The following is a 56,381-nucleotide window of genomic DNA, read 5'->3' on the forward strand; positions in this document are numbered from 1 at the left end:
TCTGTTCTCCCGCTCGTACCGGGGCGCGAAGTGGCCGCGCGGCAGCAGGGCGTCGGACGCGCCGAGCAACCGGGCCGCGTCCGGCGCGCGCTCCGGGCGGCCCCGGGCCAGCGCCCCGGCGGCGGTCACCAGGTACACGGAGGGCGTCTGTGGGGCGACCATCCGGGTCAGCGGATCCTGTGCCTTGACCAGTGCGGTACGCACCCGGTCCAGCGACAGCTCGTACTGGCCGTCCAGGACGTCCAGCCAGGCGACGAAGCCGAACACCATTCCCTCGAAGATCGCGAAGGCGTTGTACCGGAACTGCTCGAGCAGCAGCCCGATCTCGGCGCGCGCCTCCTGGCTGCGCCCGGTGCGGCCCAGCCACACGGCGAGCAGCAGCCGGGCGATGGCCGTCGACTCGTGTCCCACACTCGTGCCCGTGGCCAGCACTTCGCGGATGAGCGCCTCGCCGCGCTCGCCCTCGCCCGTCTCCATCAGATTGCCGCCGAGGCGGGCGCGCAGCACCGCCGTCTGGGCCTGGGCCCCGATCTGCTCCGCGTACTCGATGGCGGCCGTGAAGTCCTCGGCGGCGAGCAGGTATTCACCGCGCCGCTCGCGCGCCTCGCCGCGCGCGGACAGGGCCTCGGCGGCGCCCCAGGCGTCGCCGAGCCGGGTGAAGATTTCCAGCGCCTCGTCGGCGTCGGCGGCCGCGTCGCCGGCCCACTCGATGCGGTTGGCCAGGACATTGGCCCGCGCCTGGAGGGATGCGGCGAGCTCCCACTCATATCCGTAGGCGCGGCAGGCGTCGACGGTCTCGTTCAGCACCTCCTTGAGCTGCTGGGTGTCTCCGGTGATCACGACGGCGAAGAACCAGAAAGATCCCGGGGGCCGACAGGTCTGCGGCAGTCCAGGCCGGTAGACCTGGGTGATCCTGCGCAGCCGCTCCATGTTCTCCGGCGAGGTCCACCCCTCGATGCCGTAGTCCATGAAGACCATGCGGATCAGCGCTGCGCCACGCCGGGCCTCCTGCAGCAGCTCGGGCGACATGGGCCGCGGCGCGTCCACGAACCGCTCGAAGACCGGCGGGGCGGGCTCGACGGGCGACGCGAAGGGGTCGGGGCCGAGCTCGCCCGCGGCGGTGGCCCACTGCCTGGCCTCGGTGCGCAGATCCTTCATCTGCCAGTACCAGGCCAGCGAGAGGACGAGGCGGAGTGCCTCCTGCTCGTCGCGGGCGACGACGGCGCGGCGGAGCGCGGTACGCAGATTCTCGTACTCCAACTGCAGCAGATCGACGGCGGCGCGCTGGCCGGGGCCGCGCAGGAGGGGGTCGGTGGTGCGGGCCAACTCCCGGTAGTGGAGCAGGTGCTGCCGCTCGACGGCGGTGCGCTCGGCGGCCTGGTCGAGCCGCTCGGCCGCGTACTCGCCGACGGTTTCGAGGAGGCGATAGCGCATCTGCCCGTCGGGTGTCGGGGCGGCGACGACGAGGGACTTGTCGATGAGCGAGCCGAGCGCGTCGGCGACGTCCAGACTGCCGCGGTCGTCGTCGGCGTCCGCGCAGACCGCCTCGGCGGCGGGGAGGTCGCAGCCGCCCGCGAAGACGGACAGCCGCCGCAGGACAGCGCGTTCGGCGTCGTCGAGCAGGTCCCAGGACCAGTCGACGACGGCACGCAGTGTCTGCTGGCGCGGCAGTACGGTACGGCTTCCGCTGGTCAGCAGGCGGAAGCGGTCGTCGAGACGGTCGGCGATCTGGCGTGGGGTGAGCATCCGGAGGCGAGCGGCGGCGAGTTCGATCGCGAGCGGCAGTCCGTCGAGGCGGTGGCAGATCTCGGCGGACGCGGCGGCGGTGGCCTCGTCGGCGTCGATACGGAAACCGGGCCGGGCGGCGGCGCCGCGGTCGGCGAGCAGCTTCAGCGCCATCGGGTCGGGCAGCGGGTCTACCGGGCGCACCAACTCGCCCGGCACGCCCAGCGGTTCACGGCTGGTCGCCAGCACTGTGACGCCCGGGCAGCTCTCCAGCAGCCGCTCGGCGAGCGTGGCGGCGGCGCCGACGACATGCTCGCAGTTGTCGAGGAGCAGCAGCATGCGACGGCGTGAGCAGTGCTCGGCCAGCCGTACGAGGGGGTCGTCGCTGTGCCGCTCGGCGGCCCGCAGCTCCTCGGCGCCGGCGCCGCGCAGCACGGTCTCGCGCGCGCCGAGCGCGGTGAGGACGGCCTCGGGCACGGTCTCGGGGTCGTCCACTGGCGCGAGTTCGGCCAGCCAGACGCCGTCGGGCCAGGGGTTCTCCCGCTCCACCGCCCCGTCGACGGCCCGCTCGGCGGCCTCCTGCGACAACCGGGTCTTCCCGGCCCCGCCGGGGCCGAGCAGGGTGACGAGCCGGGCGCGGCGGAGGTCGTCGTGGATGGCGTGGATGTCGGCGTCGCGCCCGACGAAGGAGGTGAGCCGTGCACGCAGGTTGCCGGGAACGTCCCCGGGGCTCCGCCCCGGACCCCGCGCCTCAATCGCCGGCGAGGCTCCACTGGAGCCCGTGGGGGTCCCCCCGGACGAAGTCTGGGGGAGATTGAGGACGGACGGGGAGGGGGAAAGCAACTCCGCGTGCAGCACGCGCAGTTCATGGCCCGGGTCCGCGCCCAAGCGGTCCGCGAGGGCGGCACGTACCTCCTCGTACGCCGCGAGCGCCTCCGCCGTACGCCCCGCGTCCCGCAACGCCCGCAGCCGCAGCACCTGCAGCCGCTCGTCCATCGGGTGCTCCTCGCACAGCGCGGCGAGCTCCGGCAGCGCCTCCTCCGCCCGGCCGAGCGCCAGCGCCGCCGCGAGGCGTGCGCGGCGGGCGTCCAGCCGGCGGGCCTCCCAGCGCGCGGCCTCGGCCGTACGGTCGGGCAGATCGGCCAGCACCGGCCCCTGCCACAGCGCGAGCGCGTCGTCCAAAAGCGCCGCCGCCTTCACCGCGTCGCCCTCCTCCAGCGCCCGCGCCCCCTCCACCGCGCGCCGGTCGAAACGGTGCAGGTCCACATCGTCGCCGTCGGCACACAGCCGGTAACCGCCGCCGTCCGCCGACGCCACCGCCGCATGCCCCAGCGCCCGCCGCAGCCGCCCGACGAGCGCCTGCACCGCGCCCACCGCGTCCGCCGGCGGATCGCCGGCCCACACTTCGTCGACGAGTACGCCGACCGGGACCGTACGCCCCTGCCGTAGCGCCAGTACCGCCAGCAGGGCGCGCAGCCGCGCACCGCCGAGCGCGACGGGTGTGCCGTCGTCGTGGAGAGCCTGAGTGGTGCCGAGTACCCGATAGTGCACCCGCCCATTGTCACCGGTACGCAACCGGACCCGCGCAGCAATAACCGGCGGGAACCAGGGCAGCAGGAACCTCGCCGCATCCGTGGGACGTTCACCCCACGTCACCGGTACGGTCGATCCGCACGTCCAGCCATATCTTCAGGAGCCGCACCCATGACCACCGCCACAAGCCGCCACAGCGACCGGAGGATCAGCCCGGTCTTCCTCGGAATCGTCGCCGTGATGGCGGTGACCGGCTGGGCGGTGTGGACGGACTTCGCGGCAAGCCCGGGGATCGCCGTGTTCCTGTTCGTCACCTCGGCGTGGATCGTCTCGCTCTGTCTGCACGAGTACGCGCACGCCCGCACCGCGCTGCACAGCGGCGACATCTCGATTGGCACCAAGGGGTACTTGACGCTCAATCCCCTCGTCTACACCCATGCGATGCTCAGCATCGTGCTGCCCGTGCTGTTCGTGATCCTGGGTGGCATCGGTCTGCCGGGCGGCGCGGTCTTCATCGAGCGCGGCCGCATCACGGGGCGCTGGAAGCACAGCCTGATCTCGGCGGCGGGGCCCCTGACGAATCTGCTGTTCGCGGTCGTGTGCACCGCGCCGTTCTGGCTGGACGCGCTGGACGGGGTGCCATGGGTTTTCCGGTTCGCGCTCGCGTTCCTCGCACTGCTCCAGATCACGGCCGCGATTCTGAACTCCCTGCCGGTGCCGGGCCTTGACGGCTACGGCGTGATCGAGCCCTGGCTCTCGTACAAGATCCGCCGCCAGGTCGAGCCGTACGCACCGTTCGGGCTGCTGGCCGTCTTCGGCATCCTGTTCATCCCCGAGGTGAACCTCGCGTTCTTCGGCGTGATCGACGCGGTGCTGAGCGAGCTCGGCGTGCATGAGGACTACAGCTACTGCGGCCAGGACTTCTACCAGTTCTGGAGCGACCGGAACCCCGGCTGCGAGGCGGTCGTCAGCCGGTAGTGGTCTTCGCCCGGCGCAGGTAGTACCAGGTCATGTTGGAGGCCAGCCCCGCGAGCAGCACCCAGAAGATGCCGAGCCAGCTGCCCTGCGCGAAGGAGACCACGGCCGCGACGACGGCGAGGGTGCAGACGATCAGGGAGTAGAGAGCGAGGCGGGGCATGGGGTACGGCTCCTGTCGGGTGTTGTACGTCCCGCCCAGTGTCCCCCATGCCCCGTCGGCGGCCGCACCGCGTACACGTCGGTGACGCGCTACACGTCGGTGACGCGCAGACCCGCGTGCGCCTTGTAGCGGCGGTTCACCGAGATCAGATTGGCGACCAGCGACTCGACCTGGTGGGCGCCTCGGAGCCGGCCCGCGAAGACTCCGCGCATGCCGGGGATGCGGCCCGCCAGCGCCTGCACGATGTCGGTGTCCGCGCGCGCCTCGCCCAGCACCATCACATCGGTGTCGATCTCCTCGATCGAGGCGTCCTGCAGCAGCACGGCGGAGAGGTGGTGGAAGGCGGCGGTCACCCTCGAGTCGGGCAGCAGGGCGGCGGCCTGCTCGGCGGCGCTGCCCTCCTCCGGCTTGAGTGCGTACGCGCCCTTCTTGTCGAAGCCGAGCGGGTTGACGCAGTCGACGACGAGCTTGCCCGCGAGCTCCTTCTGCAGCGTCTCGAGGGTCTTGGCGTGCCCGTCCCACGGCACGGCCACGATCACCACGTCGCTGCGCCGCGCGCACTCCGCGTTGTCGGCGCCCTCGATGCCGAGACCCAGCTCGGCAGCCGCAGTCTCGGCACGCTCCACGGCCCGGGATCCGATGATCACCTTCTGCCCGGCCCTGGCCAGCCGGTACGCGAGCCCGCGGCCCTGGTCACCGGTGCCGCCGAGGACGCCGACGACCAGGCCGGACACGTCGGGGAGGTCCCAGGGATCCTTGGCCGGGGCCTTCGGCGCGGTGCCTGCACTGTCAGTAGAAGTCATGCGCCTGACCCTACTTCCTGGTATCGGCACCCGAACGGGTGAGCTGCTCGCAACCCGCCCCGCCCGGCGCGACTGTGGTGCAGGATGCGGGGCCATGGATGCGGTACGCGTCGCGCTGCTGCGCGAAGTGCTGGCCGGCACCGGCTGGCCCGCGGCGACCAGGCGGTTCGCGGGAGTGCTGCGGTCGTCCGTCGTGCCGCAGGGCGGCGGGCTGCTGCTGGTGGGGACCGAGGAGTACGAGCCGTGGCATCTGGCCGCGCATCTCGTGGACGAGGCGGCCTGGTCCGGACAGCCGGAGCTGACTCCGACGCTCGTACGGCACCGGGTGCGGCCCGGCGACCCTGCGCAGCTGGCGGTCGGCCTCGGCAGGCTGGAGGCGGCGCGGCGGGGCGAGACCCTGCTGGTGGTGGCACCGGCGCGGCCGGACGCGGGGCTGCTCGAGCGGGTGCACGACGCGCGGCGGGCCGGGGCGACAGTGCTGGCGCTGGACGGCGGGGACCCGGAAGTGCACGGTCTGGCGCACGAGGCGCTGACGGTGGTGGAGCGGGCGGACGAGGTGGACATCGACACGGTGCAGCATCTGGTCAGCGCGGCGGCCGGGGAGAACAGCCTGCCGGTGGCGCGGGGACGGCGGAGGTTCCGGGACCGGCTGTCGCGCCTCGCGGACCAGCTGACCTCGCCGCCGCCGACGCGCTGGTAGCCCGCGTCAGGCCGGTAAATCGGTTGCTCGGGGCCACGACAGGCACGGACCATGCTGTGTGACCATGGCCTCCAAGCTCTCCGCAATCCTGCCCGACCTGTCGCCCTGGCGTTCGTCCCGCGACTTCCGGCTGCTGTGGATCCAGGGCCTGGTCACCTACTTCGGCAGTTTCATGGCAATGGTCGCGCTGCCGCTCCAGATCAAGGACCTCACCGGATCCCCGCTCGCGGTCGGAGTGATGGGCGCGGTGGAACTTGTGCCGCTGGTGGTCTTCGGCCTCTACGGCGGGGCGCTGGCCGACGCGGTCGACCGCCGCAAGCTGATCCTCGGTACCGAGGCGGGCCTTTGCCTGCTGGCCGTGATCCTGCTGGTGAACGCGCTGCTCCCGGACCCGATGCTGTGGCCGCTGTACGTGGTCGCGGCCGGGGTCTCCGCGCTGGTCGGCATGCAACGCCCGGCACTGGACTCGCTGATGGCCCGCATCGTCCCGCACGACCAGCTCACGGCTGCGGCCGCGCTCAACGCGCTGCGCTGGCAGCTGGGCGCGATCGTGGGGCCGGCGCTGGCGGGTCTGGTGGTGGCGTACGCGGGTCATGCGCCGGCATACGCGATCACGGTCGCCGGCTTCGTCGCGTCCGTGCTGCTGTGCCTGCGTCTGGCTTCGGCCCCGCCGGCGCACGACGCGGAGAAGCCGTCGCTGCGGGGCATCGCGGAGGGGGCGCGTTACGCCTGGTCCCGTCCGGTGCTCCTGGGGACATACGCGATCGACCTGGCGGCGATGTTCTTCGCCTTCCCGAACACGATCTTCCCGTTCCTCGCGGACGACCTGGACGCGGAGTGGGCGCTGGGCCTGATGTACGCGGCGGGCTCGGTCGGCTCGGTACTGCTCAGCCTGACCAGCGGCTGGACGTCCCGGGTGCGGCGGCACGGCCTGTTCGTGGTCTTCGGCGCGGCGGGCTGGGGCGTGGCGATCGCGGCGGCGGGCTGGTTCTCGAACGTCTGGCTGGTGCTGCTGTGCCTGGCGTTCGCGGGCGCGGGCGACATGCTGAGCGGCCTGGGCCGCTCGACGATCTGGAACCAGACGATCCCGGAGGAACTACGCGGCCGCCTGGCGGGCATCGAGGTGCTTTCGTACAGCGTCGGCCCACAGCTGGGCCAGGTCCGCGCGGGCGCACTGGCGGGCTGGACGGGCACGCGCCCGGCGATCTGGAGCGGGGGTGTGGCGTGCGTGGCATCGGTGGGGCTGCTGGCGGCGGCGCTGCCGAAGCTGCTGACGTACGACGCGGAGACGGACGAGGACGCGGTGCGGAGGCGCGCGCAGCGGGAGGAGATGGCGGAGCGGGCCTGACCGCCCGCGGCGGGCCGTCCTGAACTGGGGGCAAGCCCCCAGACCCCCGTACGCCCTTCGGGCGTGTCCTCAGTCCCCCCAGACTTCGTCCGGGGGGACCCCCACGGGCTGGATTTTCCAGCCTCGCCGACGATTGAGGCGCGGGGTCCGGGGCGGAGCCCCGACATTCAGCCCGCCGGCGATTGAGGCACGGGGTCTGGGGCGGAGCCCCGACATTCAGCCCGCCGGCGATTGAGGCACGGGGTCCGGGGCGGAGCCCCGGTTCGGGAAGGGGCGGGGTGGGGGAAAGCGCCGCAGGCCACCCGCAGCACGGACCCGTTACCCGTTACGCGGGGTCGTCGTCGGCCGGGCGGGCGGCGTCGTGCCACCGCGGATCGTTCTCCCACTCCAGGTTCCGCTCCCGCGCCGTCTCCATCGCGTGTTCCGCCTCCTCGCGCGACCCGTACGGACCGAAGCGGTTCTTCGCCGGGCACTCCGGGCCCTCTTCGACCTTCTTGTGCTCGAGGCAGTAGTACCATTCGCCCGGCTTTCCGGCCGTGCGCTTCTTGAACAGGGCCATCGTCGGCTCCTTCCTCTGGAGCCATGCTGCCCCATGGCCCCTGGTTAGACTCGCTGGCATGTCTGGCCAGTCGCTGCTCGTCCCAGGGGAGCTCTCTCCCATCCGCTCCGTCCCCGGAGCCATCCCGCGCCCCGAGTACGTCGGGAAGCCCGCGCCCACCCCGTACACCGGGCCGGAGGTCCAGGACTCCGACACCGTGGAGCGGATGCGCATCGCGGGTCGCATCGCCGCGCAGGCGATGACGGAGGCCGCCAAGCACATTTCGCCCGGTGTGACCACCGACGAACTCGACCGGGTCGCGCACGAGTTCATGTGCGACCACGGCGCGTACCCCTCCACCCTCGGCTACCGCGGCTTCCCCAAGTCCCTGTGCTCCTCGGTCAACGAGGTCATCTGTCACGGCATCCCGGACTCCACGGTCCTGCGCGACGGCGACATCGTGAACCTCGACGTCACCGCGTACATCAACGGCGTCCACGGCGACAACAACGCCACCTACCTCTGCGGCGACGTCGACGAGGAGTCGCGGCTGCTGGTGGAGCGGACCCGGGAGTCCCTCAACCGCGCCATCAAGGCCGTCAAGCCCGGCCGCCAGGTCAATGTCATCGGCCGGGTCATCGAGTCGTACGCCAAGCGCTTCGGCTACGGCGTGGTCCGCGATTTCACCGGGCACGGGATCAACTCGTCGTTCCACTCCGGGCTGATCATCCCGCACTACGACGCCGCGCACGCGACCACTGTGATGCAGCCGGGTATGACCTTCACGATCGAGCCGATGCTCACGCTCGGCACGCATGAGTACGACATGTGGGACGACGGCTGGACCGTGGTGACGAAGGACCGGAGGCGGACCGCGCAGTTCGAGCACACGCTGGTGGTGACGGAGTGCGGGGCCGAGATTCTCACGTTGCCCTGACCGTCAAAAGGGGTAGCGTTTTTACCGACAGGCCGTCGGGAACACATTGACTTAGGTAAGCCTAAGTAGGAAGATCGGTGCTGGCAACCGTGAGTGCCGTCGCCGCTTCCTTTCCCGTCCCCATCGGTCCCAGGAGGCCCGCCTTGGACACGTCCTTCTCGACACTCATCCGTGTTGCCTCGCACGAGCAGCACACCGAGGCGGAGACGTCGACCTTCATGAGCGACCTGCTCGGCGGCCGGCTCGGTGTGGCGGCGTACGCGCGCTACACCGAGCAGCTGTGGTTCGTGTACCGGGCGCTGGAGGAGGCCGCGGGGTCACTGAAGGACGACCCGGTGGCCGGGCCGTTCATCCGGCCGGAGCTGATGCGCACCGCCGAGCTGGAGCGCGACCTCGCGCATCTGCGCGGTGCGGACTGGCGCGAGGGGCTCGCGCCGCTGCCCGCGACCGCCGCGTACGCCGCACGGATCGCCGAGTGCGCGCGCAGCTGGCCCGCGGGGTATGTGGCGCACCACTACACCCGCTACCTCGGGGACCTCTCCGGCGGCCAGATCATCCGCGACAAGGCCGAGCGGACGTGGGGCTTCGCACGCAACGGCGACGGGGTGCGGTTCTACGTATTCGAGCAGATCCCGAACCCGGCGGCGTTCAAGCGGGGCTACCGCGAGCTGCTGGACGCGGTGAACGCGGACGACCTGGAGAAGAAGCGGATCGTCGACGAGTGCAAGCGGGCGTTCGAGTACAACGGGGCGGTGTTCCAGGAGCTTGGGGCGGAGTTCCCGCTCAGCGCGTAGCAGATACGGGAAGGGGAACGGGGGCCGCGAGGCGTACGCGGCCGCCGATCTCGATGGTGCCGTCGGGGCCGGGGGCAGTCAGGATCTGCGACCCCCTGCCCTGAGTGATGTTCAGGGCCCGCCCCAGCTCCGCGGTGAGCAGCAGCGCGGCGGCGCCGGTCGCCTCGTCCTCGACGATGCCCTCGTCGCGCCGCGGGAAGGCGCGGGCGCGTACGCGTCCGGCGGCCTCGTCCTGCCAGGCCCAGGCGTACAGCCAGCCCTCCCCGGGCGGCGGCGCGGGCAGCGCGTCGACCTCGGCCGGGGATGCGTACCGCTCCAGTCGCCGCGGCGGCGCCCACTCGGCGCGCGCGGTGATCCAGGTGAACTCCCCGTCCTGCCGGGCCCACACCTCGCCCGCGATAGGGGTCTCCCCGCCGAAGGCAGGGGAAGGATTGACCGCCTCCAGATCCAGCAGCCAGGCGGCGCCGACGAGGGGGTGCCCGGCGAAGGGAAGCCGGAGGCCGGGGGTGTAGATGTCGACGACGCCGCGCTCGGGGTCGTCGACGAAGACGGTCTCACTGAACCCGAGTTGGGCGGCGAGGGCCTGCCGGGACGCCGTGTCGGGGCATGTGCGGCCGTCGCGTACGACTCCGAGCGTGTTCCCGTGCCGGCCGTCGGGGCCGCAGAAGACGCTCAGTACGTCCAGTTCATTCACCCCGGCATTCAAGCATCAACGAGTCCCGGCCCGCGGCACCCCCGGCCATCGGCCGAAGAGGACAACTTGACGTTCGTTTGGCCTTGCCGTGACGGTGCCGTGCCCGAGGCCCGGATTTGAGAGCTACATCACTGGACCCGTGGACATTGGTGAGGTAAGCCTCGGTTAAGTTAGGTCCGCCTTACTCCCCGTACCCCCGGTACTCATCCTTTGTGGAGCCCGTATGCAAGCCGTCCGTCTGTCCGTCGTCACCGCCGCCGCAACCGCCGCTGCCCTGACCGCCGTTACGGGCTGCGCCGAGAAGAGCGACGCCAAGGGCGGCGACGGTGGCATCAGCGTCACGGCGAAGGACGACTCCTGCGAGGTGTCGAAGAAGGAGTTCCCGGCCGGCCATGTCGAGCTGGCCATCGAGAACAAGGGCTCCAAGGTCACCGAGGTCTACATCCTCTTCCCCGACGACCGCATCGTCTCCGAGCGCGAGAACATCGGCCCCGGCACGAAGCAGAAGCTGACCGCCGAGGTGAAGGCCGGTTCGTACGAGATCGCCTGCAAGCCCGGCATGAAGGGCGACGGCATCCGCCAGCAGGTCACCGCCACCGGCGGCGGCAAGGTCGCCAAGCGCAGCCCGGAGATGGACGCAGCCGTCGCCGCGTACCGCAAGTACGTGCAGACGCAGGCCGACGAGACGCTGCCCAAGGCGAAGGTCTTCGCGGACGCCGTGAAGGCCGGCGACATCGAGGCCGCCAAGAAGGCGTACGCCGACTCCCGCATCGGCTGGGAGCGCACCGAGCCGGTCGCCGAGTCCTTCGGCGACATCGACCCGAAGGTCGACCTGCGCGAGGACGGCCTGGAGAAGGGCCAGAAGTGGACCGGCTGGCACACCCTCGAGAAGGCGCTGTGGCAGACCAAGAAGATCGGCCCGGCGGAGAAGGCCCTCGCCGACACCCTCATCAATGACCTGACTGTCTGGCAGAAGAAGGTCGGCACTGCCGAGATCACCCCGACCTCCATGGCCAACGGCGCCAAGGAGCTGCTCGACGAGGTCGCCACCGGCAAGGTCACCGGTGAGGAGGAGCGCTACAGCCACACCGACCTCGTCGACTTCAAGGCGAACGTCGAGGGTGCGCAGAAGTCGCACGAGCTGCTCGAGCCGGTCGCGTCGAAGAACGACCCGAAGCTTGTCGCCGAGCTGGACAAGCAGTTCGCGGCGCTGAACAAGCTGCTCGACAAGTACCGCAAGGACACCACCTCGTACGAGTTCACGTCGTACGACAAGGTCGGCAAGGCGGAGCGCAAGGAGCTCAGCGACGCGGTCAACGCGCTCGCCGAGCCGCTGTCCAAGCTCGCCGCCGCGGTTGTGAAGTAGGGGGGCCACCTCATGTCCGAGAAGACCGCAAGCGTGCGCGAAGAGACCACAAGCACGTCCGTCGAAACCGGCAGGTCCGAGGAGACCGAAGACACGGCCGAGGAGACCGGCGCCATAGCCGAGGAGACCGGCGGCAAGGCTCCGTCCCGTCGTTCGCTGCTCGGCTGGGGCGGTGCGGGCCTCGCGCTCGGCGCCGCCGCGGCCGGCGGCGCGGCGCTCGCCATCGGCCGCGAGGACACGGCAGTGCCCGCGGCCACGAGCGGCGCGGCCGTCCCCTTCCACGGCGCGCACCAGGCGGGCATCGCCACCGCCGTCCAGGACCGGCTGCACTTCGCGACCTTCGACGTGAAGACGAAGGACCGCGCCGAGCTGATCCAGTTGCTCAAGGACTGGACGCGGGCGGCCGAGCGTATGACGGCCGGGCAGGCCGTCGGCGAGGGCGCGTACGGCGGTCTCGCGGAGGCCCCGCCAGACGACACCGGCGAGGCGCTCGGCCTCAAGCCGTCCCGGCTCACGCTGACCATCGGCTTCGGCCCGTCCCTGTTCGCCAAGGGCCGCTTCGGCCTTGAGGGCAAGCGCCCAGGCGCCCTGGTCGATCTGCCGAAGTTCCCCGGCGACAATCTCGATCCGGCGCGCAGCGACGGCGACTTGTGCGTGCAGGCCTGCGCGGACGACCCGCAGGTCGCGGTGCACGCGATCCGCAACCTCGCCCGGATCGGCTTCGGCAAGGTCGCGGTCCGCTGGTCGCAGCTGGGCTTCGGAAAGACCTCGTCGACGACGCCCGACGCGCAGACCCCGCGCAACATGATGGGCTTCAAGGACGGCACCCGGAACATCGCCGGGACGGACTCTGCGGAGCTCGACAAGCATGTCTGGGTGTCTCAGAAGGACGGTCCGGCCTGGATGACGGGCGGCTCGTATCTCGTCGCGCGCCGGATCCGGATGAACATCGAGACCTGGGACCGTACTTCGCTGAAGGAGCAGGAGGACATCTTCGGCCGGGACAAGGGCGAGGGCGCCCCGGTCGGCAAGGCCAAGGAGCGCGACGAGCCGTTCCTGCCGGCGATGCTGCCGACCGCGCATGTGCGGCTCGCGCACCCGGACACCAACGGCGGCGCGAAGTTGCTGCGCCGCGGCTACTCCTTCACCGACGGCACGGACGGCCTTGGCCGCCTGGACGCGGGGCTGTTCTTCCTCGCGTACCAGCGCGACGTCCACAAGGGCTTCGTTCCGGTGCAGCGCTCCCTCGCGGCGAGCGACGACCTCAACGAGTACATCCAGCACGTGGGTTCTGCGCTGTTCGCGATCCCGCCGGGAGTCCGGGACAAGGACGACTGGTGGGGCCGGGCGCTGTTCTCCTGACCTGCCCGCACGGAAAGGACCCGACGTGTTCGGCAACTATCTCATCGGCCTGCGCGAGGGCCTCGAAGCCAGCCTGGTCGTCTGCATCCTGATCGCGTATCTGGTCAAGACCGGGCGGCGGGACGCGCTGCGTCCGATCTGGATCGGCATCGGGGTCGCCGTCGCGATCTCGCTCGGGTTCGGCTTCGCACTCGAATACGGCTCGCAGGAGCTGACGTTCGAGGCGCAGGAGCTGCTCGGCGGCTCGCTGTCGATCCTCGCGGTGTGCCTGGTGACCTGGATGGTCTTCTGGATGCGGCGCACCGCGCGGCATCTGAAGTCCGAGCTGCACGGCAAGCTGGACGCCGCGCTGCAGATGGGTACGGGCGCGCTCGTCGCGACCGCCTTCCTGGCGGTGGGGCGCGAGGGCCTGGAGACGGCGCTGTTCGTCTGGGCGTCGGTCCGGGCGGCGACCGACGAGAGCCACAGCACGCAGGCGCCGCTGATCGGCGTCCTGCTCGGCATCGCCACCGCGATCGTGCTGGGCTGGCTGTTCTACCGGGGCGCGCTGCGGATCAACCTGGCCAAGTTCTTCACCTGGACCGGCGGCATGCTGGTCGTCGTGGCGGCCGGGGTGCTGGCGTACGGCGTCCACGACCTCCAGGAGGCCCGCTTCCTGGGCGGTCTGGCGGACAAGGCCTTCAACATCAGCACGACGATCCCGCCGGACACCTGGTACGGCACGCTGCTGAAGGGCGTCTTCAACTTCCAGCCCGACCCGACCGTCCTCCAGGTCACGGTGTGGGCGCTGTATCTGGTCCCGACGCTCGGGCTGTTACTGGCCCCGGTAGGGTTCGGACGGTCAGTGGGGGTCAAGGAGCAGAAGGCAACCGATGAGAAGGCTGAGTCGGGCGGCGACAGGGCTCGCGGCGATGACGGTGCTGTGCCTGACGGCGAGCGGGTGCGTGACGGTGCACGGGGAGCGGGAGGTCGTACCGTCGGCGACGAAGTCTGAGGCCGCGCAGGCGCTCAAGGACTTCACCGACGCGTACAACAAGGCTGACAAGGCGTACGATCCGGCCCTGGACGCGGCCCATGTCACCGGTGCGCTCGGCGCGATCAACCAGGCGGGTCTCAAGGCGCGCAGCGTCAACTACCCGGACGGCAACCCGCAGCATGTGCCGCTGGAGCTGACGGACGCGAAGTTCACCATTCCGAAGAAGGCGGGCTGGCCGCGGTTCTTCCTCGCGGACGTCGACTCCAACCGGGATCAGGACAAGGGCGCTCTGGACAACCGCTGGGTGCTGGTCTTCGTGCGCAACGGCGCGGACCAGTTGTGGCAGGCGGCGTATCTGACGATCCTGTCCCCCGGCCGGATACCTGCCCTGAAGACCGACAAGGACGGCTGGGCCGAGCCGGTCGCGCCGGACAGCGCCGCGCTGGCGGTCGCTCCGCGCGATCTGAGCGAGGAGTACTCCTCGTACATGCAGAACGGCAAGCCGGAACACTTCAAGGACGGTCCGCACACCTCGGGCTGGCGCGCGTCCCGCAAGAAGGACTCGAACCTGCCGGGGATGTCCACGCAGTACATCGACCAGCCGCTGGACTCCGACGACTTCGCGCCGCTCGGCCTTGTCACCGAGGACGGCAACGCGCTGGTCTTCTTCGCCGTGCGCAACTACGAGCGGCAGACCGCCGCGAAGGGTGTACGGCTGAAGGTCCACCCGGATGTGAAGGCGCTGCTGACGGGCGAGGTGAAGTCCACGGTCACCAAGGAGCGGGTCTCCAGCCAGGCGGTGACGGTGCCGACGGGCGGCGCGGACAGCGGGGAGGTCGATGTGCTGGGCCGGCTGACGGGTCTGACGGCGGCGAAGGGGTCTTAGCGGCACGCGAGTTGACCGCGCGTCGCGTACCGAACTGGGGGCAAGCCCGAGACCCCCGTACGCCCTTCGGGCGTGTCCTCAATCGCCGGACGGGCTTAAATGTTCTGCCCGTCCGGCGGAAATCAAGGTCCGGCCGGACTTTCAAGCCTCGCCGGCGTTTGAGGCGCGGGGTCCGGGGCGGAGCCCCGGGTTCGGGAAGGCGCGACCTAACGCCCGAGCGGCCAGGCCACCTCGTGCCGGTCCAGGCCCTCCACCCCGCCCGCCCACTTCGCGCACGCGTCCGTCAGCGTCTCCAGCAGCGTCAGCGGATCCGGCAGCGGATGCTCAAGCCCGCGCACCCAGGCCACCTCGAGCTCACCGGGCAACCGCGCCGGCGGTACGAGGACATAGCTGCCTCGGCAGTGCCAGCGCAGCCCCGGATGCTCGTCCATCGTCTCGGGGTGGCAGTCCAGCTCGCAGGGCCACCACTCGTCCTCGTCCTCGGGGGTGCCGCGCGTGGCGGTGAAGAACAGCATCCGGTCGCTGCCGGACTCGGCGACCGGGCCCACCTCGATGCCCCGTGCCAGCAGCCGGGCAAGCGCGCTGCGGCCGGCTTCCAGGGGGACGTCGAGTACGTCGTGGACCATGCCGGTCGCGGTGATGAAGTTCGCCTGCGGCTGGCCCGTGGCCCAGCGCTCGATCTGGGCGGAGTCGGTCGTGGACTGCGTCTGCCAGGCGAAGGAGACGGGGTGCCTGCCGGGCGTGGGACAGCCGATGCGCTCACAGGAACATCGGTAGGAGACGGGGTGCGCGGCGGGCGCGAGCGGCAGTCCCGCGGCGGCGGCAGCCAGCAGCAGAGTCTCGCGGCGGGAGTCGTCGGCGTCGGTGTTCTTGGGGCGTCGGCGCAGCCACTGGGGCAGCCGGCTCTCCCGGGACAGCCTGTTCTCCGTGCCGCGGTAGCGGCCGATACCGTCGCCCATCTATCCCCTCACACTTCACGCTCGCCCCTGGCGGACTCTGCCATCGTCCCACCTTCCCGGGCGCGGGGTGGCCGCACCCCCCGATCCGGTGATCAGGACCGTGGTGCGAGGCCGTGCAGTGCGTACTCGACGATCGCGTCCGCGTAGTCGTGGGTGAGCGGGAGCGTACGCAGCAGCCAGCGGTGGGTGAGCGGTCCGGTGAACAGTTCCAGGGCGATGCGGAGGTCGATGCCGGCGCGTACGCCCCCAGTGTCCTGGGCGGCCCGCAGCCGCTTCACGTACAGCTGGAGCTGCGGTTCGAGCAGCTTCTGGACGAACTGTGCGGCGAGCTCGGGGTTGACCACGCTCTCGGCAGCGAGCGCACGGGAAGGGCCGTCGTAGGCAGGGCTGTTCAGCTCGTCGACCGTGGCCCGCAGCACCAGCTTGAGGTCGGCTTCGAGGTCGCCGGTGTCGGGGATCTCACTCTCGCCCTCGGACGCCTGCTCGGCGAGGTCGAGGAAGGCTTCGAGCAGGACGGCGGCCTTCGAGGGCCACCACCGGTAGATCGTCTGCTTGCCGACGCCGGCGCGGGCGGCGATGCCCTCGATGGTGGTCTTGGCGTAGCCGACCTCGCCGACGAGGGCGAGGGCGGCGTCGTAGATGGCGCGGCGGGAGCGCTCGCTGCGGCGGCTGGAGTCGGGGGCCTTGGTCTCGGTCATTACGTCAATCTATCAACGGAAGGAGCCGAGACGTATCGTCTCGTACGTGATGAGTTGCCGGTCAGCCGCCGGAGGCGTCCCGCGGCCACGCGTCGCCCCATTCCGTGTCCCGCGCCGCCTTGTACAGCGGGCCGTGGCGCTTGGCCACCGTTTCGCGGCGGAGTTCCTGCGGCTTTGTGCACAGGTCGAGCAGGACCAGGCCCTTGCGGATCTGGGGCTTGCGGGTGACCCGGGCGGGGACCGGTGTGGCCGGGAAGCGGACCGCCGCGACATAGCTGAATTTCTCGTCCTCGTACGGCAGTGAGCCGCCCTTCACCTGGCGGTGCAGCGAGGAACGGCTGACCCGGGCCGCGAAGTGGCACCAGTCCGAGCCAGGCTCGATGGGGCAGGCGGCGCTGTGCGGGCAGGGCGCGGCGACCGTCAGGCCCGCCTCGATCAGGCGGTCGCGGGCCTCGATCACACGGGCGTAGCCGTCGGGGGTGCCGGGTTCGACGATCACGACGGCCTGGGCGGCGCGGGCCGCCTCCGTGACGACGGCCGCGCGGTCCTTGGCGGTGAGCTCCTTGAGGACGTACGACACCGTGACGAGATCAGTGCTCTCGATACGGAGCGCCGCACTGATCCGCGCTCGCTGCCACTGGGCCGCGCGCAGCGCGGGCACCCCCGATGCGACGGCCAGTTCACGACCCAGCGCCAGCGCGGGCTCGGCCCAGTCCAGCACGGTCGTGCGCGGGGCGTCCTCCTCCCAGGCCTCCGCGACCGCCCAGCTCGCCGCGCCCGTCCCGCCGCCGATGTCCGTGTGCGTGGCCGGGGCCCACTCGGGGGCCGCGGCCCGCAGAGCGGCGAGCGCGGACCGTACCGCCTCGAAGGTCGCGGGCATCCGGTACGCGGCGTAGGCGGCGACGTCGGAGCGGTCCCGCAGCACGGGCGCGTCGGTCGGGGTGGTCCCCCGGTAGTTGGCGATCAGCCGCTCGACGGCCTGCGCCGCCTGCGTGGGCGGCAGGTCGGCCAGCTGCGCGGCCAGGGCGCTGCGCAGGACTTCCGCGGTGGGGAGGGTGGCGTTCACCGACAAATTCTAGGCACGGAATCGGGACGGGACAGCGACGGAATCGAACTCCTGGCGGCGCGACGGCTGTTGCTACGCTGACGGCCCTCGCCGCACACGGAACGTGGCGCACCGCTCACGGGGGGACCATGAGACAGAAGGTCGTGCGCGTGTCCCTGGTGGCCGGGGTGCTCGTGCTGGCGCTGCTGCTCCTGCTGAGCATGTGTGGCGGCGGCGAGGGCGGCCGGGCCGCCGACGACAGGCCCCGCAAGCCTGCCCGGCACAGCGCGGCACCCCTGACCCGGCTCGCCGTCCCGTCCGCGTACGACACCTCGCAGGGCTGGGAGATCTCCCACGCGGAGATCTCCAACGCGTCCCCGCAGTACGCGATCGCGCAGGACAGCGGCCGCATCGGCTATCTGGAGCGGGTCGACGACGAACGGTTCCGGCTGCGCACCCTGAACGCCGCGACCGGCCGGCCCGGCTGGACGGGACTGCCCTGGCATCCGCCCGCGTCCGCCGACCAGTTCCCGCGGCTGCTGTCCGTCGCCAAGGACGGCCGCGAGTACTTCGTGACCTGGTCGTACGGCAAGGCGGGCGAGGACGCGCTGACGACGGCGGGCACCTTCGTCGCGCTCGATCTGTACGACGTCGCGGACGGCACCCGGCAGCGGGTCGAGGTCCCGTGGCCCGCCGCGCCGACCGTCTCCGGCACCGGCCCCGGCGTCCTCATCAGCGACGGCCGCACCAGGAGCGCGGTCGTCGACCCGGTCTCGGGCGAGGTCACGCAGGTGCCGGAGACCGCGCTCGGCCATCCCAGAGGCTGTACGGGCTGCCGCCGCCTCACCGAGGTCCGCGGAGTCACCGACAAGGGCCTGCTGCTGAGCGGCGACCCGGGCTTCTGGGTCCGCGGCGGCTGGTACAGCCGGAACGTGGCCCCGGCCCGCACCGACCCCGCGTCCGGCGTTCCGACCTCGGTCGCGCCCGGCTATGTACTGGCCAAGTGGCAGCCCGCGAAGGGCAGCAAGGACGCCGGTACGTACGACATCTGGGCGGTGCACGACACGGCCGCCGGAAAGCCGCTGGTACAGGTGCGCTGCCACAAGCCCGCGATCGAGCCGGGCGAGTATCCGCAGGCGGTGCTCGCGCCCGAGGGCGGCTATCTGGTCGCCGGGAATCTGGCCTTCGACCTGGAGCAGCGCAAGGCGTACTGCTTCGAGCAGTCGGACGGATCGAAGCCGCTGACCCTGACGACGGTGACCGACTCCGGCACGGCATACGGAGCGACGAGCGCCCGCAGCCCGGCGGACGCGCTGGCCGGCGGCGGCGCCCCGATCGAGCTGGATCTGGCCACCGCGGTGCCCCAGGCGCTGGGCCCCAATGTGCGGCTGCCGGGCGCGGAGACCGCGGGGGTGGGGATCTTCAGCTGGACGGACACGAAGGACCGGCTGCATCTGATCGGTTACCCGCGCCGCGAGCGGTAGCCGGGACCCGTGAGAGGCCCGTGAGAGGCCCGTGTCAGAGGGCCTCGGCGCGCCGCTGCCAGGGACGGCACAGCCCGATGAAGCAGCCCATCGCGGCCAGCGCGCAGGTCAGTTGGACCACGGCCATCGGGACGGCCGTCGCCTCGCCCGCGATCCCGACGAGCGGTGAGGCGACCGCCCCGATGAGGAACGAGGACGTGCCGATCAGCGCGGACGCGGAGCCTGCGGCGTGCGGGGTCCGCATCAGGGCCAGGGCGTTGGTGTTCGGCATGGCCAGGCCCATCGCGGACATCAGCACGAAGAGACCGGCCGCGACAGGAAGCAGGCCCACCTTCCCGAACACCCCCGCCGTCATCAGCAGCAGCGCGGTCGCGGCCAGCGTGATCACGCCGAGCCCGAAGGCGAGCGCCTTGTCCAGACTGACCCGGCCCACCAGCACTTTGCCGTTGATCTGGCCGACGGCGATCAGGCCGATGGAATTGACGCCGAAGAGCAGGCTGAAGGTCTGCGGCGATGCGCCATAGATCTCCTGGACGACGAACGGCGACGCGGAGATGTACGCGAAGAGCGTGGCGAAGGCGAGCCCGCCGGTGAGCGTGTAGCCGGTGAAGACCCGGTCGGACAGCAGCCCGCGCATGGTGCGCAGGGCCCCGCCGACGCCGCCGCTGTGCCGCTTCTCCCGCGGCAGCGTCTCGTGCAGCCACTTCGCCACCACGAGCGTGAGCACGATGCCGACGCCGGTGAGGACGACGAAGATGCCACGCCAGTCGGTGATCCGCAGCACCTGTCCGCCGATCAGCGGCGCGATGATCGGCGCGACGCCGGAGATGAGCATCAGCGTGGAGAAGAACCGGGCCATCTCCACGCCGTCGTACAGATCACGGACCACGGCCCGCGCGATGACGATGCCGGCCGCGCCCGCGAGTCCCTGGAGCAGCCGGAAGCCGATCAGCAGCTCGGCGGTGGGTGCCAGCGCGCAGATCGCGGTGGCAGCGACGTACACGATCATGCCGATGAGCAGCGGGCGGCGACGTCCCCATCGGTCGCTCATCGGGCCGACGACGAGCTGGCCGAGCGCCATGCCCGCCAGGCACGCGGTCAGCGTGAGCTGCACGGTCGCGGCGGGCGAGCCGAGCGACTTGGTGACCGCGGGCAGCGCCGGGAGGTACATGTCCATGGAGAGCGGCGGCAGGGCGGTGAGGCCGCCCAGGACGAGGGTGACCAGGAAGCCGACGCGGCGCGCTGCCGCCAAAGGTGCGGGGTCGGCGGCCGCCATGGGGGCCGGGTCTGTCGCCGCCAGGGGTGCCGGGTCGGCCGCCGCAACAGGTGCGGGGCCTGCCGACGTCACGAGAGCCGGGTCGTCGGCGGCCGGTATATGTCCTTCTGTGCTGGTATGGCCGCTGTCCGGCTTCCGCATTGCGTCTCCATGTCTTTGAATCCCTCCCTATGCTCTCAGCTCGTCCGGAGTGGTCGAGACCTATTTTCGAGACGGGGCTGGGATGAGCGGGATCGTGCGATGGGGTGTCCTGGCGACCGGCGGCATAGCCGCGTCGTTCACGGCGGAGCTGCAGGCGATGCCGGACGCCGAGGTGGTGGCGGTGGCGTCGCGTACGGAAGCGTCCGCCAAGGCGTTCGCGGATCGGTTCGGCATCGCTCGGGCCTACGGCGACTGGGCCTCGCTCGCCGCCGACGAGGACGTCGATGTGGTGTACGTCGCAACGCCGCACTCCGCGCACCGGGCAGCGGCCGGGCTCTGCCTGGAGGCCGGAAAGGCGGTGCTGTGCGAGAAGGCGTTCACGCTGAACACGCGGGAGGCCGAAGAGCTGGTCTCTCTGGGCCCGCGAGCGCGAGCTCTTCCTCATGGAGGCCATGTGGATGTACTGCAACCCCCTCGTGCGACGGCTCGCCGCTCTCGTCGGGGACGGCGCGATCGGTGAAGTCCGCACCGTGCAGGCCGACTTCGGCCTCGCCGGCCCATTCACGCCGGACCACCGGCTGCGCGACCCGGCACTCGGCGGCGGCGCGCTGCTCGACCTCGGCGTCTATCCGGTCTCGTTCGCACAGCTGCTGCTCGGCGAGCCCGAACGCATACAGGCCGATGCGCTGCTCTCCCCCGAGGGCGTGGACCTGAACACCGGCATGCTGCTGGGCTGGTCGCAGTCGGGGGCGACGGCGCTGCTGTCCTGCTCGGTCACGGCGGGCACCCCCGTGACGGCTTCGGTGACCGGCACGGCAGGCCGTATAGATCTTCCGCAGGGCTTCTTCTTCCCGGACCGTTTCGTACTGCACCGCGAAGGCGGCCACGAGCCGGAGGAGTTCACCGCCGAGGGGCGGCGCGACAGCCTCCAGCACGAGGCGGCCGAGGTGATGCGATGTCTGCGGGCGGGCGAGACGGAGTCGCCGCTGGTACCTCCCCTGGCCTTCGGCATGGGGGACCCCAACGGCAGCCTCGCCGTGACGCGGACGCTCGACGCGGTACGGGACCGCATCGGCGTCCGCTACCCGAGCGAATGGGTCACACAGGCTTGAGCCCCGGGTCGCCGGCCTCGGTCACGAACGACGCGGCCGTGATGATCGGCGCGCCCGGCGTCGTGACGGCGCTGACCGTCTTGAAGTCGGCGCGCGCCTGTTGCTCGCCGAGGGTGACGGTCACATAGCCGCGGCGGCCGTTGTAGAACTTCATGTGCGGATTGGCGGCCCTCAGGGTGTCGTAGTTGGCGGGCCGCTCCTCGCCGTCCTTGCCGCTGGAGATGGAGGTGGCGACGATCTCGGTGCCGACGACGGGCGAGGCGGAATCGTTGAAGTCCCGCCTCAGGTCGTACGCGTAGCCGCGGTGCACATCGCCGGTGAGGACCATCAGGTTCTCGATGCCGGCCGCCGCGGCGCCGTCCAGAACGCGTCCGCGGGAGGCCGCGTACCCGTCCCAGGCGTCCATGCTCACCTTGTACGGCGTGGTCGGGACGTCGCGCCGCTGCGCAAAGGTGACCTGCTGCGGCACTACGTTCCAGCGGGCGCGGGAGCTCTTCCAGCCGTCGAGCAGCCAGCGCTCCTGGGTCGCGCCGGTCAGGGTGCGCGACGGGTCATCGGACTCCGGTCCCGGGACCTGCCAGCCGTCGCCGTACGCCTGGTCGGAGCGGTACTGGCGGGTGTCGAGGATGTCGAACTGCGCGAGCCGCCCGAAGTGCAGCCTGCGGTACAGCTGCATGTCGGGGCCTTCGGGCCGCTGGGGCCTGCGCAGCGGCTGGTTCTCCCAGTACGCGCGGTAGGCGGCGGCCCTGCGCAGCAGGAACTCCTCCGGCGGTACGTTGTTCTCGGGGATGTCGCCCGCGTAGTTGTTCTCGGTCTCGTGGTCGTCCCAGGTGAGGACGTAGGGGTGCGCGGCGTGCGCCGCCTTGAGGTCGGGGTCCGACTTGTAGAGGCCGTAACGCATCCGGTAGTCCGCGAGCGTGACGGTCTCGCGGTTGAAGTGGGCGGGGAGGACCCGGTCGGTGTACTTCCGGGCGCCGCCGACGGCGTTCACGGCGTACTCGTAGAGATAGTCGCCGAGGTGGAAGACGGCGTCGAGGTCCTCTTCTGCGAGGTGCTTGTACGCGGTGAAGTAGCCGTCGTGGTACGCCTGGCAGGACACGGCGGCGAGCTTCAGCTCACTGATCCGCGCGGCCCGGGCGGGCGCGGTCTTGGTGCGCCCCGTCGGGCTGATCCAGTTCCCGGCGCGGAAGCGGTAGTAGTAGGGGCGGTCGTTGCCGAGGCCTGCGACTTCGACGTGGACGCTGTGGTGGAACTCCGGGTGGGCGATGACGGATCCGCGCCTGGCGATACGGCTGAAGCGGGAGTCGTGGGCGAGCTCCCAGAGCAACGGGACCTTGGCGCGGGGCAGTCCGCTGTCGGGCTCGTAGGGACGGGTCGCAAGGCGGGTCCACAGCAGTACGGAACCGGGCTGCGGGTCTCCGGAGGCGACACCGAGCGTGAAGGGGTCCTCGGTGATCTTCTTGGCGTCGAGCTCGGCGGCGTGGGCGGTGCCGGGCAGATTGACGGCGAAAGCGAGTGCGGCGGCGGCGCCGGTGACGGTGAGAAACCGGCGGCGGCCGATGTGCCGGGCGGCAGCGCGGAGCTCGGGTGCGTGCGGTGCGGGTCTCATGTGCCCCTCCCCAGACGACTGTTGTCCCTTCGCATTGGAGTGGGGGCCGACGACTCTGCGTTGTCGAGTACACAACATCCGTGTGTCGGTCGGATGAGTTCCGCGTACAAGTACGCGACTACGCTGCGCGTCCATGAACGCAGTTGCGAAGATTGCCGTGGTGACGGGAGCGGGCTCGGGCATCGGCCGGAGCGTGGCGCTGACGCTGGCGGGGGCGGGCTGGTCGGTGGCCCTGGCGGGCCGACGCGCCGAGGCGCTGGAGGAGACGGCGTCGCTGGCGGGTGGGGACGTGCTGTGCGTCCCCACTGATGTGACGTCACCGGCGGATGTCACCACGCTGTTTGCCACCGTGCGCGAACGCCACGGCGGTGTTGGCCTGCTGTTCAACAACGCGGGAACGTCGGGCCCCCGGGTCCCCTTCGAGGACATCTCCTACGAGAACTGGCGCTCGGTGGTGGACGTCAATCTGACAGGCGCTTTCCTGTGCGCGCAGGCGGCCTTCCGCATGATGAAGGACCAGTCCCCCCAGGGCGGCCGGATCATCAACAACGGCTCGATCTCGGCGCATGTGCCCCGCCCGCACTCGGCGCCGTACACGTCGACGAAGCACGCGATGACGGGCCTGACGAAGTCGCTGTCACTGGACGGGAGGGCGTACCGGATCGCGTGCGGCCAGATCGACATCGGCAACGCGGCGACGGAGATGACGCAGCGCATGCGGGCGGGGATCCTGCAGGCGAACGGGGAGGTGGTGGTGGAACCGGTGATGGACGCGGGGGATGTGGCGCGGACGGTGCTCCATATGGCGGAGCTGCCGCTGGAGGCGAATGTGCAGTTCGCGACGGTGATGGCGACGGGGATGCCGTACATCGGCCGGGGGTGAGGTTTGGGGGGTGCGGGTTGGCTGGCCCTGCGCCGCGGAGCCGGCGCGCCCGGGGCGCGGGCCTTGCGCCGCTAAGCCGCGCGCCCCGCGCGAGGGGGCGGGGTCCTGCCCCGCGAAGCCGGCGCCCCCCCGAGGAGCGGGCCTGCGCGGCGGAGCCTGCGCGCGAGGGGTCCCTGCGCCGCGAAGCCAGCGCGGCCCAGGGGACCTTGCCCCGCGGGAGCCGGGTCCCGCGGGGCGAAGCTGGCGCTCCGCGGGAGCAAGCCTTGCGCGGGCCCCCGGGGGCGGGCCTTGCGCCGCTAAGCCGCGCGCCCCGCGCGAGGGGGCGGGGTCCTGCCCCGCGGGAGCGGGGTCCCCCGAGGAGCGGGCCTGCGCGCGAAGGGTCCCTGCGCCGCGAAGCCGGCGCGCCGCCGGAGCAAGCCTTGCGCGGCCCCCCGGGGGGCTTGCCCCGCGGGAACGGAGTTCTGCGTCGCAAAGCCGGCGCGCCCCGCAGGGGCGTCAGCCACCCTCCCGTGAAAGGACCTTGTCGATCTCCGCGAGTTGCTCCCGCCGCAGCGCCCCCTTCCCCACCGCCCCCGCGTTCTCCTCCGCCTGTGCCACGCTGCGGAAGCCCGGGATCGGGATCGTCCGCGGGCTGCGCGCCCACAGCCAGGCCAGCGCCCCCTGCGCAAGGGTGCGGCCGCCTGAGGTGAGGATGTCGCGTACGGCTTCGACCCGCGCCGACCACTCGGGCGCCGGCACCCCGCCCTCGTCGAACCAGCGCAGCCACGCCGGCGGCGTCGCCCGGATGTCACCCGCGGCGCCGCGGCTGCCGGGGCCGTACTTCCCGCTGAGCAGGCCCATCGCCAGCGGGCTGCGGTTGATGCTCGCGAGGCCCCGCTCCTCGCAGAGGGCGAGCATCGCGGGGGCGTCCTCAAGCACATTGCAGGCGTGCTGCACGGCCGCGCAGTGCGGGCCCTGCGCGAAGAGGGCGGCGCGTTCGGGGTCGTCGGTGCTCCAGGCGTACGCACGGATCAGCCCCTCGCGCACCAACTCCTCGCACGCGTCGCGCAGTTCGCCCGCCTCCTCGAGCGGCAGGTCGGAGAGGTGCAGCTGATAGAGGTCGACGCGGTCGGTGCCGAGGCGGCCCAGCGATGCGGTGAGGGCGCGGCGTACATACCCGCGCGACGCATCGCTCCCGGTCAGTGTGCGGGTCTCCGCGTCGAAGCGGTTGCCCCACTTCGTGGCGATGACCACCTCGTCACGGCACCCCGCGAGCGCCCGCCCGAGCACCCGCTCGCTGTGCCCCGCCCCGTACACATCCGCCGTGTCGAAGAAGGTCACCCCCAGCTCCAGCGCCCGGCGGATCGCCGCGACGGACTCCTCGTCGTCCACCGCGCCCCACCCCAGCGGGTTGCCCGCGGCATCCTGCCACTCACCGCCGATCGCCCAGCATCCGAAGCCGAGGGCGCTGACCTCGATCCCGCTGTGACGTCCCAGTGTCCTGTTCCCAGTGCTGTTGCTGATGGCGTCCATGTGCGCGCACGCTACGAGTTGGAGCGCACGCCAAGGCAAGGACCGCGACCGCCGCCGTGACGAGGAACGCGGCGCGCAGACCGTGCACTTCGGCGTACGCACCGAGCAGCGCGGGCCCGGCGATCGTCCCGAGCCCCAGGAAGAAGACGGTGACGGTGAACCCGGCGGATGGCCGCTCGGGGAAGACCCGGTAGCTCCACACCGCGAGGACCCCGGACCCGGCCATGAAGCACGGACCGTACAGCAGCGCGGAGACGGCGACCGCGGGGAGCGAGCCGGGAGCGGCGCCGAGCAGGGCGACCGCGGCGGCGATGCCTGCGAACAGCGCGGCGTGGACGCGGCGCAGGCCGTAGCGGGCGATGGCATGGCCGGTCAGGGCGCCCGCGGTGCCGGCCAGTCCCATCAGGGACCAGAACAGCGGCGCGGTGGCGGAGCCGGTGCCGGCGGCGTCGGTGACCGCTTCCACGGCGAAGGACCAGTAGACGGCGCCGACGAGGCCGTACAGCACGGCGGTGAGCAGCAGCGGCAGCGCGCTTCGGCGGTAGCCCGGCCGCCCTGACGCCCTGGCCTTCCTGCCCGAACCCCCGGGCAGGACACGGGCGTTGTACGCGCTCGCCGCCAGCGCAGCGAGCGCGAAGACCAGCCATGCGTACCGCCAGCCGGTGCCGCGCGCGAGCAGCGCGAGCGGTCCCGCGACGACGACCGCGAAGGCCGTGCCGCCGGCGATCGTGCCCATGACCTGCTCACGCCGCCCGACCGGAACCATCCGGTCGACCGCGTCGGAGTACGGGGCCCAGGCCCAGCCGGAACTCGTACCGGCCAGGATCAGCCCGGTGACCAGCAGCGCGGGCCCCCGGGCGAGCGCGACCAGCCCCATGCCGACGGCCGCGGACAGCCCGCCGACGAGCACCATGGGCCGCGGCCCGAACCGCGCGACAAGGGCGCCGACCAGCAGCAGCGCGCCGAGATATCCCGCGTAGGTGGCGCTGCCGATGAGCCCGACCAGGGAGACGGAGAGGCCGAACTCGTCCCGCAGCTCGGGAAGGAAAAGTCCGTATCCGTAGCGCGCGAAGCCGAAGGTCACGCCGATCGCCGAGACACCGGCGACCGCCAGCCGACGAGACTCGGTGAGTGGGTTGGTAGCCATGGACCCACCATCCGACCTGCGGATTCGCCGTACCATTGGCGTAAACGTCAGCTTCCACTAGATTTACGCCATGGCACTTCGTGTGGCGGTGACCCTGCTGGAGGAGACCTCCCTGTTCGAGCTGGCCGTGCCGTGCGCGGTGTTCGCGGGCGAGGGGTACGACCTGGTGCTGTGCGCCACCGCCCCTGGCGGCGCACAGCACGCGCCCGGCGGTCTGCAACTGGCCGCCGAGCACGGCCTCGACGCTCTGCGCGAGGCGGATCTGATCGTGGTCCCGGCCTGCATGATGAACGGCTACGAGCCGCCCGCCGCGCTCCTCGACGCCCTGCGCGAGGCGCACGCCCGCGGGGCGCGGATCGCCTCGCTCTGCTCGGGCGCGTTCGTGCTGGCCGCGGCGGGCCTACTGGACGGCCGTACGGCGGCGACCCACTGGATGTACGCGGAGGAGCTGCGCCGTCGCTACCCGTATGTGCGGGTCGACGACCGTTCCCTGTACGTCGACGACGGCTCGATCCTCACCAGCGCGGGCACCGCAGCCGCGATCGACCTGTGCCTGCACATCGTGCGCGGCGACTACGGCACGGCAGCGGCGGCGGAGGTCGGCCGCCGGATGGTGGTGGCCCCGCACCGGGAGGGCGACCAGACGCAGTACGCCCCGCCACACACCCCAGCGCCGCCGCGGGCGGAGGGCCTCGCGCCGGTGCTGGACTGGGCGGTGGCGAGGCTCCACCGGCCGCTCACGATCGCGGAGTTGGCGTCACGGGCCGGGATGAGTACACGTACGTTCGGCCGCCACTTCGCGCTGGAGGTCGGCGTGACCCCGCTGAAGTGGCTCAACCAGCAGCGCCTCGGGCGCGCGCGCGAACTGCTGGAGACGACGGACCTGCCGGTGGACACAGTGGCCCAGCGAAGCGGCCTGGGCAGCGCGGACAGCCTGCGCCAGCACTTCCACCGCGCACTGGCCACGACCCCGGCCGCGTACCGCCGCACGTTCCGGGCCGGCTGGGAAGGAGGCCGACTGGCTTTGCCGAAGTGATTCGCCGTCAACCCTGCAGCGTCACAATGATGCGGACACTGTTGTCGAAGCGGTTGTCGAAGCGGTTGTCGAAGCGGTTGTCGAAGCGGTTGTCGCGGAAGTCGCGGTTGTCGAAGCGGTTATCGCGGAAGTCGCGGTTCCCGCGGTTGTCATGGCACCAGTAGACGTAGGAGCGACCGTCCCAGTAATAGTCGCAATAGCCCGACGAAACCGGGGTGGACGTGCTGGTGGCACTGGCTACGCCGGCTCCGCCAAAGACCAGAGCCAGCGCAGCGAACAGACCGGCGAGCAGCCGGAAAGTCCTGGATGTCGTTACCCGCATGATGCTTTCCCTTCCCGGGAGCGTAGACGGGCCCGAGCCCTGCACGGCCACGGTGGCGTCAGCGCCGGGCGATGATGCGTTCGCGAAGGGGTCCGGTACATCGGCCTTGAATATGGCGGGAGTTGCCATCGCCGACTCACACGCTGACATGCGCGGCATCGGGCCCACCTGGGCTGCTGAGTGCGGCAAACCCCGCGGCGGTGCATCCGTCCGTCGGACAACCAACGACCACGTGGTCGTCGATCGGGATGTTGAGATTGTTCGTCTTCTCGCCAGAAATGAAGACGAATATATCGTTCAATCTGAATCCAACGTAGACATGTGCGCATATAGAAGTCAAACGCAACGCATAGGCCCCAGACGCAGGGAGTCGGCGCCGGCGCCATGGGCAATTCCCTTTTTCACTGTTACGCAATCGGCGGAGAAGCCCTTAGGCCTGCCCGGTCTCGAAGCGGCCGACCTTCCCGCCTTCGACGATGAACTTCCAGGCGGTACGCATCTCCCCCCAGGTGTCGTTGCGGTACCGGGCGACCAGGCTCAGCCCGTCGGCGGACTGCGACTCGACCTCCATGTGCCCGCGCGAGGAGAAGATCTCGCGGTCGGTCCAGTCGTCGAGGTCACGATCACTGCCGTCGTCGGACATCGTGGCGCGGGGCGCGAGGGCGGCCTGGAAGCCTTCGCGATCATTGGCGTTGAGCGCGCCGACGAAGGCGCGTACGGCGGGTTCGGTGAGCCGGTCCACAGGAATGGTCATGCTGGTCTCCGCGGTCTTTCGGTACGGGTAGTCGGTACGGGAAGGAAGCCCTCCATCCCTACACCGCACATGGCAGGCTTCCCGCATGGAACACACCCTGGACACCACCATCGACCCCATCTGGGACACGGTAGGCCGCCTGCACGCCTGGCTCGACGCGGAGAGCGACCTGCCGCCCCAACAGGAGACGCTGCTGCGGATGTTGAAGCTGTCGGAAGAGGTCGGCGAGGTCGCCCAGGCCATCATCGGCGCGACGGGCCAGAACCCGCGGAAGGGCCATACGCACAGCTGGCAGGACGTCGAGTCGGAGCTGTGCGACGTGATCATCACGGCGATGGTGGCCCTGCGCACGCTCACGCCGTACGCGTCAGAGGTCTTCGAGGCGCACCTGGGTGGTGTCGCTGAGCGCTCGCTGGAGGGGTCAGCGGAGTGATCCGCCCAGGCGGGTGCTGATCGGCGTCGTCCACTCCATTGGATGATCGTACGAAGAACTGGTGGCTCAAAGTGGAGCCGAACCCCACTCAAGAATGAGAAGCCGTGCCCGAACCGGCGTACTGAAGGTGGACGGGAACCACTCCACGAAGCCCTGCCATTCCGGAGGTACCTCACCCGTGACCACCACCAAGGCGGCCCCGACTCGGGTTGACCACCGTGACGCGGACGATCCGGAGGGTTGGCAGTTCAACTCATCCCTTGTCCTGACCATGCTGCTGCTTCTGGTGGTTGCGCTGCAGGGGCCGATCCGCCGGGCGTTGTCCGCGCCGGTGATGCAGAGCTGGATGACCGTGTTCGTCGCGGTGTTCGTCCAGGCCCTGCCCTTCCTCGTGCTCGGTGTGCTGCTGTCGGCGATCATCGCGGTGTTCGTCCCACCATCGTTTTTCGCCCGCGCGCTGCCGAGACAGCCCGCCCTCGCGGTGCCGGTCGCCGGGATGGCCGGGGCGGTCCTGCCCGGCTGTGAGTGCGCCTCCGTGCCGGTGGCCGGTGCGCTGGTGCGCAGGGGCGTCACCCCCGCGGCAGCGTTGGCGTTCCTCCTGTCCGCCCCGGCGATCAACCCGATCGTGCTGACCGCCACCGCCGTGGCCTTTCCCCGCAACCCCGAGATGGTCCCCGCCCGGTTCGTGGCGAGTCTGCTCGTGGCGTGCGCGATGGGCTGGTTGTGGCAGCGGCTGGGCCGCACCGACTGGTTGCGCCCACCGGATCATCCGTCGTCGGACGGCCTCAGCAAGGGGGCGGCGTTCTGGGGGTCCGTACGGCACGACGTGATGCACGCCGGCGGTTTCCTCGTCGTCGGCGCGATGGCCGCGGCCACCCTCAAAGCCGTGGTACCGGCAAGCTGGCTGCACACCGCTGCCAGTAACCCTGTGGTGTCGATCCTCGCCCTGGCGATCCTCGCGGTGCTGTTGTCGATCTGCTCCGAGGCCGACGCGTTCGTGGCCGCGTCCCTGTCCCAGTTCTCGCTCACCGCCCGGCTGGCATTCCTCGTCGTCGGACCGGTGATCGACCTGAAACTGTTCGCCATGCAGGCCGCCACGTTCGGCCGGGGGTTCGCGCTGCGGTTCGCCCCCGCCACCTTCACCCTGGCCGTCCTCATGTCGGCCCTGGTCGGGGCGGTCCTGCTGTGAACCGGCAGGCGCAAGCAGCCGTGCTGTTCCTCGTCGGCGGGGCGGTGTTGCACGCCGGCTTCACCGATCTCTACCTGCGCTACGTCAAGGCCGGGTTGCGCCCGTTGCTGCTCGTGGCCGGCATCGTCCTGATCGTCTCGGCCATCGCCACCGTCTGGTACGAACTACGGCCGCGCGCGACCAAGGAGAACCAGCCCGAGCGTGAGCACCACGACCAGGGCAGCCACGCCCACCGCGAACCACGCGTCTCCTGGCTCCTCGTCCTGCCCCTGCTCGCTCTCATCCTGGTCGCCCCACCCGCACTCGGCTCCTACAGCGCCATGCGCACCGGCACGGCCCTGCAACCACCCTGGGGCTTCCCCACCCTCTCCGCCAACGACCCCCTCCGGCTCAGCGTCGTCGACTATGCCGGCCGCGCGGTCTACGACCACGGACGCTCCCTCGGCGACCGGCGGATCAGAATTACCGGCTTCATCACCCTCGACCGCAGCGGCGCGCCCTACCTCACCCGCATGGTCCTCAACTGCTGTGCTGCCGACGCCCAACCCGTCAAGATCGGCCTGTCCGGACAGATTCCCGCGGTCCTGCAGCCCGACACCTGGCTCGAAGTCACCGGCACCTACACCAGCAAACAGACCGAAGACCCCGTCAACGACGGCGTCATCCCGTTCATCAGCGTCAGCCAGGCCAGACCGGTCCCTGCCCCACACAACCAGTACGAGAACTGGAGTAGTTGACCGGCGAATGCGCCAAGTCGAGCACCCGCTGCGCCGGTCCCGGCCCCGTGGCAAACTCCGCCAGCACCACCGGCCGATCGCTGACCACGCTGAGCATTACGCCGCGACGCTCGTCGACGCAGTCCAGCACGTGAAGCTCCTCGAAGCGAGAGACCCGGGGCAGACCGTCGGCGGGTACGAGCGGCAGCCCGGACAGATCGAGGGCAGTCGACTGGTCGAGCCTGGCCCGCCCGGCCTTCACCAATGCTTCCTTGCGCACCCATTGCCGTAGGAAGGCGGAATCCGGGTCATCATGCTCGGTGATCAGCTTCAACTCCGCCGGTGTGAGAGCCCAATGGAGAAGCTCCGGGGTTGCGCGCCGCTGGTCCAGCACCTCCACGTCCATGCCGATGGGGCCGCTGCCCGCCGCAGCGCCGACGACGCCTCGCGTGTGGGAGAGGCTGACCGTCACCTCCGGGCGGCCTTCGATCGACGGCTTGCCGTGCCCCGACGCCCCGCAGTCGGGGCAGCGTTGGACGACGGTCATCGCGCGCGCGGGCAGATCGAGCAGCCTGCCGGCACAGAGCCGGACGAGCAGGTGGGCGGCGACGAAGTCCGTCCGGTCGGGGTCATGGACGAAGGCCGCCGCCCGTGCCCGTTCGGCATCGGTGAGCCATCGCTCGGAAGCCTCGGGATGCCGCAGCACCTCCCTGCTCTCGGCCACCATCGCGATCGCCTGTGCCGGCAATCCCTGCCCGCCGTCGCCCATCAGCTCAGCACGCCCCGAGGAAGCGGTCCAGCACGCGGACGCCGAACCGCAGGCCGTCCACCGGAACCCGCTCGTCCACACCGTGGAACATCCCGGCGAAGTCCAGCTCCGGGGGCAGTTTCAGCGGCGTGAAACCGAAGCAGCGGATGCCCAGGTCGTCGAAGGACTTGGCATCCGTTCCACCGGAGAGGCAGTACGGAACCGCCCGGGCGATCGGGTCCTCCGCTCGCAGCGCGTCACGCATGGCGTCGACGAGCGGACCGTCGAAGCTGGTCTCCAGCGCCCGGCCCACATGAAGGTCTTCGCGGGTCACCCTGGGCCCCAGGACGCGGTCGAGTTCCGCCAGGAACTCCTCTTCGTACCCGGGCAGGAAGCGCCCGTCGACATGCGCGGTCGCCTGCCCGGGGATGACGTTCACCTTGTAGCCCGCTTCGAGCATGGTCGGCTGCGCGGTGTTGCGCAGCGTGGCCCCGATGATCTGTGCAATGCCGCCGAGCGTGGCGAGTGTGGCGTCCATGTCCTCGGGGTTGAGCTCGACGCCCAGCGCGTCGCCGAGTTCGTCGAGGAAACCCCTCACCGGCTTCGTCAACCGCACGGGGAACTGATGCCGCCCTAGTCGCGCGACCGCCTCGCACAGCTCGGTAACGGCGTTGTCTTTGTTGGTCATCGAGCCGTGCCCGGCCGTGCCCTCGACGCTCAGGCGCATCCAGTGCATGCCCTTCTGCGCCGTCTCGATGAGATACAGCCGCACGTTCTCGTTGACGGTGAAGGAGAAGCCGCCGGCTTCGCCGATCGCCTCCGTCACACCCTCGAAGAGTTCGGGGTGCTTGTCGACGAGATAACGGGCTCCGTACGTACCGCCCGCCTCCTCGTCCGCGAGGAACGCCAGCACGATGTCGCGCGGGGGCTTGCGGCCGCTGCGCATCCGGTCGCGTACGACCGCGAGGGTCATCGCGTCCATGTCCTTCATGTCGACGGCGCCCCGGCCCCACACGCAGCCGTCGGCGATCTCCCCGGAGAGCGGATGGTGCGTCCAGTCCTGGGCATTGGCCGGTACGACATCGGTGTGGGCGTGGATCAGCAGCGCGGGTCGCGACGGGTCCTCGCCCTCGATACGCGCCACCGTGGAGGCGCGCCCCGGGTGGGACTCGAAGATCCGCGGCTCGAGCCCGACCTCTGCCAGCTTCTCGGCGACGTACTCCGCCGCGGCCCGCTCCCCCGGGCCCGAGTGGTCGCCGTAGTTGCTGGTGTCGATCCGGATCAGATCACGGCAGAGACCGACGACCTCCCGCTCCGCCGCACCCTCGCTGATGGCGCTGCCCGCATCCGACTGGCTCATGCTGCTTCCTCCTCAAGACTGTGCGTCACCAGGGTGTGTGTCGGCGGGGTGCGTGTCATTTGGGGTGCGTGTCGCCGCGCACGCTCACCGTGGGTTCGTGTCGTACCGGGAAGTTGACGGAGTTGGCGATGAAACAGGCCTGGTGCGCCTCGGCATGCAGCGCGAGGGCCTTCTCGGTCATCCCCCGCTCGCTCACCTCCGCGTGCGGACGCAGGACCGCTTCCGTGAAGTGACCGCCCGTGCCGGTCGTGACCATGGTCGCGTGAGCGCGGTCCCGGTAGCCGGTGACGACGACGTCGGCGGCGGAGCACAGATGCAGGTACCACAGGAGATGACATTGGGAGAGGGACGCCAGCAGCATCTGCTCGGGGTTCCACCGCTCCGGATCACCTCGGAACGCGGGGTCGGCGCTGGCCGGGATCGGCGGCGGACCGTCGGCTGTCACCTCGTGGTCGCGCCCGTACGAGAGGTAGTTGGTCGTGCCCTCGCCCAGATCGCCGGTCCAGGTGACCTCGGTGTCGTACGTATGCAGCGTGTTCACGCGCTCTCCTTCGGGCGGTGGCTGACAGAACGGGGCCTCCCCTCAAGGGGAGGCCCCTGCCGGGCTGTTACTCCGCCGTCGGCGTGGTGTGGATGGTGATCGCGGCGCGTACCTGCTTCTCCAGCGCATCCAGCTCGTCCGGTGTCCGCGCGTCGATGAAGAAGGCCACGGCCCGGTCGTCCGAGCTGCCCAGCTCTCCCAGCCTGGTGTCGCGGTCCTTCAGCACCAGCACCGCGCGCAGGGTCGGCGGGGCGTCCGCCGCGCCCGCTTCGAGGTCGGGCCACAGTCCCTTCTCACCGACCCAGCTGATCTCGGCACCGGGCCAGTCGACGGTGACATCGGTGAGCAGCCCCGGTGTGTGCTCCGGGTAGACCTGGCGGGTGTACCGGCGCGGCTCGGGGTAGGACGCCGGTTCGCCCAGCGCCACTCGGATGATCTCGGGTTCGACGGTGCTGCCGGTGGCCAGCTGGTAGAGCGCCATCAGACCGTCCCCCGGGGTGCGGGCCGCCACCTCCATCAGATACGCACGCCCCGACTCGTCGATGCGCCACTCCGAGTGCGCGATGCCGTTCTCGAAGCCCAGCAGGTCGAGCATCTGCTGGTTCGCGGCGAGCAGAGTGGCGGTCGCGTCGGGCTGTTCGCACGGAACGGCGTGGGCCAGTTCCACGAAGGTGTTGGCGTACGAGTCCGTGGTCTCCTTGCGCGTGGCCGAGGCGAACACCGGCTTGCCGTTCTGCACCAGCGACTCGACGGAGTACTCCTGGCCGATGATCTTCTGCTCGACCAGGATGATCTCGTGCGGCGGGTACGTCCTGACCTGTTCGCTCAGCTCAGCCGCGTCGTTGACGGTCACCACGCCGGAGCTGGAGTGCCGGCTGGCCGGCTTGACCACGCACGGGTAGCGCACCACCGACCAGTCGAACGCGTCGCGTTCGGCCGCGGGAACCACCACGGACCACGGGCTGAGGTCCGGCATGTACCAGCGCTGCAGGTATTTGCTGCGGCAGGCCCGCGTCGCCCTCAGGCCGGGCGACGGGAGGCCGAGGGCGTCGGCGAGCAGGCCGGTGGGCTCGACCAGGGTCTCGCCGACCGAGTGGACGCCCACGATGGTGTAGTCGTCCAGCCAGCGCCGGGCCGCGCAGATCGTGCCCGCGGTGAAGGACCCCTCGATGTTCAGCTCGCCGTCGACGAACGCGATGTCGTCGATCGATGCAGCCGGGTGGCCTTCCTCGTCCATACAGGCCAGCGCCTGCTCCCGCCATATCGCAGCGGTGATCACCAGGATCTTGATGCCCCGGTCGGCGAGTTCCGTCAGATACAGGGGATTGCGGCACACCACCCAGAACGCGCCGGTGAGGATGAACGCCTGGGGCTTGTCCTGTTGCATGGTTCTCCCAATGTGAGATTCGTCGTAGCGCGGCCGACCGAGCGGTCGATCAGTCGGGGATCAAGCGGTGGAGGCATCGGTGACCGCCTCGGGCTGCTTCCCCCCGACGGCGCTCTTCTCCTGCTTGGCAGTGCGTATGGCGGCCATGGCGAAGCCCGTGGCGACAAGCGAGCCGATGGCCAGCACCGGCCAGACGCTGTGGCCGAGCTCGACGAAGAGCCAGCCTCCGGCCATCGGCCCCAGGGCCGAACCGAGGGCGAACATGAAGTGGAAGCCGGCCAGGTACCGGCTCTTCAGATGCGCCGGCGCGGTGACGGCGGGATAGGCGAAGATCGCCGGCCCGCCGATGATCTCGCCCAGGGACCAGATCAGGGTGCCCGTGATGATCACCGCGGGCCCCAGTGGCAGACCGTAGAACGCCACGCCGGAGGCGAGGGTCAGGAACGCGATGCCGATGGTCAACCGGAACGGCCACTTCTGGGTCCACTTCGTCAGCGGCAGTTCGAAAGCGATCACCATGAAGCCGTTCAACGCGACGGCCAGCGTGTACCAGAAGACCGAGACACCGGCCTCGGTGATGTTCAGCGGCAGGGTCGACAAGTACTGCACATAGACGGCCGAGTGGACCAGGATGGCGATCAGATAGAACACGTACCGCCGGTCCCGCAGCATGGCGGCGTAGCTGCCCCGCGGCTCGTCCGCCCCATGGACGGACACGTGGGCGGGCAGGGTCGCCCAGGCCAGGATTGCGTACGCCAGCGCCGCCAGCGCCTCCCCCCAGAACAGCAGGGTGTAGCTCTCGCTGCCCGCGTTGTACAGCGCGAAGCCGATCAACGGCGCCGCCATGGCGCCGAGGTTCAGGCCGAACCGGTACATCGCGAAGATCATGACCTGTCGGTCGTCCGGGGTCAGCTCCGACAGCAGCGCCGTCGCAGCGGGCCGGAACATCTGCCCGGCGAGACCGGCGAGGGCCACCGCCACCAGGATGGAAGGGTAGTTGGGCAGGTACAGCAGGCCGGCGAGCATCAGGCTGGAACTGGCCATGCTGAACACGGTGGTGTTGCGGGCGCCCAGCCGCTCGGAGAGCGTGCCGCCGATCAGCACCCCGGCGACCACGCCACTGCCGTAGACGCCGAGTGCGATCGACGCCTGGGTGGAGGAGTACCCCTCGGAGGTCAGGTACAGCACCAGGAAGATGTTGAGGAAGCCGGCCAGCCGGCTGATGAAGATGCCGGTCAGGACCGTCTTCGCCGCGAGCGGCGCCTGACGGAACGTGGGCCAGACCGCGGCTTCCGTTCCAGTCTTGCTCTTGGTCATGCGAGGACTGTCCCCTTCTCGTTGTGGTGCGGGCGCACATCGCCCAGTGCGAACCGCCGGGTACCGCTCAAGGACGGATCGCCCGGGCGGATGTGCAGCTCACCGCGCGAGGGCAGCAGGACGACCGCGGCGACGGTGCGCTCCTGCCGGATGTCACCGACGGCGGAGACGCAGATCGGTGGCGTGGACATCAACGCGAAGTGCCGTTCCACGTCCGCTACGGCTCCCGGCTCTGCCGACAGTTCGGCGAGTCCGGCCTGGCACGCGTCCAGCCGGCGGCGCGAGGAGTTGCCGGCGAAGACATTGATCTGATCGTGCGCCGCCAAGTCCGGATGCAGATAGTGGTTGGTGTGTGCGGCCTGCTCGCCCTCGACCCAGCGCAGTTCACCGTCGAGCGCCTCGACCCACACGGTCTTCGTCGCGTCGCACAGCATGAACGACCGCGAGCTGGCCAGCGGCAGTTCGCGCAGCACCTCGACCGCCTCGTCCACCGACCCGGCGGAGTCGAGGACATGACGGATCGCCAGGTAAGGAGGCACCCCAGGCCGCCACTCACCGCCGAGAACCAGGTTCAACCCCACCCCGAGACCGTCACTGTTGATGCCGAGGTAGCCGAGCAGACCCGCGAAGCTGAGCAGCAGCACCTGGCGGGACGATCCCGTCGAGGTGATGTCGAGGACGCTGATCTGGTCATCGAGATCGCCGTTGAGATCGACCGTCTGCGCCAGCACCGGCAGGGCGCCCGCCTGGGCGTACGTGGTGCAGTCTCCCCGCGCGGGTATCTTCCGGTAGCCGAGGATCTCCCGGCGCAACTGGAGCAGCAGCGCGAGGTCCCGGTCGATCCCGATGCCGTCGGCGAGTCCGGTGATCTCTTCGGCGAGCCGGGGCACGGCAGCGCTGACCGCCTTGTCGTACGCGGCGATCGTGGGCGCCAGTCCCGCGACGGTGACCGGCTCGGGCAGCAGCAGATTGAGCCGGCACAGCGAGTCGTCCACAAAGGCACGCAGGGCTTGTGCCCGGGCCTCGCCGTGCCGGCGACCGACCTCGTACGGATCGCCAGTCAGACGCAGATGGGTGAGAGCCGCGCCGGTCATACCACCGCGCCCGGCTGAACCACCTTCGGTCGCGCCGCCAGCTCGGCCTTCACCCCGGGCCACTCGGCGCGCAGCACGCTGTAGTACGCGGCATCCCGGCGACGTCCGCCCGGCATCGGGTTGAAGCTGCGCAGAATGCCTTCCTCCTGGGCGCCGATGTTGCGCAGCCCGCGCCTGGCCTGCTCATTGAGCCGGTCCGTCTTGAACTCCACACGTTCGGCGCCCATGCGCTCGAAGGCGTGCTCCAGCATGAGGTACTTGGCCCACCGGTTGACGCCTCGGCCCTGGAAGTCCAGGCCCAGCCAGGACCAGCCGATCTCCAGCCGCAGATCGGCCTCGGACAGGTTGCCGAAGCTCATGCTGCCCGCGCACCGGCCGCTGCTCTTGTCGGTGATGTGGAACACCACCCGCCGCCCGGCCTCCTGGTCGCTGATCATCGCGTCGAAGAAGGCGGTGAAGTCGTCCTCGGACTCGACCATGGTCACGAAGTACCGCCAGATGACGGGGTCCATCGCGATGTCGTGGATGGAGTCCCGGTCCTGCGCGGTGAGGGGGCGCAGCCGTACGTGGTCGTTCTCCAGGGTGGCTGCCGCGGTCTGTGCCCAGCTCATCTCAAGCCGCCTTTCCGAGGTGGGGGGTGAGGACATCGACGACCTGACGCAGGGTCCGCATCGCGGCGACGTCCTGCTCCGTGAGGTGGGACAGCGCGATCCCCAGGTCCTGGCAGAGTCCGGTCAGATAGAGAACCTTGTTGAGCGAGGTGAGTCCGTACTCGCCCGCGAGTTCCCCGTCGAGATCGAAATCGTCCGGTGCAGGTCCGGCTTCCAGCACGACCGACAGGCTCTCGCGTGCGGCTCCCTCCACGTCACTGCGCATGGATTCCCTCCTGGCTGTTGATGAGTTGCGACTGGTACGCAGCGAAGATCTGCTTGCGTTTCGGTTTGAACTGAGAGGTGAGCATTCCGTTGTCGATGCTCAGCCGGGGGTGTGCGACCACGACCTTGCTGATCCGTTCGTCGGGGGCGGACCCGGCATTGGTCAGCGCCAGCTGGGCGGCGATCGCCTCGGTGTCAGCCGGTTCAGCCGACGGCGAGACGACCGCCACCAGGTGGGTCTCCGACGGGCAGAACACGACGCATTCCTCGATCGACGCGCTCGCCCGCATACGTTCCTCGAGCGGCCTTACGATCACTTTCTTGCCGTTGCCCAGAACGATCACGTCGTCGGCGCGCCCCTGGATGAACAGAAACCCTTCCTCATCGAGGTGTCCGAGGTCACCGGTGCGCACCACACCGTCCCCGACGAAGATCCGTTCCGAGTCGCCGGGCTGGGCGAACTCGTACGCCAGGTTGACGGGGTGGTCGCTGCGCACATGGACCACGCCGTCGTCGTCGAACAGCACCTGCTTGCCGGGGAGCACCCGCCCGACGCTGCCCTCCTTGTGGGCGCCGGGATGGTTCTTGCTGACGATGCAGGTCTCGTTCAGCCCGTACCCTTCGTAGATCGGCAGGCCGGCCTGGGTCAGGTAGCGCAGCGTTTCTCGATCGGCGGGCGCCGATCCGGTCCACAGGTAGCGGATCCGGTCGCCGAAGACCCGCCGGCCCGCGGCACGGCGCGCGTCGTCCTCCCCCACATCCTTCGTACGGGACGCGTACGCCTGGATCTGCTTCTTCGCGGCCTCGAAGAACGCCGGTACGCCCATCACCACGGTCGGCCGGGCGCTGCTCAGGGCCGCGAACGCCGCCTCGTAGGTGCTGACGGTGACATCGTGTCCGAAGCACAACGCCGAGTAGATCCAGTAGCGCTGCTGCAACAGCGACAGCGGCAGGAAGACGAAGATGTCGTCGTCCGGGCCGTGCGTGAACATCTCCTGCACGGCGCGGGTCGAGGAGTCGATGCTGCCCACGGTCGCAGCCAGCCCCTTGGGCGTGCCCGTGCTGCCGGAGGTGAACTTGATCGTGGTCACCTCGCCGGGCTCGTAGGTCACCTGCGGCAGGCTGCCGGGCCGGGCCTGTCCGGCCGCGTCACGGATCTCGGTCAGCGACCGTACGGACGGGCCGGACGACGGCCCGTCCGTGAACAGCACGGCGAGACCGTACCGGTCGATCAGGGCATCGGCCTCGTGGAACTTGCCGGGTTCGAAGCCGGCGGTCACCGCCTTGAGGCGCAGGGCCGCCAGGTCCAGAAGGACCCACTCCAGGCAGTTCGCGGCGAGGATGCCGATCCGGTCGCCGGGCCCGATCCCCAACTCCCGCAGGTACTTGGCTACCTGCCCGGACTGTTCGTACAGCTCGGTGAGGTCAAGCGTCTCCACCGTCCCCAGCCGTACGAACGAGATCCGGTGCCCGGGGGCCGGGGCCATGCCCACCACCTGGTTGATCACAGAGTCGGTCACGCCGGGTCCGTCTCCTTCGCCGCGGTCGCGGCCTCGATGTGGGCAGCCATTGCTCGTACGGTCTCCACCTCGGGCAACCGGTTCAGCTGGATCGTGATCCCGAACTGCTTGCGTATGGCGGTGAAGATCCGCGCCGCACCGATCGACGTGCCACCGAGGTCGTAGAGCGTGATGTCGACCGGTACCTTCTCGACACCGAGAACGCCCGCCCAGATGTCCGCGACGGCCTGTTCCACATCGGTGCCGGGGGCTGCTCCGCTGCCGCCCGCCGCCGTCACGGGCGACGCTTCGGCGGGTTCGGTGGCGGCCAGCTTCCCCCGGTCGACCTTGCCGTTCGCGGTGAGCGGCAGCGCCTCGTGCCAGACGACCGCCGACGGGACCATGTAGTCGGGCAGTTCGCCGCTCAGCGCCTGACGTATCTGCGACATCGACGGCCGGGCGTCGCCCGTGGGGACGGCGTGGGCGACGAGCCGGTCCCCACCGCTGCTCTGCCGGCGTACCACCGACGCCTCCGCGATCTCCGCCAGTGCGATGAGCCGGGTCTCCACCTCGCCCGCCTCGATCCGGAAACCGTTCACCTTGAACTGGTCGTCGCTGCGGCCCAGGATGGCGAGGTTGCCGTCCGGGAGACAGCGTCCGAGATCGCCGGTGCGGTAAAGACGCTCGCCTCGGGCCGCGTCGTCGATGAACCGCTCAGCAGTACGCGCTTCGTCGCGCCAGTACCCGGGGACGGTCCCGACGCCGGCGAAGCAGATCTCCCCGACCACCCAGTCCGGTGCGTCCAGTCCGTCGCGATCCAGCACGTACACCCGGTTGTTGAGGCTCGGCCTGCCGTACGGGACCGGCTCGCCCGCGTCATCGCCGGCGCCGATCGGGTGCAGGATGCTCCAGATGGTGGTCTCCGTGGCTCCGCCCAGCGACACCACGTCGAGGTCCGGTCGCAGCGCCCGCAGCTTGCCGGGGAGCGCCGACGGCACCGTGTCGCCGCTCATCATCACCAGGCGCAGCGAGTCCAGCGCCTCGGCGCCGTCCGCCGCCGCCTGGTCCTGCAGGAGCGACGCGATCGCCGGTACGGAGTTCCATACACTCACCCCCGCATGTGCGCAGAGTTCCAGCCAGTGCCTGGGGTCCGCGGCGCGGTCGGCGTCGGGCAGCACGACGGCGGCGCCGACGGAGTACGCGCCGAAGATGTCGTACACCGAAAGGTCGAAGTTGAATGCGCTGATGGCGAAGAGCCGGTCCTGCGCGGTCAGCGTGAACCGTGTGTTGCAGTCGTCCACGATGTTGAGCACGGCGCGATGGGTGGCCATCACGCCCTTGGGCCTGCCGGTGGTTCCCGACGTGTAGATGACATAGGCGAGGTCGTCGGGGTCCGCGTCCGCGAACGCCGGGAGCTGCGGAACCGGTCCGGTCCCGGCCGGACGGTCGGCGTCCAGGGTCAGCACGGCACGGCCGTCGTCCGAACGGCGGTCCGTGTTGGTCAGCACACAGCGCACCTGACCGTCGTCCAGCATGTAGTCCTGCCGGGATGCCGGCAGCGTCGCGTCGACCGGCAGATAGGCCGCGCCGGCGAGCGCCGTCGCGAGGATGCCGATCACCTGCTCGGGGCCCCGGGTCATCACCAGGCCGACCAGTTCCTGGCGTTGTACGCCCTGCTCACGCAGCCAGGCCGCGGTGCGCGAGGCCCGGCTCAGCAGCTCGGCATAGCTCATCGTGGCATTCGCGGTGATGAGCGCCGCAGCGTCCGGGGTGCGTTCCGCCTGCGCCAGGAAGCGGTCTTGCAGGAACCCTTCGGGCACCGGCGCGGCGGTGTCGTTCGCGTTGTGCCGGCGCGCACGCTGGGCCTGCGGCAGCAGGTCGAAGCTCTGCTGCTGCCAGGCATGCTCGTCGAGCAGGGTGGTGAGCAGGGTCTGGTAGCCCTCGGCGATGTCGTCCAGCATGCCGTCGGGGAAAAGGGTGTCCACCCCGTCGAGCTGGATGACGAGTCCGCCGTGCCGTTGCATCGCGAAGGCGTTGAGCCAGACTTGCGGGGTCTGGCTCGCAGAGTACGTTTCGCGCCCGAACAGCTCCGTCGCCGTGCCGTCCACCTGGTCGTCCACGTAGTCGATGGCGCTGTTGAAGGTGAACGGCATACGGGCCTGGGCGGTGCCGCCGCGGCGCCGCGCCAGTGCGCGCATCACATCGATGCCGGAGTGGTGCCGGTGATCGAGGTCGCGCCGCAGCTGTGTCTGCAGGGCCGCGGCCCTGTCCTGGAAGGCGACGCTCCGGTCGACCTCCAGCTCCACCAGCATGGTGTCGGAGAAGTTGCCGATCGCCTCGGTGATCCTCGGGTGGATCGGCGGGCGGTTGGCAACGGTGGTCACGATGGTGAAGCGGGGCCCGGCGCCCCAGGACGCGAGCGTCTCACCGTAGGCCGCGAGCAGCAGGCCGGACGGGGTCAGCCCGGCGACGGCCGCCCGCTTCTTCAACAGCTCCCAGGACTGGGCGTCCAGCAAGACCTCGCGCCGGGAGAACCGGGGGTGCGTGATCGCTGCCGGGTCGCCGACCAGGGGCAGTTCCGGGTGTCCGGCGAGCGTGTCCAGCCGCTCGGACCAGTACGTACGGGAACGCTCCGCCGGCGCCCTGGTCCTCGCCTTGTCCAGTGCGTCGAGGTACGCCGGGAACGACGCCTCCTCCGTCTCCTCGCCCCCTCCTTCCTGGTACTGCGACCACCAGGCGCGGAAAAACAGGAACATGCTGATCCCGTCCATCACCAAGCCGTCGTGCCCGATGTGAAGAACCATCCGGTCGTCGGCGAGGAGCGTCACGTCCACGGCCAGGAGCGGCGCCCGGTCCGCCGGGAGGACGCGGTGCGAGCGCTCCTCGCGCAGCGCCCGCAACCGGTCCGCCTGGGCGGCCTCGCTCTCGCTCCGCAGATCCAGGCGCCCCATGGACACCTGCGCCGACGACTGCTCGATCTGTGCTCCGGCCCCGGTGAACCTGGTCCGCAGCGCTCCGTGCCGCGCCACCACCGAGCGCAGTGCGCTCTCCAGCCGGTCGAGGTCCCAGGCACCTTCGATCTCGTGGTAGACGTGGCTGGCGACGTTGCCGATCTCGAAGATCTCGCTGCGACCGAACAGATAGCTCTGCTGAAGCGGCGTCAGCGGGTACGCGTCGCCTTCGTCGGCCGAGGCGCCCGAGGCGGCCGCCAACTGTGCCAGCAGCTCCTGCTTGTGGGCTCTGATCCGCGCGACCAGCTCGGCGTCCACCCGCTCGCGGGGGCCCTGCAACCGCAGGTTGTCACCGTCGGCAGTGAGACTCAGCCCGCGCGACTCGATGTCGCGCAGCACGTCGATGTGGCTCATATGTGCGCCACCTCGGCCTTCGTGCTCGCGGGGGCGGGCGACCGACGGGCCAGCGACTCGGCCAGCGCCGTGATGTCGCACTCGCCGAGCAGCTCGTCCATGGAGACGTCGGCCTCGGTGTGTTCGAGGATCTGGTACTGCAGCGCGACGGCCTGGAGCGAGGACATGCCGAGCTGCACCAGCGTCCGGTCCGCCACGACCTCCTGTGCGGGCAACCGCAGGGTGTCGCGCACCAGTTCGCTCAGCCAGGTCAGCAGGGGGGCCTCCGCAGGGGCCTCACCCTCGCCGCCGGCCTCCGCCCGGGCGTCCCCGTCCGAGGCGGGCATCGCGCGGAAGTACACCTGGTCCGCGAGGTCGATCGTGGTTCCGGCGGGGACCAGCTGTGCGGTCTCCGGCCAGACGGACAGATCCGGCATGCCGAGCGCCTTCGCCAGACGGCCGGCGAACCTGGGCATGACCGGTGCGGCGCAGCGGGCCAGCAGCAGTGCCGCGGCCAGCTCCAGGGCGACGGCGGTACGGGCCTCGTCCTTCCAGCCCTCGATTCCGGCGGCGTGGACCTCCGTCGCCGCGAACCGCCGGGTGTCCTCGACGATTCCGTTCAGCTCGGTCGCCGCCCGGTTCAGCGAGAACCCGTCCTGGCCCAGGCTGCCGGTGACCGAGGCGAGCCGGACATTGAGCCGGTCCAGAAACGCGGTGTGCTCCGGGGTCCAGATCCCGGCGTCGGGAGCGGCGCCACCGTACTGGGAGCGGATGCGTGTCCCCAGATCGTTCAGCCATTGCTGCCAGCCGTCGATGAGAGTCGTGCGGGTGGCCGCCTCGTACTCGGCGAGTTCGAAATTGGTACGCCGGGTCTCCGGGCGGGTCAGCGACAGGTAGTAGCGCACCGCGTCGACGGTGTCCGGGCCGAGGATGTCCTTGCCCCAGACCGCGTGCCGGCGGCTGGTGGAGAACTTCGCGCCGTCCAGGAGGTAGAACTCGTTGACGTTGTAGTCGATGTCCGGGTTCCACCCCGGGTACGCCAGCTTGTAGAGCACGGGGTACAGCACAGCGTGGTAGAAGGTGTTGTCGTAACCGAAGAAATGCACCACCTTCCAGTCCTGGTCGGGGGTGTCGGCCCGCCAGTCACGGCCCAGCCTGCGACCGAGGGCCTCGATACCGTGCAGGAAGCCGTACGACATCTCGGGCCAGACCCAGATCACCTGACCGTCCACGTCGTTCCCGGCCGTCGGTACACCCCATGGCGAGGGGTGGCTGAGCGGAATGTCGAGCTGCTCCCGTGCGAACACCCGGTCCGCGAGCTCCCGCAGCCTGGCCGGGACGCGGCCCAGGTGGTGGTGGGCGGCGATCTCCTTGCCGTACTCGTGCAGCGGCAGCACGAAGCGGGTGACGGGCTCCTGACGCGGTGTCGCACCGGACCGGCGGCCGCGGGGGTCCGCCAGATCCGCGCAGAGATTCGGCTCCCCGCACTCCTCGCAGATGTTGCCGTTGGTTCCCGCGCCGCAGCCGGGACAGCCACCGGAGACGTCGACCTCGTACAGATATTCGCCGGACTCGCTGTCGAGCAGTGCGGGAGTCGGCCGGGCCTGGACCGCGCCCGACTCCACCAGCCGTGCGAAGTACGCCTGAAGACCCGCCGGGTACCCCTCCTCCTGGTCGGTCACCGTGTACTGGTCGAGCTCGACGTCCAGCAGCCTCAGGGTCGCTGCGATCTCGGCGCTGTAGTGCGCGGCGGTCTGTGCGGGGTTGTTGTCCTCGCGGCGGGCGCACTCCGCCACGTAGCTCTGGTAGTCGTCGCTGCCGGTGATGTGCCAGACATCGGTGCCGCGCATCCGCTGGAACCGCACATACGCGTCGGCACCGAGGTACGGACCGGACAGATGGCCCAGGTGCAGGTCGCCGTTGGGGGTGGGCGGGGTGGAGAAGACGAACACCGGCCGTTCGTGGAACCGTCGGCGGGTGCCGGCGGGCACCGCCGCACGGGACGCGTGCGCGGGGTCGCGCCAGTACAGGTCGAAGAACAGCAGGTCCGTCTCGCCGGTGTTCTCGATGACATGCGTCTCGAACGGATCGAACTGGCAGACCGCGCCCGGCTGTACGGGGTGGCGCTTGCCGTCCAGCACGATCTCACCGGTGCCGCCGACCACGACGAACACCTCGGTCTCGTCGTGCTGGTGCGGGTGCGACGCACCGCCGGGGACCACGCGCCCCCAGCCGGCGCCGACGCTGATGCCTTCGACCGCACTCATGTCGATGCCGAAGGCCTTGTGCAACCCCTCGGCGGAGTAGGTGTTGATGATCACGTCTGATTCCCCCGGTCGGAAATGATGTCGCAAGAGGCGTGGAGCAGGTCCGCCACTTCGGCGGCGATCGCGGGACCGAGCCGGTAGCCGGAGCCGTTGGCGGCGCCGGCGAAGACCAGACGGCCCCGGTCGTCGAGCGCGCGGATCAGCGGTTCGCGGTTCTCGCTGTACGCGTCGCAGAACACCCGGCCCCCGGTGACCTGTTCGGCCAGTACGGGCGACCAGCGGTGCAGAACGGACCGCGCCTCGGAGAGCTCGGAGGCGGAGAGGCCGTCGACGAGGCGGTCCGGCTCGACATCCCAGTCCTGGCAGGTGTAGCTGAACAGCCAGTGCGCCCGCTCGTGCAGCGGCAGCAGGAAGGCGTCCTCGTCGTGGAACACGATGACGCCGTCCTCGGGTGCCGGTGGCTGCTCGACGTGCAGGGCGATCACCTTCTTGACCCGGGCGCCCAGCGGAGCGACGTACGACCGCCACGCGGGTGCGGAGAGCCACGGCCCGGGAGCGATCACCACCGATCCGGCGGTGATGCTCTCCCCGGTGCCCAGGCCGAGGACATATCCGTCCTCGGACGGTTCCAGGGCGGTGACGGCGACCCCTTCGCGGATGCCGGCCCGGGGCCGCAGTGTCCGCGCCAGCGCCTGGGTCAGCGCGGCCACGTAGGCGTACTGGCAGCCGTCCCCGTTCCAGACCGCGACCTGGGCGGGCATCCCCGTCAGCCGTGCGGGTGACCGGTCGGAGCGCTCCAGCTTGGCCTGGTCCAGATAGACCTCCTGGACGTGGTGCGCATTCGCCTCGTCCGACAGAACCGACATGGCCACCCGATGGATGGGCAGGTCAGGGTCGGCGTCCAGCAGCGCCTCGTAGTAGTCCTGGCTGTACGCCGACATACGGCGCACCCGCTCGGTGGCACCGCGGGGGAAGTGCAACCCGGCCGAACGGCGGCTGGCGCCCGAGCCGACCGCGTCGCGCTCCAGGATCATGACGGATGCCCCCGGGTCCCGGTCGGTGAGCTCCCGCGCGATCAGACAACCGATGATGCCTCCGCCCACCACCGCGATATCGGTACGCGCCATGGCTCACACCGCCGTCTCGTCGAGCGGCAGCTTCGCCGACCATTCGACGAACGACGGGTCCGGGTCGTCACTGCGTACGCCCCGCAGCCGGTCGACGATCCGCTGGCTCCGCCAGGCGATCAGGCTCAGGTTCTTGTCCGCGAGTCCGCGCTGTTGCAAGGCAGCGTTCTGGACGAAGATGTTGCGATCCGCAGGACCGTCCCAGCACACGGCGAAATCGCGGTCGATCCGGTATTCGTCGCCCTCGCGCGCGATACGGTCGGCGATCGGGGCCAGGAAATCCGGAGCTGTCGACCGGAACCCGGTCGCCCACACCACCACGTCGGCGTCGACCTGGCCGAGTACGCCCGGATGGTTGCTGTTGGTCAGCTTCAGCGCCCAGGCATTGGCACCGGCCGTCACACTGACCACATTGCGATTGGGGTAGAGCGCGACCAGGTCCCGGTTTCCGTGGATGAACCGATCCGCGTAGATGCGCTGGTAGATCTCGCGCAGGGTCGCCTCGGAGATACCGTCACTGGACAGTACGTGCTGCTGGTTGAACGTCTCCCGGGCCTCGGGCTCCAGCCCGTAGAAGTAGTCCGAGTAACCCGGCATGTAGTAGTCGTTGGTGAACGGCGAGTCGTCGATGGGGTAGAAGTTGCGGCGCCGCGACACCCAGGAGACCCGCCTCGGCCGCTCGTCCTCGGGCCGCGATATCAGGTCGAGAAACGCCTCGGCCCCGGACTGCCCGCCGCCGACGACACAGACCCGCTGTCCGGCCAGGCTGTGGGCGCGGTCGACGAAGTCACTGACGTGGAATTGGGTCGCGCCGAGCTTGTCCCGGCCCTCCGGCGGCACCCACGGCTGATTGCCGATGCCCATCGAGATGTTGTTCGCGGTGACGGTACGGCGGTTCGTACGCAGGACGAAGACCCCGTCGAAGTCGACGGAGAGCACCTCTTCGCCGAACACCACGTTCTCGTTCCGGTGGCTCGCCCACTCCAGGTAGTTGCGGTACTCCTGCCGTGGTACGTCGCTGAACTGCGCGTTGATGAAGTGGTAGATGCGCCCCTTGTCCTTCAGATAGGACAAGAAGGAGAAGTCGCTGGTCGGGTCCGACAGGCTCACCAGATCCTTGAGTATCGACACCTGCAGGGTGGCGCCGGGTATCTGCTGGCCGTCATGCCATCCGAACGTTTCGCGCTTCTCAAGAAACTGGTTGGGTACTTCGGTGTGCCGGTACAACAAGGATGCGAGACTCAGATTCGCCGGACCCGCGCCGATGCCGACGCAGTCGTAGTGCCCTTGCCTACTCATAGCTCTCCTCATACGTACATCGGATGCCGTAGTCGTTCAGGAACGTGATCCAGCGAGCTGCCTCCTGCGCGTCATCGGTGGCCTTGTGCAGACCGGCTGTTGTCGTGCCGTCGAGGAGGCGTGAGATGCCGTAGGCCAGCGGCACGGACACACAGCGCGCCATCGCGGTCCCCGCCGCGTCGCCCACCAGGTCCAGCAGATAGGCGCCGGCCCAGGTCCGGCCCGCCGCGTCACGGGCCTCCAGCGCGACGGACAGCACGACGCGGTCCCGGTCGTCCTCCCCGGTCGGGTAGCGCGCGGCGAGCTCATCGGCCAGCGCGTTGATCTGCGCGGTGTCCCCCGTACGCAGTTCGTCGAAGACCGGCTGCCATGCCCGGCGCCAGCCGTCCAGGCGCAGCGTGCCTCGTACGAACGTCCTCAGCCGCCAGCCGTCGGGGATGCCGTACTGGCCGATGAAGGGCACCGAGTCGCGGTTCGGGTAGACCTCGAAGGTCTCCCCGCCCGCCCGGTGCGGCACGACCGCTTCCCACGGCTCGTCCACCACCCGCTCGGTACCGTCCTGCAGGTAGCGGGCCGGCGAGCGCAGCGCGCCGAGCACCCCGCGCGGGGCCCAGCTGAACCGGTAGCGGAACTCATTGGGCTTCGCCGGAAGGCCGCCGCAGTACGAGGTGAACCGCACGTCGCCGGCGGTGTCACCGACGGCCGCGCGGGCCCGCGCCACCAGCTGATGGGCCAGCAGGTGGTCGATGCCCGGGTCGAGACCGGCCTCGGTGAGCACCACGAGACCGGCGGCGGCCGCGTCCGGCGCCATCGCCAGGATCTCCTCGGACGTATAGCTGGAGCAGGCGAAATGCGCCCCGCTCTCGTAGCACAGACGCAGCAGCTTCGGATGCTCGGTCGCGGGGAGCATCGAGACCACGACATCGCCCGGCGCGAGCCGGCTCGGCAGCGTGAGCGGGTCGTAAGCAACCGCTGTGGCACGGCCGGTCAGCCCGAGCCGCTTCAGGGACTTCTCCGCCTTGTCCTGGGTGCGGCCGTACACCACGACCCGGTCGGCGCGGTCGCACAGCAGCGTGAGCCCGGCCCCGGTCGACAGGCCGGTCCCGATCCAGTGCACGGTGCCGCTGGGGGGAACGGTCTCAGGCATGGGTGGATTCCTCTCCTTCGCCGGTGTGTTCGGCCGCCTGGCCCGTACCGCCGCCCACCGCACGGAAAGCGGCGAGGCAGCGTTGCCAGGCGCCCGAGCCGGCGTCGAGCTGGGCGAGTTGTGGGGTCAGCGCGGCTGAGAAGTCGGTGCTGGCCTCCTTCGGCAGCAGCGACGGCAGGTTGTCGATGGCGATCAGGTTCAGCGGGACGTCCCCGTCCCTCAGCCGCCGCGCCGGCTCTTCCCAGCTGGTCGTCGCGTCGTAGATCGGGAGGACGTTGCAGTCGGAGGCGACATCGCAGGTCACATCAGCCACCACGCCCAGCCGCCGCGCGGGGTCGTCGATGTCGGCGCAGGACAGGAACACCGTGCCCGGTTGGCTGACTTGTACGGCGTTGACCAGGAGTTCGTGGTCGAGCAGCGCGGCCCGGTCGAGATCGCGGGTCTCCGCCAGGTCCCAGCAGGTCGGCGCGGTACCGGCGGTTTCCAGCGCGTCGCGGGCTCCGCGTCCGCACCGTCCCAGCGCACCGATGACGAGAGCCCGGACGGGCTCGGCCCCGCTCACCGCCTTCAGCCGCGCGTCGAGTTCCGCCCGCGTCGTCGGGCGCAGCGGCGCCGGGAGCGCGCCACGGTGGCACAGCACAGCGAGTGCGGCCCCCACGTACCCGGCCCAGTAGCCGAACGCAGCGAGTCTGCGCCCGTCGTCGTCGACCAGGTACTCGATGTCCAGCAGCGAGCCGCCGCCGGCACCAAAGCGGTGCAACAGCTCGTCCGCCCCCGCCTGCCCCTTGTACGCGTGCCCGAAAAAGACATGCCGGTGGGTGAGTGCCTTGGGCAGCCCGGGAAGTTCCTTGAGCCCGACGACGTACGCCTCCGAGGGCGCGCCGGGCCAGCTGCCCGCCGGGGCGGTGGCGCAGCCGGCCGCGACGTACTCGGCGAGCGCGAAGTCGCGCTGCGGTGACTCCTCGACGGTGACCCGGATGCCGCTGTCCACGAGGCGTCTGGCGTCCTCCGGCACGATCGGGGCACGTCGTTCCGACTCTCGTGCCTCGTGGCGCAGCCAGATGTGCGTGCCGCTCACAGCGCTGGGATGCGGGAGTTGGGGGAAGGACGGTACGTCACATCCCGAGGCAGGCCGGCGGGGTCGAACCCGTGGTCGAGGAGCTCCCCGACCACGGCCGTGGCCATCGCCGTGGCCAGGGCCTGACCGGGGCAGCGATGCGCGGCGGCACCGAAGGTGAACACCGACGGCTCCGGCCGTCCGGCCCGGAAGACCTCCGGCTCCGGGTTGACGGACGGGTCACGGTTGGCGGCCGCGAGCAGGACGAGAATCGCCTGCCCGGCCTCGACCTTGACGCCCTCGAACTCGAACGGGGCCACCGCGAAGCGGCGGGTGTTCTGCACGGGTGCGTCGTACCGGGCCACCTCCTCGACCACCTGTCCCAGCCGGTCCCGGGGTACCTGCCGGGCGGCGTCCACGCGGGCCAGTGCCATCAGGGTGTTGCCGATCAGTCCGGCCGTCGCCTCATAGGTCTGCGAGAGGAACCCAATGCCGTTGGCCAGCAGCGGGGCCGTGTCACTCCAGCCGGAGCCGGTGGCGATGCGTACCAGGTCTCCGAGCAGCCCCGCGTCAGAGCCGGTGACGTGCGGACCCATCAGTTCCCGCAGCCGTCCGGCGGCCACCGCGGCGGCTTCCTGCTGCTCGGCGGTCGCCGAGGCGGGAATGCACTGGACGAACTCGCCGATCAACCGGGCCGCCTCCTCGTCCGCGCCCTCGTCGAGACCGCACAGGGACGCCACCACCCGGGGCGGGACGGCGAGCATCAGCTCGGCCAACGCAGGCTCGGCCGGGTTGTCGAGACAGGACCTGGTCAGCCGGGCGGCGGACTTGGCGGCGGCGCTGTGGTCGGTCCCGTCGAGGGCCTCGACCACGACGGTCTTCAGGCGCCGCTGCACCTCACCGTCGGTCATCCGCACCAGGTGCCCGAAGACGTCGCCCGCGGCGGTGCCCCGGATGCCGCGCGGTACGGGCTCCGCCTCGGGGCGCACCCGGCAGTGCGGGTGCCGGAGGATGCCGGCCACCTGGGCCGCGCCGCTCGCGACCCACATCTGCAGGGTGTCGTCGTAGCGGAACGGCCGGTCGGCCACCAGGCCGGCGTAGTACGGGTAGGGGTCCGGGTGAGTGACCGCGGAAAGGGGGGAGAGCACGCTCAGGGTTCCTCTCAGGAGGTGCTGGTCACGGCTGTCGCGACGCGACGTGGGGAGGCGGGCCGCCGGTCGAGCGAGCCCGCGATGATCATCTTCTGGACCTCGGAGGCCCCTTCGTAGATGCGCAACGATCGGATCTGGCGGTAGAGACGCTCGGGCACGCTGTCCGCCACCAGACCCGCAGCGCCGAAGATCTGCACCGTCGCGTCCACGATCTTCTGGGCCGTCTCGGTGGCAGCGAGCTTCGCGATGCTCGAATGCTTCGCATAGGCGCGGTTGCCCCGGTCGATCTCCCACGCCGCCCGGGCCACGAGCAGGGCGGCGGCGTTGAGACCGACTTCGGTGTCGGCGAGCATGGCCTTCACCAGCTGCAGGTCGAACAGCACCCCGTTGTAGATGCGCCGCTCCCGTGCCCGCGCGGTCGCCGCGTCGGCGGCTCGGCGGGCGAAGCCGACGGCGGCGGCGCCCACCGTCATCCGGAAGCGTTCCAGCACGTCCGAGGCGATCACGAAACCATGGCCGGGCCGCCCGAGGACACTCGACTCGGGCAACAGACAGTCCTGGAGGACGAGATGGCCGAAGGGGCGCGGCGCGATCATCCGCACCTCCCCCACGACCCGGAGCCCCGGGGTGCCGGCCGGCACCAGGAAGGCGGTCAGCCCGAGTGCCCCGGGGCCCTCTCCGGTACGGGCGATGACGCAGTGCACGTCCGCGATGGTGCTGTTGGCGATCCACGCCTTCTCTCCGTTGAGCAGGTAGCCGCCCACCACGCGCTCGGCCCGCAGGCCGACGGCGGCGACGTCCGAGCCCGCCGCCTCCTCCGAGACGGCGAAGGACCCGGCCGTCTCGCCGCGTGCCATCCCCGGGAGATAGCGCTGCTTCTGCTCTTCGCTGCCGTAGCGGAGAATCGGCGTCGCCGACAGTGCCTGGATGGAGAATGCGAAGTCCGCGAGGTCGTCTGCGTAGGCCAGGATTTCCCGCGCCAGACACAGTGACCGGTAGTCACCGCTCAGGGTGGGGTGTTCACTCGCGGGGTCGAGGAAAGCGAGCCAGCCGTCGGACCCGAGCGCCCGCAGGATCCGCGACCCGGTCTGTTCCGGGCTCTGCTCCGGGCTCTGTTCCGGCGTTCGCTCGTTCTCGTCCCACAGCTCGGCGTGGGTCTCGCACCACGCGCCGAGAAGACGCGCCGCCGAGCGATGGTGTTCCTCGTACAGCGGCAGGGCCAGGATGCTCTCGTCGACACCGCTGATCGGTACGTCAGTCATGGCACACCCTCAGATCACCAGGTCGGCATCTTCACGCGCGGCGGCCCGCTGCGGGGGCTCCGGCACCGCATCCAACTCCGTGACCAGGGCGTGCTCGACGAAGTAGGCGAACGACGCGTAACCCCGCCAGATCCTGCGCCACTCCTGCTGGACGGCGTCGGCACCGACCGTGCGCCTGACATCGTCGAGGTACGAGATGATGATCTTGGCGGACTCCCGGGCGTGGCCTGCGGAGAAGTTGTCGATCGACAGATGGGTCTTCTCGTAGGCCGTGTCGAATCCATGCCTGTGGAGCTTCTCCATCTCGTGCATCCGCAGTTCGCCGAGGCCGAACATCTCGATCGCGAGGTTGTAGCCGAGCAGCTCGTTGTAGTAGCTGTCGGGGAACAGCGACAGGCAGATCTGGTGGATCGAGAATCCGTAGAGGCTGTCGGGGATTTCGCCCTGCTCCAGGAAGTCCTCGTCCCGGATGTGCGGCAGCCGGATCGACATGCTGTCCAGCACCTGGTTGAAGATGGTGACGTGGTTCTTCGCGACGTCACCGCGCCCCATCTCGTCCGCGTAGATGCCGAACAGCATGCCGTCGCTGCGCCGGTTGAAGCGGCCGAGGTTCCCGATCCGGCACGCCCAGGTGCCGTCGATCAGGTTGGCGAGGGCGAAGGTCATCTGGTTGAAGATCACTTCGTCGCGGCCGGGTATCTCCTTGAGCGGCTGGTACGGGTCGACCAGCTTGTCCCAGTAGATTCGCTCGACGCGCGCCAGCAGAGCCTGGGGGGTGTACTCGAAGTACGACGCGTCGGTGTACTTTCCGTCGGCCCCATGGGCCAGCAGGATCTCGCCGTCCGCCAGCCCCTGCTCGGCGCGCTCCCTGGCCACGGGGCGGAAGTTCGCGAAGTTCTCCGCGTTGACCAGCCGGTGGAAGAGCAACCGGTCGTCGTATGCGCCCGGTTCGGCGAAGGTGAGGGACTCGGGGGTGCTGTGCGCCAGCGCCGTACGCCGGCGCGTGGCCCGGTCGTCGCCGACCCGGTCCTCGGGCAACTCGATCCGGCCCGGTGCGCCCTGCTGCACCCCCTCGGCCCATGCGTTCAGGATCGCGGCTTCCCTTTCGTCGAAGACGCCGAACATGGGGCCGCCGAACTTCAGGGCGCGGGTGAACCGGGTTCCGCCCGCGCGCAGTTGCCGCAGGTGGCGGGAGTCACGGAACTCCGTCATGAAGGCGGTGAAGTCCAGATCCGGGTCACTGAGCACATCGGCGAGGAGCCGGTCGCCGACCTTCACCCGGCGATGCTGGCCTCCCGCGAACGCCGCGTGCCGCTTCAGGATCTCCGCGGCCTTCGCGTCGAGTGGCAATTCGCTCCGCCACTTGGCGAGGTCGCAGAGCATCGCGACCTGCTCCTGCTCCAGGGTGAGGGCGAGGCGGATCGCGGTGTGCAGCCGCCGCCGCTCGACCGAGCCGTCAGCCGACTGCTCGACCAGGGCCAGATACGCGGTCAGCGTCTCGCGGACCGACGCCTCATCCAGCAGCGGCGCGGTGCCGTACAGCAGGTCGTCAACGCCGAGCGCGTGAAAGACGTAGTGGACGCCGACGATTTCCGGGAGGAAGTTGGCCGGCAGCCGGGACAGCGCGAGGTAGAAGGCCGCGTGCAGCGCGGTGAGCGGCCGGGTGTCGGCACGGGCGCTGAAGTCCTCCGCGACGATATCGGGGAGGTAGACGGCCTCGTCCTGAAGCGCATGACGTCGCAGGTACTCCACGGCGCGTTGCGGGTTGCCCTCGCCCTTGAGGCGGAAGTGGTGCTGGAACAGGTGGTTGACGATGACCGACGGCTGTGTCGCCGGCTGCGAGATCGTGTCCAGCCAGCACCCGGCGAGCATGGCGATCGGCGCACGCTGACGCAGTACGGCGGTCCGGGCGTCCGTCTCGCTGCCGGTGAGCCGCTCCACCTGCCCGGCGATCGCCTCGCGGACCGCGTTCACCTCCGCGACGATCTCGTCGATCCCCGCGGGGGCGTCGTCCGCTTCCGGGGCCGCCTCGCTTCCCAGGAAGGCGTGGGCGACCTTCAGCGCCACGAGTAAGGACGCCTCCGACTCCTGGTCGCGGAGAAGACGCTGGAACACCTCACTGGGCGCCTTCTCTAAAATCGCCGCCGCCTCGGCCGCGACTCCTGGAGTGAATTCATAGGATGTCGTCGGCAGAGAAATGATGGTGTCAGGTGGCGTACAGGCAAGTTTTCCGACAGTCGGCATAAGAAACCTCTGATGGTTGTCAGGCGCGTGCCGAATAGGTGCTGTTACGTTCCGCAGAATCAGCGGCCGGTGGCGACCGGCAGCTTTCGCAGCAGGATGCCCACGCGCACCCCGGGGACACTGGCGGCCAACATGTAGTGCCTGCCGTCCCGAATACGGTCGGCCGCGTCCCGGTCCGCCAGGTTGACTACTGGGTCGGCGGCGAAGCAGTGGCCGAAACGTTCGATATTTCCCGTGCACAGCTGCGACGCGCTGAACCCTGCCTGCAGTTCTTTCATCATGACCACAGGCTTGTAGATGTTGGAGTGCATCAGGCCGTCGACATCGTCCAATTTCATATCGCGAGATGTCAACAGGGCTTCATTCACCCGCCGGGACAGATCCGCGCTGATCTCATGGGACCAGTCCATGGCGGTCGTATCGTGCGCCGCCGCACTGGCAACCAGTTCATATTCACCGTCGGTGTCCGTCACCAGACAGGCCGCGGCTCCGTCGCTGAAAAGGGCGAAGTTCCTCATCCGAGTTGTTTCGTCGGCCACTCGGTCGGTGGTGATGACCAGTACCCGCCGATGGCTCCCGCCGGCGATCAACGCCTGGGCGACCCGCAGCCCCGCCAGCAGATTGGTACATCGGTTCAGCGTCATCCCCATGACGTCGTGGTTGCCCGTCCCCAGCCCGGTGACGATCGTCTCCACGAAATTGCCGTGGGTTTCGGCGTCTCCGGGAAAGCGGGTGGAGCACAGCACCAGGGCGTCGACCGATACCGGATCCAATGCGGCGCCGCGCAGGGTGGCGGTGCCGCACTCGATCGCCAGCGTTTCGAGGGACTTCTCGGTCCGGTGGACCTTTCCCCAGCCCCAGAGCTCCGGTCGGCGCGGCATACCGAACTCCTCCGCGCGCTCCGGCAGATTGCCGATCTCCGAGTGGTCGAGCTCGATCTCGCCGAGAACGTACCGTGGCGCGCTCAGGAACACGCGTTTGAGGCTCACAGGGACTCCTGATCAGCCGGCTTCGGCGCCGTCACCATCCACTGGTTGACTTCGCCGTACGACGGGGCGTCCGCGACGAACCCGAAGGTTCCCCGCTCGCGCACCTCTCGCGCCGCCTTGACCAGTCCGCCCAGCGCCGCCCGGGAAAACGTCGAACCGAGGCTGATTCGGCGTACCCCACAGGCCGCCAGCTCCGCCACTCCGAGCGGCTGCTTCTGACTTCCCGCGAGCACATTGACAGGCCGCCCGACCGATGCGCACACCGCGCGGATCGCCTCGGCGGTGGGCAGCGCCGGTGCGTAGAGAACGTCTGCACCCGCTGCTTCGTACGCCTGTAGACGCCGGATCGTGTCCTTGAGGTCGGGTCTTGCGTACAGGAAGTTCTCGGCGCGGGCGGTCACGGTGAACGGGAACGGGAGAGCTCGTGCGGCCTCGACTGCCGCGGCCACCCGTTCCACCGCCTCGCCCAGCGGTCGGACCGGGTCGTCCGGGCGTCCCGTCGCGTCCTCGATCGAGCCTCCCACCAGGCCGGCCTCGGCTGCGGCTCGGATGGTGTC

Annotated in this window: 49 protein-coding genes and 1 pseudogene (2 of these 50 cut by a window edge); 16 read left to right on the top strand and 34 right to left on the bottom strand. The window is 70.2% G+C overall.

Features of this window, described 5'->3' with window-relative positions; genetic code table 11:
• Positions 1-3,276 carry the 5' portion of an AfsR/SARP family transcriptional regulator gene (locus ACZ3H8_RS13530; RefSeq protein ID WP_467401085.1) on the bottom strand. Its footprint begins 108 nt before the window's first position, so only the first 3,276 of its 3,384 coding nucleotides appear in the window; its start codon is at positions 3,274-3,276; its stop codon lies off the left edge, out of view.
• Between the two features lie 153 nt (positions 3,277-3,429).
• Here ACZ3H8_RS13530 and ACZ3H8_RS13535 point away from each other — a divergent pair, with 153 nt between their 5' ends.
• Positions 3,430-4,236, top strand: a complete 807-nt coding sequence (locus ACZ3H8_RS13535; protein ID WP_467401088.1) for a site-2 protease family protein — start codon at positions 3,430-3,432, stop codon at positions 4,234-4,236.
• Here the strand turns inward: ACZ3H8_RS13535 and ACZ3H8_RS13540 are convergent.
• Positions 4,226-4,396, bottom strand: a complete 171-nt coding sequence (locus tag ACZ3H8_RS13540; RefSeq protein WP_467401089.1) for a hypothetical protein — start codon at positions 4,394-4,396, stop codon at positions 4,226-4,228. The two genes, ACZ3H8_RS13535 and ACZ3H8_RS13540, sit on opposite strands and share 11 nt — an antisense overlap.
• 89 nt (positions 4,397-4,485) lie before the next feature.
• The gene (gene npdG, locus ACZ3H8_RS13545) at positions 4,486-5,199 is read right to left on the bottom strand and encodes an NADPH-dependent F420 reductase (RefSeq protein WP_398987479.1); all 714 of its coding nucleotides are present in this window, start codon (positions 5,197-5,199) and stop codon (positions 4,486-4,488) included.
• A gap of 94 nt (positions 5,200-5,293) precedes the next feature.
• Here npdG and ACZ3H8_RS13550 point away from each other — a divergent pair, with 94 nt between their 5' ends.
• Positions 5,294-5,899: a hypothetical protein gene (locus tag ACZ3H8_RS13550; protein ID WP_467401091.1), complete on the top strand. Its 606-nt coding sequence runs from the start codon at positions 5,294-5,296 to the stop codon at positions 5,897-5,899.
• Between the two features lie 64 nt (positions 5,900-5,963).
• The gene (locus tag ACZ3H8_RS13555; RefSeq protein WP_467401094.1) at positions 5,964-7,247 is read left to right on the top strand and encodes an MFS transporter; all 1,284 of its coding nucleotides are present in this window, start codon (positions 5,964-5,966) and stop codon (positions 7,245-7,247) included.
• 325 nt (positions 7,248-7,572) lie between these two features.
• Here ACZ3H8_RS13555 and ACZ3H8_RS13560 read toward each other — a convergent pair whose 3' ends face one another.
• The gene (locus ACZ3H8_RS13560; RefSeq protein WP_467401095.1) at positions 7,573-7,806 is read right to left on the bottom strand and encodes a hypothetical protein; all 234 of its coding nucleotides are present in this window, start codon (positions 7,804-7,806) and stop codon (positions 7,573-7,575) included.
• Positions 7,807-7,864: 58 nt separating this feature from the next.
• On the opposite strand from ACZ3H8_RS13560, the gene map reads away from it, so the two are divergent.
• Together map and ACZ3H8_RS13570 are read left to right on the top strand one after the other, a co-directional pair.
• Positions 7,865-8,722 carry a type I methionyl aminopeptidase gene (gene map, locus ACZ3H8_RS13565; protein WP_467401098.1) on the top strand — a complete coding sequence of 286 codons (858 nt, stop codon included), beginning with the start codon at positions 7,865-7,867 and terminating at the stop codon, positions 8,720-8,722.
• Between the two features lie 143 nt (positions 8,723-8,865).
• The gene (locus ACZ3H8_RS13570; protein WP_467401100.1) at positions 8,866-9,516 is read left to right on the top strand and encodes a biliverdin-producing heme oxygenase; all 651 of its coding nucleotides are present in this window, start codon (positions 8,866-8,868) and stop codon (positions 9,514-9,516) included.
• Here the strand turns inward: ACZ3H8_RS13570 and ACZ3H8_RS13575 are convergent.
• Entirely contained in the window at positions 9,506-10,210 is a 705-nt protein-coding gene (locus ACZ3H8_RS13575; RefSeq protein WP_467401102.1) for a PhzF family phenazine biosynthesis protein, read from the bottom strand. The genes ACZ3H8_RS13570 and ACZ3H8_RS13575 overlap by 11 nt on opposite strands.
• 223 nt (positions 10,211-10,433) lie before the next feature.
• Between ACZ3H8_RS13575 and efeO the strand changes: the two genes are divergently transcribed.
• The 4 genes from efeO to ACZ3H8_RS13595 are packed head-to-tail and all read left to right on the top strand — an operon-like array spanning position 10,434 to position 14,800.
• Complete coding sequence (efeO, locus tag ACZ3H8_RS13580) at positions 10,434-11,576, top strand: iron uptake system protein EfeO (RefSeq protein ID WP_467401103.1); 1,143 nt, start codon at positions 10,434-10,436, stop codon at positions 11,574-11,576.
• A gap of 12 nt (positions 11,577-11,588) precedes the next feature.
• The gene (gene efeB / locus ACZ3H8_RS13585; RefSeq protein ID WP_467401105.1) at positions 11,589-12,938 is read left to right on the top strand and encodes an iron uptake transporter deferrochelatase/peroxidase subunit; all 1,350 of its coding nucleotides are present in this window, start codon (positions 11,589-11,591) and stop codon (positions 12,936-12,938) included.
• Positions 12,939-12,963: 25 nt separating this feature from the next.
• A complete protein-coding gene (gene efeU, locus ACZ3H8_RS13590) occupies positions 12,964-13,932 on the top strand; it encodes an iron uptake transporter permease EfeU (RefSeq protein WP_467401108.1) in 969 nt (322 codons plus the stop codon).
• On the top strand, positions 13,850-14,800 hold the full coding sequence (locus ACZ3H8_RS13595; protein WP_467401304.1) for an SCO2278 family lipoprotein: 951 nt from the start codon (positions 13,850-13,852) through the stop codon (positions 14,798-14,800). Before efeU ends, ACZ3H8_RS13595 begins: the two co-directional genes overlap by 83 nt.
• Before the next feature lie 206 nt (positions 14,801-15,006).
• Here ACZ3H8_RS13595 and ACZ3H8_RS13600 read toward each other — a convergent pair whose 3' ends face one another.
• The 3 genes from ACZ3H8_RS13600 to ACZ3H8_RS13610 form a co-directional block, all read right to left on the bottom strand.
• On the bottom strand, positions 15,007-15,759 hold the full coding sequence (locus ACZ3H8_RS13600) for a bifunctional DNA primase/polymerase (RefSeq protein WP_467401110.1): 753 nt from the start codon (positions 15,757-15,759) through the stop codon (positions 15,007-15,009).
• A gap of 92 nt (positions 15,760-15,851) precedes the next feature.
• Entirely contained in the window at positions 15,852-16,457 is a 606-nt protein-coding gene (locus tag ACZ3H8_RS13605) for a TetR/AcrR family transcriptional regulator (RefSeq protein WP_467401111.1), read from the bottom strand.
• A gap of 61 nt (positions 16,458-16,518) precedes the next feature.
• On the bottom strand, positions 16,519-17,523 hold the full coding sequence (locus ACZ3H8_RS13610) for a small ribosomal subunit Rsm22 family protein (RefSeq protein ID WP_467401113.1): 1,005 nt from the start codon (positions 17,521-17,523) through the stop codon (positions 16,519-16,521).
• A 128-nt stretch (positions 17,524-17,651) separates the two neighbouring features.
• Here ACZ3H8_RS13610 and ACZ3H8_RS13615 point away from each other — a divergent pair, with 128 nt between their 5' ends.
• A complete protein-coding gene (locus tag ACZ3H8_RS13615) occupies positions 17,652-18,986 on the top strand; it encodes a hypothetical protein (protein ID WP_467401115.1) in 1,335 nt (444 codons plus the stop codon).
• A gap of 34 nt (positions 18,987-19,020) precedes the next feature.
• Here ACZ3H8_RS13615 and ACZ3H8_RS13620 read toward each other — a convergent pair whose 3' ends face one another.
• Positions 19,021-20,403: a multidrug effflux MFS transporter gene (locus ACZ3H8_RS13620; RefSeq protein WP_467401118.1), complete on the bottom strand. Its 1,383-nt coding sequence runs from the start codon at positions 20,401-20,403 to the stop codon at positions 19,021-19,023.
• 82 nt (positions 20,404-20,485) lie between these two features.
• Between ACZ3H8_RS13620 and ACZ3H8_RS13625 the strand changes: the two are divergent.
• Positions 20,486-21,515, top strand: a pseudogene (locus tag ACZ3H8_RS13625) (Gfo/Idh/MocA family protein).
• Here ACZ3H8_RS13625 and ACZ3H8_RS13630 read toward each other — a convergent pair.
• Positions 21,502-23,124: an alkaline phosphatase D family protein gene (locus ACZ3H8_RS13630; protein WP_467401120.1), complete on the bottom strand. Its 1,623-nt coding sequence runs from the start codon at positions 23,122-23,124 to the stop codon at positions 21,502-21,504. The pseudogene ACZ3H8_RS13625 and the gene ACZ3H8_RS13630 sit on opposite strands and share 14 nt — an antisense overlap.
• A gap of 133 nt (positions 23,125-23,257) precedes the next feature.
• Between ACZ3H8_RS13630 and ACZ3H8_RS13635 the strand changes: the two genes are divergently transcribed.
• A complete protein-coding gene (locus ACZ3H8_RS13635; RefSeq protein WP_467401122.1) occupies positions 23,258-24,007 on the top strand; it encodes an SDR family oxidoreductase in 750 nt (249 codons plus the stop codon).
• A 495-nt stretch (positions 24,008-24,502) separates the two neighbouring features.
• Here ACZ3H8_RS13635 and ACZ3H8_RS13640 read toward each other — a convergent pair whose 3' ends face one another.
• Positions 24,503-25,519, bottom strand: a complete 1,017-nt coding sequence (locus ACZ3H8_RS13640; protein ID WP_467401125.1) for an aldo/keto reductase — start codon at positions 25,517-25,519, stop codon at positions 24,503-24,505.
• Entirely contained in the window at positions 25,419-26,666 is a 1,248-nt protein-coding gene (locus tag ACZ3H8_RS13645; protein WP_467401127.1) for an MFS transporter, read from the bottom strand. The genes ACZ3H8_RS13640 and ACZ3H8_RS13645 overlap by 101 nt, the downstream gene beginning before the upstream one ends.
• Positions 26,667-26,748: 82 nt before the next feature.
• On the opposite strand from ACZ3H8_RS13645, the gene ACZ3H8_RS13650 reads away from it, so the two are divergent.
• Complete coding sequence (locus ACZ3H8_RS13650) at positions 26,749-27,702, top strand: helix-turn-helix domain-containing protein (protein ID WP_467401307.1); 954 nt, start codon at positions 26,749-26,751, stop codon at positions 27,700-27,702.
• Between the two features lie 7 nt (positions 27,703-27,709).
• Here ACZ3H8_RS13650 and ACZ3H8_RS13655 read toward each other — a convergent pair whose 3' ends face one another.
• Together ACZ3H8_RS13655 and ACZ3H8_RS13660 are read right to left on the bottom strand one after the other, a co-directional pair.
• Complete coding sequence (locus tag ACZ3H8_RS13655; protein ID WP_467401129.1) at positions 27,710-28,153, bottom strand: hypothetical protein; 444 nt, start codon at positions 28,151-28,153, stop codon at positions 27,710-27,712.
• Between the two features lie 301 nt (positions 28,154-28,454).
• Complete coding sequence (locus tag ACZ3H8_RS13660) at positions 28,455-28,778, bottom strand: nuclear transport factor 2 family protein (RefSeq protein ID WP_467401131.1); 324 nt, start codon at positions 28,776-28,778, stop codon at positions 28,455-28,457.
• 85 nt (positions 28,779-28,863) lie between these two features.
• On the opposite strand from ACZ3H8_RS13660, the gene ACZ3H8_RS13665 reads away from it, so the two are divergent.
• From ACZ3H8_RS13665 to ACZ3H8_RS13675, 3 genes are all read left to right on the top strand, one after another.
• Positions 28,864-29,211, top strand: a complete 348-nt coding sequence (locus ACZ3H8_RS13665) for a MazG-like family protein (RefSeq protein WP_467401133.1) — start codon at positions 28,864-28,866, stop codon at positions 29,209-29,211.
• 178 nt (positions 29,212-29,389) lie between these two features.
• Positions 29,390-30,400, top strand: a complete 1,011-nt coding sequence (locus ACZ3H8_RS13670) for a permease (RefSeq protein WP_467401136.1) — start codon at positions 29,390-29,392, stop codon at positions 30,398-30,400.
• Positions 30,397-31,137: a TIGR03943 family putative permease subunit gene (locus ACZ3H8_RS13675; RefSeq protein ID WP_467401138.1), complete on the top strand. Its 741-nt coding sequence runs from the start codon at positions 30,397-30,399 to the stop codon at positions 31,135-31,137. Before ACZ3H8_RS13670 ends, ACZ3H8_RS13675 begins: the two co-directional genes overlap by 4 nt.
• On the opposite strand, the gene ACZ3H8_RS13680 is transcribed toward ACZ3H8_RS13675, so the two are convergent.
• The 20 genes from ACZ3H8_RS13680 to ACZ3H8_RS13775 all read right to left on the bottom strand — a co-directional run.
• On the bottom strand, positions 31,079-31,885 hold the full coding sequence (locus ACZ3H8_RS13680) for a 4'-phosphopantetheinyl transferase family protein (protein ID WP_467401140.1): 807 nt from the start codon (positions 31,883-31,885) through the stop codon (positions 31,079-31,081). The genes ACZ3H8_RS13675 and ACZ3H8_RS13680 overlap by 59 nt on opposite strands.
• 4 nt (positions 31,886-31,889) lie before the next feature.
• The gene (locus ACZ3H8_RS13685; RefSeq protein ID WP_467401142.1) at positions 31,890-33,224 is read right to left on the bottom strand and encodes a M20/M25/M40 family metallo-hydrolase; all 1,335 of its coding nucleotides are present in this window, start codon (positions 33,222-33,224) and stop codon (positions 31,890-31,892) included.
• 55 nt (positions 33,225-33,279) lie between these two features.
• Positions 33,280-33,765, bottom strand: a complete 486-nt coding sequence (locus ACZ3H8_RS13690; RefSeq protein WP_467401145.1) for an OsmC family protein — start codon at positions 33,763-33,765, stop codon at positions 33,280-33,282.
• A 67-nt stretch (positions 33,766-33,832) separates the two neighbouring features.
• Entirely contained in the window at positions 33,833-35,152 is a 1,320-nt protein-coding gene (locus ACZ3H8_RS13695; RefSeq protein ID WP_467401146.1) for an ATP-grasp domain-containing protein, read from the bottom strand.
• 60 nt (positions 35,153-35,212) lie between these two features.
• Positions 35,213-36,469, bottom strand: a complete 1,257-nt coding sequence (locus tag ACZ3H8_RS13700; protein WP_467401148.1) for an MFS transporter — start codon at positions 36,467-36,469, stop codon at positions 35,213-35,215.
• Positions 36,466-37,563, bottom strand: a complete 1,098-nt coding sequence (locus ACZ3H8_RS13705) for a C45 family autoproteolytic acyltransferase/hydolase (protein WP_467401150.1) — start codon at positions 37,561-37,563, stop codon at positions 36,466-36,468. The genes ACZ3H8_RS13700 and ACZ3H8_RS13705 overlap by 4 nt, the downstream gene beginning before the upstream one ends.
• The gene (locus ACZ3H8_RS13710; protein WP_467401152.1) at positions 37,560-38,174 is read right to left on the bottom strand and encodes a GNAT family N-acetyltransferase; all 615 of its coding nucleotides are present in this window, start codon (positions 38,172-38,174) and stop codon (positions 37,560-37,562) included. The genes ACZ3H8_RS13705 and ACZ3H8_RS13710 overlap by 4 nt, the downstream gene beginning before the upstream one ends.
• Position 38,175: 1 nt before the next feature.
• Positions 38,176-38,439, bottom strand: a complete 264-nt coding sequence (locus tag ACZ3H8_RS13715) for an acyl carrier protein (RefSeq protein WP_467401154.1) — start codon at positions 38,437-38,439, stop codon at positions 38,176-38,178.
• Entirely contained in the window at positions 38,429-39,958 is a 1,530-nt protein-coding gene (locus tag ACZ3H8_RS13720; protein ID WP_467401156.1) for an AMP-binding protein, read from the bottom strand. Before ACZ3H8_RS13720 ends, ACZ3H8_RS13715 begins: the two co-directional genes overlap by 11 nt.
• On the bottom strand, positions 39,955-43,302 hold the full coding sequence (locus tag ACZ3H8_RS13725) for a non-ribosomal peptide synthetase (RefSeq protein ID WP_467401158.1): 3,348 nt from the start codon (positions 43,300-43,302) through the stop codon (positions 39,955-39,957). Before ACZ3H8_RS13725 ends, ACZ3H8_RS13720 begins: the two co-directional genes overlap by 4 nt.
• Positions 43,299-45,602, bottom strand: a complete 2,304-nt coding sequence (locus tag ACZ3H8_RS13730) for a class I tRNA ligase family protein (RefSeq protein ID WP_467401160.1) — start codon at positions 45,600-45,602, stop codon at positions 43,299-43,301. The genes ACZ3H8_RS13725 and ACZ3H8_RS13730 overlap by 4 nt, the downstream gene beginning before the upstream one ends.
• Positions 45,599-46,675, bottom strand: a complete 1,077-nt coding sequence (locus ACZ3H8_RS13735; protein ID WP_467401162.1) for an NAD(P)/FAD-dependent oxidoreductase — start codon at positions 46,673-46,675, stop codon at positions 45,599-45,601. The genes ACZ3H8_RS13730 and ACZ3H8_RS13735 overlap by 4 nt, the downstream gene beginning before the upstream one ends.
• Positions 46,676-46,678: 3 nt before the next feature.
• Positions 46,679-47,974: a lysine N(6)-hydroxylase/L-ornithine N(5)-oxygenase family protein gene (locus ACZ3H8_RS13740; protein WP_467401165.1), complete on the bottom strand. Its 1,296-nt coding sequence runs from the start codon at positions 47,972-47,974 to the stop codon at positions 46,679-46,681.
• Positions 47,967-49,121: a saccharopine dehydrogenase family protein gene (locus tag ACZ3H8_RS13745; RefSeq protein ID WP_467401166.1), complete on the bottom strand. Its 1,155-nt coding sequence runs from the start codon at positions 49,119-49,121 to the stop codon at positions 47,967-47,969. The genes ACZ3H8_RS13740 and ACZ3H8_RS13745 overlap by 8 nt, the downstream gene beginning before the upstream one ends.
• Positions 49,114-50,199, bottom strand: coding sequence for a saccharopine dehydrogenase (locus ACZ3H8_RS13750; protein WP_467401169.1), 1,086 nt, complete (start codon positions 50,197-50,199; stop codon positions 49,114-49,116). The genes ACZ3H8_RS13745 and ACZ3H8_RS13750 overlap by 8 nt, the downstream gene beginning before the upstream one ends.
• Positions 50,196-51,326 (bottom strand): cytochrome P450, encoded by a 1,131-nt coding sequence (locus ACZ3H8_RS13755; protein WP_467401171.1) that lies wholly within the window; start codon positions 51,324-51,326, stop codon positions 50,196-50,198. Before ACZ3H8_RS13755 ends, ACZ3H8_RS13750 begins: the two co-directional genes overlap by 4 nt.
• Positions 51,327-51,340: 14 nt before the next feature.
• Positions 51,341-52,591 (bottom strand): acyl-CoA dehydrogenase family protein, encoded by a 1,251-nt coding sequence (locus ACZ3H8_RS13760; RefSeq protein WP_467401174.1) that lies wholly within the window; start codon positions 52,589-52,591, stop codon positions 51,341-51,343.
• 9 nt (positions 52,592-52,600) lie between these two features.
• The gene (locus ACZ3H8_RS13765) at positions 52,601-54,706 is read right to left on the bottom strand and encodes an iron-containing redox enzyme family protein (RefSeq protein WP_467401176.1); all 2,106 of its coding nucleotides are present in this window, start codon (positions 54,704-54,706) and stop codon (positions 52,601-52,603) included.
• A 188-nt stretch (positions 54,707-54,894) separates the two neighbouring features.
• On the bottom strand, positions 54,895-55,824 hold the full coding sequence (locus tag ACZ3H8_RS13770; RefSeq protein WP_467401178.1) for a beta-ketoacyl-[acyl-carrier-protein] synthase family protein: 930 nt from the start codon (positions 55,822-55,824) through the stop codon (positions 54,895-54,897).
• Positions 55,821-56,381, bottom strand: partial view of an isocitrate lyase/PEP mutase family protein gene (locus tag ACZ3H8_RS13775; RefSeq protein ID WP_467401181.1) — the 3' portion only. The gene runs 315 nt beyond the window's last position; the window shows 561 of its 876 coding nt (coding positions 316-876); the start codon falls outside the window, past its right edge; its stop codon occupies positions 55,821-55,823. Before ACZ3H8_RS13775 ends, ACZ3H8_RS13770 begins: the two co-directional genes overlap by 4 nt.

It is taken from the genome of Streptomyces sp. NPDC002868, assembly GCF_055563295.1.

What these genes read in the sequence shown, in the direction of transcription:
- ACZ3H8_RS13715 (WP_467401154.1), bottom strand. Translation starts at nt 38,439, where the DNA reads ATGCGCAGTGACGTGGAGGGAGCCGCACGCGAGAGCCTGTCGGTCGTG.
- ACZ3H8_RS13620 (WP_467401118.1), bottom strand. Translation starts at nt 20,403, where the DNA reads ATGCGGAAGCCGGACAGCGGCCATACCAGCACAGAAGGACATATACCG.
- ACZ3H8_RS13550 (WP_467401091.1), top strand. Translation starts at nt 5,294, where the DNA reads ATGGATGCGGTACGCGTCGCGCTGCTGCGCGAAGTGCTGGCCGGCACC.
- ACZ3H8_RS13700 (WP_467401148.1), bottom strand. Translation starts at nt 36,469, where the DNA reads ATGACCAAGAGCAAGACTGGAACGGAAGCCGCGGTCTGGCCCACGTTC.
- ACZ3H8_RS13740 (WP_467401165.1), bottom strand. Translation starts at nt 47,974, where the DNA reads ATGAGTAGGCAAGGGCACTACGACTGCGTCGGCATCGGCGCGGGTCCG.
- ACZ3H8_RS13600 (WP_467401110.1), bottom strand. Translation starts at nt 15,759, where the DNA reads ATGGGCGACGGTATCGGCCGCTACCGCGGCACGGAGAACAGGCTGTCC.
- map (WP_467401098.1), top strand. Translation starts at nt 7,865, where the DNA reads ATGTCTGGCCAGTCGCTGCTCGTCCCAGGGGAGCTCTCTCCCATCCGC.
- ACZ3H8_RS13745 (WP_467401166.1), bottom strand. Translation starts at nt 49,121, where the DNA reads ATGCCTGAGACCGTTCCCCCCAGCGGCACCGTGCACTGGATCGGGACC.
- ACZ3H8_RS13680 (WP_467401140.1), bottom strand. Translation starts at nt 31,885, where the DNA reads ATGGGCGACGGCGGGCAGGGATTGCCGGCACAGGCGATCGCGATGGTG.
- ACZ3H8_RS13685 (WP_467401142.1), bottom strand. Translation starts at nt 33,224, where the DNA reads ATGAGCCAGTCGGATGCGGGCAGCGCCATCAGCGAGGGTGCGGCGGAG.
- ACZ3H8_RS13645 (WP_467401127.1), bottom strand. Translation starts at nt 26,666, where the DNA reads ATGGCTACCAACCCACTCACCGAGTCTCGTCGGCTGGCGGTCGCCGGT.
- ACZ3H8_RS13615 (WP_467401115.1), top strand. Translation starts at nt 17,652, where the DNA reads ATGAGACAGAAGGTCGTGCGCGTGTCCCTGGTGGCCGGGGTGCTCGTG.
- ACZ3H8_RS13555 (WP_467401094.1), top strand. Translation starts at nt 5,964, where the DNA reads ATGGCCTCCAAGCTCTCCGCAATCCTGCCCGACCTGTCGCCCTGGCGT.
- ACZ3H8_RS13760 (WP_467401174.1), bottom strand. Translation starts at nt 52,591, where the DNA reads ATGACTGACGTACCGATCAGCGGTGTCGACGAGAGCATCCTGGCCCTG.
- ACZ3H8_RS13635 (WP_467401122.1), top strand. Translation starts at nt 23,258, where the DNA reads ATGAACGCAGTTGCGAAGATTGCCGTGGTGACGGGAGCGGGCTCGGGC.
- ACZ3H8_RS13665 (WP_467401133.1), top strand. Translation starts at nt 28,864, where the DNA reads ATGGAACACACCCTGGACACCACCATCGACCCCATCTGGGACACGGTA.
- efeO (WP_467401103.1), top strand. Translation starts at nt 10,434, where the DNA reads ATGCAAGCCGTCCGTCTGTCCGTCGTCACCGCCGCCGCAACCGCCGCT.
- ACZ3H8_RS13540 (WP_467401089.1), bottom strand. Translation starts at nt 4,396, where the DNA reads ATGCCCCGCCTCGCTCTCTACTCCCTGATCGTCTGCACCCTCGCCGTC.
- ACZ3H8_RS13655 (WP_467401129.1), bottom strand. Translation starts at nt 28,153, where the DNA reads ATGGCAACTCCCGCCATATTCAAGGCCGATGTACCGGACCCCTTCGCG.
- ACZ3H8_RS13595 (WP_467401304.1), top strand. Translation starts at nt 13,850, where the DNA reads ATGACGGTGCTGTGCCTGACGGCGAGCGGGTGCGTGACGGTGCACGGG.
- ACZ3H8_RS13725 (WP_467401158.1), bottom strand. Translation starts at nt 43,302, where the DNA reads ATGAGCCACATCGACGTGCTGCGCGACATCGAGTCGCGCGGGCTGAGT.
- ACZ3H8_RS13535 (WP_467401088.1), top strand. Translation starts at nt 3,430, where the DNA reads ATGACCACCGCCACAAGCCGCCACAGCGACCGGAGGATCAGCCCGGTC.
- ACZ3H8_RS13705 (WP_467401150.1), bottom strand. Translation starts at nt 37,563, where the DNA reads ATGACCGGCGCGGCTCTCACCCATCTGCGTCTGACTGGCGATCCGTAC.
- npdG (WP_398987479.1), bottom strand. Translation starts at nt 5,199, where the DNA reads ATGACTTCTACTGACAGTGCAGGCACCGCGCCGAAGGCCCCGGCCAAG.
- ACZ3H8_RS13735 (WP_467401162.1), bottom strand. Translation starts at nt 46,675, where the DNA reads ATGGCGCGTACCGATATCGCGGTGGTGGGCGGAGGCATCATCGGTTGT.
- efeB (WP_467401105.1), top strand. Translation starts at nt 11,589, where the DNA reads ATGTCCGAGAAGACCGCAAGCGTGCGCGAAGAGACCACAAGCACGTCC.
- ACZ3H8_RS13640 (WP_467401125.1), bottom strand. Translation starts at nt 25,519, where the DNA reads ATGGACGCCATCAGCAACAGCACTGGGAACAGGACACTGGGACGTCAC.
- ACZ3H8_RS13605 (WP_467401111.1), bottom strand. Translation starts at nt 16,457, where the DNA reads ATGACCGAGACCAAGGCCCCCGACTCCAGCCGCCGCAGCGAGCGCTCC.
- ACZ3H8_RS13695 (WP_467401146.1), bottom strand. Translation starts at nt 35,152, where the DNA reads ATGCAACAGGACAAGCCCCAGGCGTTCATCCTCACCGGCGCGTTCTGG.
- ACZ3H8_RS13630 (WP_467401120.1), bottom strand. Translation starts at nt 23,124, where the DNA reads ATGAGACCCGCACCGCACGCACCCGAGCTCCGCGCTGCCGCCCGGCAC.
- ACZ3H8_RS13660 (WP_467401131.1), bottom strand. Translation starts at nt 28,778, where the DNA reads ATGACCATTCCTGTGGACCGGCTCACCGAACCCGCCGTACGCGCCTTC.
- ACZ3H8_RS13560 (WP_467401095.1), bottom strand. Translation starts at nt 7,806, where the DNA reads ATGGCCCTGTTCAAGAAGCGCACGGCCGGAAAGCCGGGCGAATGGTAC.
- ACZ3H8_RS13710 (WP_467401152.1), bottom strand. Translation starts at nt 38,174, where the DNA reads ATGAGCTGGGCACAGACCGCGGCAGCCACCCTGGAGAACGACCACGTA.